This window comes from Mycobacterium sp. smrl_JER01 (assembly GCF_048513595.2).
Lineage (GTDB): Bacteria > Actinomycetota > Actinomycetes > Mycobacteriales > Mycobacteriaceae > Mycobacterium.
In genome coordinates this window covers 1-55,108 of sequence record NZ_JBLXXK020000002.1, presented here as the reverse complement: position 1 = coordinate 55,108, position 55,108 = coordinate 1, and the positions used below count along the sequence as shown (strand labels likewise).

Genomic DNA, 55,108 nt, shown 5'->3' with positions numbered 1-55,108 from the left:
GACGTCCATCGGGCGGACCCATTCGCCTTCGGCGAAGCCGGCACGGGCAAACGCGATCAGGACCTTGCGCTGGCCTTCGGTCAACGGGCGCGGGGCACGTCCTCGACGCGTGTCCGTGGGAGTCATGCCTTCGACGGTAAGAAGCCGCGCGGCCAGATTCCAGAGGAGCCGGCGGCCACCGAAGTCCTCTTGAATGCAGGCGGCGGCTTGCCGATGCTGAGTTTGATCCCGCTAGCTGCTGCGATGTCTGGAGGTGTTGGACGCTGATGTGTCGAGCCGAGCATGAACCCGATGGTCCGCGGCGTTGCCCGGGCGATATGCGGCTGGGGTACGCGCGCGCGGCGCGCGGCGTTAAGAGGTTGGAGCGCGCTGAGGCTGCGTTGCTGTCTGAGCTTGCCGATCTTGACGAGTCGAATGGGGCTGCAAGCTCGGCTGTGCGTGCGCCGGTGTCGTTCGCGGATAAGTCGACGCGTACTGAGGACATCCGGCGTGAGATTGATACGGCGATCGCCGAGTTGGGCACTGGCCCGAAGTGGCGGGAGTGGTTGGATTTCCAGCAACGGTTCCACCGGTACTCGATGAACAACCAGCTGCTGATCTTGGCGCAGCGGCCTGATGCCCAGCAGGTTGCGGGTTTCAACAAGTGGAAAGAGCTCGGGCGTAGCGTCGATAAGGGCGAGAAGGCGATCTGGATCTACGCCCCGATGGTCAAGAAGGTTGAGGTCGAGGACGCCAACGGCTCGCGCAAGGAGAGCAAGGTCATCGGGTTCAAGCCCGTGCCGGTCTATGACGTCGCGTCGACGAGTGGGAAGCCGCTGCCGCAGCCGCCGCAGGTGCCGTACAACCGGGCGTCGGGTAGAGCGCCGGAGGGCATGCATGAGGATCTGGCTGCGCAGGTGGGAGAGCATGGGTATGCCCTGGTGTACAAGGATCTCGGCGATGATCCGCGCATCCCTGACGGCTCCACCGATCCGGTAAGCAAGACGGTCACGATCAATAGCAGTTACAGCCACGCTCATCAGGCCAAAACGCTGGCCCACGAGCTCGCTCACATCGAGCTCGGGCACACCGAACGTACTGGTGAGTATCACACTCGCGCGGGTGGGCAGCGCTCGACGATGGAGGTCGAGGCCGAGAGCGTCTCCTATGTGGTGGCTCGGCGGTACGGGTTGCGCGAGGAGGGTGAATCGTTCGCCTACATCGAGAGTTGGGCGCGAGGAGATGTGGAGAAGACCCGCAAGACTGCGGAGGCCGTGTGCAAGGCCACTGATCGGATCATGGGTCGTATCAAGCGTTTCCAGGAGATGTAGGCGGCGTATGTCGGAGCGCGATGAATCAGATGGAGAGGTTCTGATGAGTGGAGTTGTGTCGGTGCGTGTCGAGGTGACCGATCCCAGCGATGGACAGGTTCATGTTTTTGAGGGACCCGATGAGGTCCGGGTGCAGCGGCAGGTTGACGAGTTCTTCGGCGTCGAGGAGGCAGACCGGCGTGAGCTCGATACCGACTGACCTGGCAGCGCTGCGGGAGCAGAAGCTCCGCGAACTTGCGGAGGTTCGCTTGCAGCTGGCTGCAGCGCGGCAGCGACTGGCCGACGCGGCAGTCGAGTATGCGGCGACCTCCGACGGATTATGCGAGACCTACCGGCGCTTCGAGCTTGCCAGCGGGGCCGAGCGTGACGAGCTGCGCGCGGCGTATCTGGGCGGATTATCCTTGGCGGATCAGGAGTTTCAACGCAGATGCGCGTTGGGCCACGCACGGGATGAGGATGGCCCACTCCAGGCGTTGCCCGTGGGCAGTTTTGATGACCCGTTGGGGCGGGCGTTGATTGAACGCCAGATCATGGGTTGGGCGCGCGTGGGGCGCGGCGCGCATCCGGCCGTTGTGGTCGGCCTGATGCGGTTGCTGCCAGACCAACGCACCCGTGAGCGGTTACGGCTTCGGGATAGCGCAGATCCCCTGTTGGGGACCTTCACCAGCACGCTGCCGGAGGTGCTGAGACGTGCCTGGGCTGATGCCGAAACCCGGGCCAAGGTGCAGCGGTTTCTGGGGACGCACGCCAGCGTCGTGGGTGGGCTGATCACATGACTTCAGTGGTGTCGGTGTCGTCGCACGAGCTGGTTGAGGTGGAGACGCCCCAGGAGCGGGCTCAGCGGCGTCTCGGAGAGCTCGGCCGGGCGGTTAGTGGGGTGTTGGAGGTGCTCGCGGCGATCTACCGCGATCAGGATTGGCGCTTCCTTCTCGACCGGGAAGGGCACAGCTACAACGACTTCGGTCATTTCATCCACGATCAGCTCGGTGGGTCAGCGTCGAATGCGCGCCGGTATCGCCAAGGGGTGGAGACCTTGGTTGCGCCGCTGCAGGAAATCGTGGGCCCGGGCACGCACGTGCCGGTAACACCCAACGACGTCGCGCTGCTGGGGCTTGAAGGCGCCCGACAGGTCGTGTCCGCGGCGACCAGTCGCCTGGGGGAACTCGTCGACGCGGGAGAACAAAGCCAGGCCCTGCGAACGTTGATCGACGAGAACATCGCCGCCAGGCCGCGTCGTGGCTCGCCAGTGATTGTCGATGGCGATCTTGATGAGTTGCCGCCGGCGCCGCCGGCGATAGTCCCTCCCAGTGAGGCCGAGCCGCTCGACGAGGCATACAGCCCGGCGCCCGGCGAGAGCGGGCCTGATGACGGCTCGCGCGCTGTGGGCGTGGGTGACTGCGCCGACATCGACGCGGGCGCGCTTCGCCGAGCCTTGACGCTGTTTCGGGACATGGACCCCGCCGTGGCCGCCACCGTGTTGGGCGCAAGTCGTGGGCCGGTGGCTGCGGGCGAGTGCGTGGAGGCAGCGCGCCGGCTCGCACGTTTGGGGCAGATCCTCGACACGACACGCTGACCGCCCTCCCCCATCATCGAGCTGCCCGCGGGTGCGGGTTCGCTTTATTTGTAACGGGAAACGTGGTGTGCGGGACTGTTACCGACGTGGATTCGAAGCTCGATTTCCTCGTGGGCAATAGTGTCATCCGTAACGGAGTCACCGAGGTCGGTCGCAGCGCTGCTGTCCAATCCAGAACCTAGTTCCGGATCGGACAGCGGCCACCTGGATGTCTGCTGGTTGCAGACGTTCCCGCTGCTCAGAGGGATGGTGTTGTAGGTGCGGCGTGAAATATTTCAGAGCTAGACCTACATCAAACGCCGTGGCTCATCGAGCCCGCTCGCCGCGCAGACATGTCCCCCCACAAGGCCGACAGGCGCGCGAACGTCGTGGACTACATGCGCATGCGGCCCACGCCATCCTCGGGACGCGATACACATGCCGCGATCGTGTTGAGCAGCATAAGAGGGGCCGACCAGGTGCTCTCTGGCTACAGATGAGCGATCGTGCTGCCTGGGCTTAAGGACGCACACCTTTCGATGCTGTTGCCGCCGAGGTGACGGTCAACTCGATGTGGAGGCCGGCTTTGGCGGCCATGTTCAGGAGTGCGTCAACGCTGAATCGTTCCATCTGCCCGCTGGCGAGGTGAGAGATCCGGGGTTGGCTGACGCCCAGCTTGGCCGCAGCCTCGGCCTGGGTCCAATCATTGGTGATGATCCAGTCGGCGATGGCGGCGGCCAGCTGGCGGCGGACGTGCAGGTTGACCGCGTCGCTTGATGGGGTGCGCTGGCCGGGCATCGGGCGGTGGGACCTTCCGGGTTGTTTGGCTGTGTGCCCCAGTGTATTCCGGCGCGTTGCGCGCGGACGTCGGCGCGAGGGTCAGGCGGTGGCTTCAGCGGCAGCGTAGATGGCGCGCATCATGGTGTCAGGCCAGCTGACCGCGGCGACCTGGCCGCCGTTGAGGCCGCGCAAGATACCGACAATGACCGGCTTTGGCCCGGAAGCCGTGGTGTAGGTGTATACCGGAGCTCCGGAATCGCCGTGCTGGCTGGTCATACTTCCGGGTGCCATCGTGAACCATCCGTCGTTGACGGCTTCGATGGTGCCGCAGGACGATCCGGTAGCCGGTCCGAGCTGGCACACCTTCATTCCTGGCTTGGGCTTGACGCCTGGTTCGGTGATCAGTGGGCGGGTCCCGTTGGGTCCGAGCTGATTGGTCGCTTGGATGTTGGAGTTCAGGGCGATGACCTGGTAGTCGATCACGCTGTCGCGGGGTCCGGTTCTTTTGTGACCGGCGCGGTTGTGCTCAGAAAGGGCGACGACACCGATCGTTCGGCCGGCCTGGTCGGTGACAGTCTGCGTGGTGGCGCAGTGGCCGGCGGAGTAGGCGATGCGGCGGCGTGTGTCGATGAACCCGATGGCGCACGCGCTATCCCCCTGCGCGATGGCCATGCCGGGGTAAGCCATCATTGCCGGGCCGGCGGAGGCGGGAATCGGGACGAGCAGCGCTGCGACGGCCGCGGCAACAGCTGCGACGATGAAGCGCATCGGGTGGCGGTTCACGGGCGCAGCTTCTCCTCTTCGGCGATGAACTCCTCGATCTTTTCGACGAGGACGTGGTTTGCATAGATTCTGCGGCCTTCGCGAGCCGATCGAAAGAGGAGTGCCTGCTCGAACCTCATCTTCAGGTCGAAGCTGGCTCGGAAGCTGATCTGCACGTCGCCGGCGCTTTTGGGCATTGCCGCGTCCCTTTCCGTTGCCGCCGGCGACTCATCGGGCCAGCTTGCCAGCATGTTATCTAGCCCGTGATCCAGATAGCTAGAGGGCTTGGTTGCAGTCCTGCTGGTTCCCATGATCTGTATGTTACTACTTATCTTAGTTCCTGGATAGCTGGTTAACTAACGTCCTATTTTGCTAGCAAGTAGTGTTGCTGGCGCCACCGGGAGCTGCCGGGAACCAGGGGGGCAGCATTCGAACGTATGATCGGATTGTGGCAGGCGCGCTGAGATGGACTCCCAAGGGCTGGGCGGAGCCTCCCCCTCCCCTCTCGTGTCCGAATGGACATCCCTGGGGCGCCCCGTTCACTGTGCTGGTCGGTTCGGCACATTGCGGTATCTGCGGAGTGCATCGCAGTTTTGCGTGCCGCAGGTGCGAGGCGATGCTTTACCGCCCGCCGAAGACGCCGCGGTGCACATTTGTTGCCCTTGACGGCCGGTCGGCCGCTCCTGGGCCGCCTTCCTAGTTCGACGGGTTCGCATCCGTTCTATCGGGGCATATTTCGTCACGTGACGGCACGGATGAAGGGTGCCACTCGGGTGATGCAGCGTGCATCACCGCATTGATCGACGAAACGCCGGGAGCTCCTCTTGCGTACGTTTCAAACGATCCATACCGTAATACCGGTATTTAAGGAAGGAGCTAGCTTCTAGTGACAGAAACGCCCACCGCCCGCATGCCACGCCGGCCCGCTAAGCCCGCCGGGAAGCGTAAGACCGCGAACCGCTTCGCCCAGTTCGCCGGCGGAGACGCCGCCGACATTGCCTCCCCCGCCGTAGGCGAGGCATCGACCGAAGGTTCCGGACTCATCGGTGGAATGTCGGCCATCGCCGCCGGCAGCGCCCACCGAGTCCTGCAACTGCCCGTCAACGAGATCGCGCCCCACCCGTTCAACGCCGCCGAACGCTCCCAGCCACAGCCCGACGACCCGAAATGGGAAGAGCTGTTGGCCTCCGTTCGTGCAAATGGGGTGCGACTGCCGCTGCTGGCCGTCGGCCGGGAAGCATTCGTCGCCGCACGGCCCGAGGCCGGTTCGTCCATCGACCCCGGCTATCGATACGTGCTCATCTACGGGCACCGGCGACGCGTCGCCGCACTGGAGGCCGACCGGCAGTCGGTCCCCGTGGTCGTCGACGACGCGATCCTCGCCGACGACGGCGACCTCGATGCTATGGCGACGGAGAACCTTGGTCGCCAGGATCTCCCCGACCTTGCCGAGGCTGAGCTCTTCGCAAGGTACTCCGATATTGGTCTGTCACAGCGCGCGATCGCCGAGCGCCTGGGCGTCAACCAGGCCACGGTTTCGCGGCGTCTGGCGCTGCTTCTGTTGGCCCCCGAGGTACGCAAGGCGGTGGAGACCGGGCGTCTCCCCAGCGCCGAAGCGGCCATCCTGTCCGGCATGCTGCCCTACGGTCCCCCGCGTCGCTGGCAGAAGAGCAAGGACCCCGACCAAGGCAGCGATCGTCGCCGAGCCGAGCAGGTCGAGGCCCAACGGCTCGTCGTGCAGCACAACTGGACGGCATCGCGAGCCGCGGAACGCGTCATCGCCGAACGGGAATCACGCACCGAAGCGCATGGCCTCGGAGTCGTTTTGGTCGATGATCCCCGTGCTGAGCTGGGTGAGCACTACATCGACCATCGCATCAGCCGTGGCGAGTACCGGCCGGGCGCCGACGTGGTGGGAGCGATCAATTCCGGCACGGGATACCTCGATCTCTATGTGCGCTCGCTGGCAGTCCCCGATCAGTCTCCGGCGCCGTCCGACGACGACGGTGACAGTGACGATGGCGGCCTCGGACCCGTCAACGGCCATACACCCCCGGAGTCGACGCCGGCGCGTCAGGATTCGGCTGGAGCCGCCAGTGATCCAGCTCCCCCGGCGGTCAGCAACGACCTCCAGGAAGAGCCGGCTGCTGTCGACCCAGAGGCGGCGCGGCGCAGCGAAGACGTCGCGGCCGCCGCGGCGGCTCAGGCACATCGCCGCCAAGCCTGCTCCACGCTCATCGGACTTGCACCTACCAACGCAGAGCTACTCAAAACCCTCGTACGGCAGTACTTGTCCGGGGTGGCGGTGCGGTGCCAGACCTCAGCGGTGCGGGCACTGCTACGCGACTGGGACTCCCACGTCGAGGGCAACTCGGACAAGGCTCGATCCACGATGGCATGGCATCGTGCGGTGGCCGCTGACGAACTGCACACCGCCGAGTTGAAGGACAAGATGTGGGATGACGACGCGGTTGCCCACGTTGAACGACTGATTGACCGCGTCGGCTACCAACCCACGGAGTGGGAACGTCGCCAGCTCGACGCTGCTCGCCCGTGATGCAAGCTGCATCACCGCCCACCCCGCCGACCGTGATGCAGGCTGCATCACGGCAGCGCCCCACCGCCTGAGACAGGAGAACCTTCGATGCCCACCTACACCGTTGCCAACATGTCCGGCAGTGTCGGTAAGACCACCACTGTGGTCACTACCGCCGTCCTTCTCGCCGCCTCGGGGCTGCGTGTCCGCGTTGTTGATCTCGATCCGCAGGCGAACGCGAGCACCTGGCTGGGCTATCCCGATATCGGCGGATCCACCGTGGCTGATGTCCTGCGTCTGAACTGCACCATCGACGACATCGAGCGTCCTGCTCGTGTCCTGGCCGACTACGACGATCAAGGTCCGGTGTACACCGACGCCACGGAAGGGCAGATTCCCAATCTCACGGTGGTCCCGGCGGCACGATCGACCCTCGACAAGCTCATGGTGGAACTGCCGGCGGTCACCGGTGGTGTGACACGGCTGCGTGAGGCCATGGAGTCCGCGGCGCCGGTCGACGTCACGCTCATCGACTCCCCCGGATCGAACAGTGCGCTGGTGACGACGGCACTGATTGCCTCCTCGACCGAGGAAGAGGGCCCGGCGGGCTCTTGGGGCCTGATTACGTGCACGAAGCCCTCAGGCAAGGAAGCAGAGGGCATTCAGGACTTGCTGCGTGAGCTTGCGGTGCTTAAGAAGACCTATCGGATCGACATTCCGCTGCTGGCCATCGTGCCCTGCGCTGTGCCCTCCAGCGGGACCGTGTATCGCCAGCAGATGGAGTATCTGCATGAGGGCTTTGATGCGAAGGTGACCCCCGCGGTTCGACGTAGCTCCATCGTGGACGAGGCGTACACGAACTACACGCCGGTGCCGCTGTACGGCTACCGAGCCAAAGACGTCACCCAGGACTATCAGGCCGTTGTCGATCACATGAAGAGTCAGGGGATGTTCCGGCCCGCATCCATCCATGCCTGATCAAGATTCCCAGCGTCGCGCCGGGGATTCCACCGAGGTCAGCAAGGTCAACATTCCACGGGACCTGCATCGGCGTGCGCGCGCGGCGGTGCGAATTGTGCAGCGGGTCACGGGGCGGCCGTACACCTTCGCGCAGTTCGTTCGTGAGGCGTTCATTGCCCAGCTGGCCGTCATCGCGCGCGACTACAACCGCGGGGCTGAGATCTACCCGGACGATGAGCCTTTGGGGCCGGGCCGGCGACGCTAGATCCCCGGCGGCGTGAGGGGGCGGTGATGCAGGCTGCATCACCATCGCCTCAGGTGTGTGGCTGCTACTGCGGTTCCGGGAGTAGTCCGAACTCGTAGCGCAGCGCTTGCTCTACCAGAGCGCTGCGGGTGCCTGCACCCCACCGCTGCACGAGGTCGTCGAGACGTTCGGCGTTGCCGGCGGTGACACCGGACAGGACGACCGTGCGTGGCGCGGTCAGGTGCCGCCGTCGCGGGGGTACCGCTGTTGCCGATGGACGTTCGAAGAGCTGTCCCTCGGCGATCGTTGTCTGAGGGACCGTCCAGGTGGTTTGGAGCCGGTGGGCGTGGGCTTCGATCGCGTCCAGGACGATGGCGCCCATGGTCCTGGCCAAACCCCGCCGCACTTTCTTCTCAGCGTTCTGCACCCGGTAGAGCTCGTCATAGACCTCGGCGGATAGCAGGGCCTCAGGTGGGCGGTGCCGTTTCGATGGGGGACGCCCTGCCGGTTCCGCGTCTCGAACACTTTGGCGTGTGCCCGGCGACGGCACCGAGGGGCGTCGCGGCGCCGTTCGAGTACGTGGTTCCGACACCGCTTCTGCCGGTGGTTGCGGCGGCGATTTCGGTGGTGCTTCGGTCTCGGCGGCGGGCTCCGGGGCGGGTTCATCCCGGGGCTTCGCGGGGCGGGCTGGCCAAAGATCGTCGAGGTCGTCGTCGAGAGCGTTAGGGTCGAAGACGGCTTTGCGGCGTGTAGGCGTGCTCATCCGACCCTCTCCCCCACGGCCGCCGCTTCATAGCTCACCAGGCGGGACACGATCTGGCGCACGAGCTCTTGATAGTCGGCGGCCAGTCCAGTCGGGTCGCTTGACCACAAGGCCCGTTCGGGGCGCTGTTTGTCGCGCAGTCTGGTCAGTCGACTGCGCCGTTCGTCATGAGCGAGCGCCACGAGCTCGCCAGCAGTCCGGTGCAGCGTGCGCATGTCCACCGCCGCGGCCGGAGCCGATCGAATGGTGATGTCGAAGGGGCTTGTGCCGCTACCAGCCAGCATGTCGTTGACCTGTGCAAACACTTCCTCGTTGCGTTTGGTAGCCCGAGGGTTCACATCGAAGAGCAGCACGCCGAGCAGTTGGATGGACGCGCCATGTTTGCGGGCTCGCCAGAAGCGGCGAGCCAGGCGTTCGACGCCGCCAAGGCTGGCCTGGTCTGCCCGGGTCGGAATGAGCAAATAGTTCGCAACCGACAGATAGGTGTCCAGGAGGGGCACGTCTCCGGGCCCAGAGTCGATCAGCACGACGTCGTAGCCTTCGGCGTCGCACAGTGCTTGAAGTTGGGTCTGCATATTGGTGGCCATGTCGATGCCGTTCTCGGCGATGGTGTTGGCTGCTGCGCCTACGACGGCCAGCTGCGGTCCCCCAGCGATGACGTCGAGGTGGGTGCGCACGTCGCGTACCGGCGTCAGCGGGGTCCCGAACTGCAGCGTGGCGGCCAGTGATTGGCCACGGTCGCCGTCGACACCAAGGTCCTCGACGGTCACGTTGGCCTGTGGGTCACCGTCAACGACCAGGACGCGCCGGCCCCGCTTTCCGGCGGTGGCGATCATTTCCGCAACCGCGGCAACGGTGGTCGATTTACCGACGCCGCCTTTCTGATTGGCCACGAGGATTGTTCGGGCCGGTCCGGTCATCGTCATGCATGCACCGTAGGTCTGTTCGTCCGTGGCCTCTCGGCGACGCACCCGGGTGAGTCCGAACTGTTATTCGTGTGGTTGTTGTGGCGTGTGGTGCCACGGCGCACGGTGCTGGTCAACGCCAGGCGTGACGCTGTGGGATGCGTGAGTGGGTGCGAGCGGATCAACGTCAGTACCGTGCCGCGTGAGTCACGGTGTACGCCAACATGGTTGTCGGGGCGTTGACACGCCTCAGTAATGGGTCGGGCCTGATGGCGAATGATCGCTCGTTGACACGGACGTGCGGATCGGCGTGCTCTAGGGCGTGTGTTGCCCGGCGTCTGCCCGGCGCCTGCCCGTGTGATTGTCCGTGATAGGCCCGTATTTTGCAGGTCAGCGCCCTTTTCACGGACTATAGTCCAAGGCTCGCACCCAACGTCCGGTCATCTCTTGGCCGACGCACGGGACGTCGCGTAACCGACGCGGCGACCTCGGCCGTGGCCGCGAATCGGACAGATGGACGGGCCGTGACCTGCGTGGGGCGGCGATGCGGCGCGGTGCGATCAGCGCTGGGGAGTGTGGGGTTGCTCCGCGGTGCTGTCGAAATGCGGCGGGTAGGCAGGCTGCAGGTGTGTGGTGAGGGCCAGGTCGTAGCCGCGGAACACATTCTGCAGATGCTTGAGGGTTTCGACGCGTTTGGCGTCGGCCTGAGCGCGGATGGTGTCAGCCTCGGCCTGGGCGCGAGAGACAGCGGCCTGAGCGGCGGCCATCTGGGCGTGATGTTCGGCTTCAGCGATCAGCGCCTGCATTGCCGAGTCGGCGGCGGCTTTAAGTGAGGCCAGCGTGTCGAGCAGATCAGCGCTGCTCGCCGACGGCGGGGTGGGGGAGGGGTTGGCGTGCGGTTCGTCGGATTCCGTGGGCGTAGCCATGGAGGTTTCCGTAAGGGGTGCCGCGGGGAGGTCTCCGAGCTTGCGCCGCAGGAAACGCTCGGCATCTCTGCGGCGGGTGCGCTTGTTCGACTTGGCGCCCAGTTCAGGGAAGACCTCGTACGGCAGGGACCCGTTGCGCCACCAGGAGCGCACCGTGTTGGGCTTGACCATGCCGCCGGCCAGCTCGGCAATGCCGTCAGCGGTCAGCAGCGAGTCTGGGTCGATGGCGCCGGGTGGGCCATCGGGGGTCGCCATAGCCCCACAATGTACGACATTGTGCGGTGCCATGGCGCATCCTGGCGGATCTGCGCGCAATATCCCACCTCATAGCGCATAATCACGCAACACGCGACACGCCTTCGCGAAGCTATCCCGCACTATGGCGCATCCTGCGCTACCGTGGTGCTTGCGCGGCTACCCGCGCGAGCTCAGCGGAGGAGGACGCGATGACGACCACTTTGGATACGGCTCCGGGCGAGGTCGCTGCAGACGTGCCCTCGACGCGGCAACAAAAGACGCGCCGGGGGACCGAGACGCGCAAGCGCTCCGCCCAGATGGCCCTGCGGCTGCTGCCGCGGGAAGCGGATGTCGCGGCCGCGGTGGCCGCTGGGTTCAATAAGAAAAGTGTCCAGGAACTGATCGTTGAGGCCTGCCAGCCGCTGATGTCGCCAGAGGCGTTGGTCACCCTGGCCGAAGACCGTGAATCGGTGCGCGCTCTAGCGCGTGAGCACGGGATCTCTGAGGTGCAGGCTCTACTGCTGAGGGCGTTGACCTCGACCCCGACCGCGGTGGCCTGACCGCCGGCGCCGCGTGGTGAGCCCTGTCGAGGGCCGTCGCGCGTGAATCTGTAGTTTCTCCGTCATGGTACTCGCGCGCGGGTATCCGCGTGTCGATGCGCGGATACCCGCGCGGGCCGTGCAACGATCCCTCCAGACACACCAATGACAACCGGAGGCTGCATGGGACGACCCGCTCGGTAGCGCATCACCAACATTCACGCGCGAATCCCCTTTCTTTACAACACCTCTCACGCCAGCACTTGTGATGGCGTGATTCGACGATCGTCGTGACGGGTTACCGGATCTCCGGTACACCTCACGATGACGCGCGCCTTGGGCCTGACGATCGGTACCGGCCAGCATCCCGGCTGGCCGTGTCTGGCATGCGGTCACATCGAAAGGAGAAGAGACCCCACATCACCTGTCGACCCCAGACAACACTCCACCTGAGACTCATTGGCGGAGCACGTATCTGACCAGTCGGCACCACACCTGAATAGTCCGGCGCGAACCCGCCGCCTTCAAACATTCGAAGCCCCCGGCGGCAACCGAGGGCTTCGAATCTGAAGTTTTCGAGTCGAGTTGGCCCTCGACTCGGTGGGCTCGCGCCCCTCCCCGAAGGGACTTGTCTCCATGGACAGGTACCACGATAGCGCACGCCTACTGCACGGACACGATGGCGCGCTGTTTCGTGATCTCGCCGATGCTTGCAGACCGCCGGTGTCGGCTCGTATAGCTCGCATCAAGCAACGGGAACAGCGGCGGCAATGGATCGTCGTCGCCGGAGCGACTTCACCCACGACATCGATGTGGACCAGCCGCGCCGGCTGGATCGAGGAAGTGGATTGTTGGGCCGAAACGGCCTCTGGCTCTGCGGTTCTCACGCGCGTGAACCTGAGCCAGTCGATGCTGCTCAAGGTCTGCGTGGCGCTGGCCGCGCGCGCCGATCACGCGACTGGCCGGCACTGCGCAGTGACCAACGCGGCCGCGGCCAAGGCTGCGGGATGCTCCCAGCGCAGTGTGACGACCGTGCGCGCGGTCCTCGCTAAAGCCGGTCTTGCTGTGGAAGTTCGTCGCGGCACCGGGTCGATGGCGTCCCCTCAGCGGTATCGGCGGCCGTCGGTGTGGCATTTGGTGAGCCGGCGCAGGCCTGTGGATAACGTGGCGGTTTGCGACCTACCGCCATCCCGTAGGGATAGGCGGGTAACTCACGTTGGAAAGAACTCACCAAAGGGCCGTTGCCGGCCCACGTCGACGAATTCTCCCCAACCAGACACCGCGGGGCGGGGCGAACCCCGCCCGCTGCAACTCCAATTGCTTGCCGCGCGTGTCATCTCCCGCTGCCGAGGCCTCGATACCGTCCATCCCGGCCAGATCTGCGAGGTTCTCGCCCGGTCGGGGCTGGACCTGGACACCTGGACTGGTGCGCAGATCGTCGATGCGCTCAATGCTGATATGCGGCGAACGGGTAGGACGTGGCCGGATTCTCTGCTGCGGCCTGCTGGATTCCTGGCTGTTCGGCTGCGTGAGTTGCCGCGAAGGCCTGTGACGGCCCGTCAAGTCCAGGCCCGTTGTACCTCGGCCGCCGTCGTTGGGGAAGTTGCGCCGCCGGCGAGTGCCAAGAGCCGCGCTGAGGCGATGGAGTACTTCCGTGCGCATCGGCGCGGTCGGATCCAAAGCTGAGAGACTGTGGGCAAGCGTTGGCTTATAGGACGCGTCTGACGACGATATCGTCCGTGGGCGCCGTGGAGTACTTGACGGGGACGCCGGTCTGCTGGGCTTCGATGATCTTGCCGTCGCCGACGTAGAGCGAGACGTGCTCGGGCACGCCAGGGGCGGAGAAGTTGCTGAACACGAGGTCGCCGGGGCGGATGTTGGCGGGGGCGATGTTCTGTCCCATGTTGATCTGGTCGTAGGTGGTGCGAGGCAGGATGATGCGGCCGTCAGTGGCCTGGGCGAACGCCCATTGGGTCAGGCCGCTGCAATCGAAGCCGCCGCCGGATGGGCCGGCGGCGCCGCCACCTCCCCACACGTAGGGCAGTCCCAGCGCTTGTTCGGCGGTCTTGATCGCCTTTTGGGCCTCGGTGCCGTTCCACGCGACGCCGGCGTGGTTGTCGTCTTCGGCGCTGTCGTCGCTCTCTGATGTGCTGTCGGTGGATCCGGCGGCGTCGATGAGTGGCTGCAGCAGCGAGGACAGTCCGGCGGCGCCGCCGCCGGGCACTCCACCACTGAGGGGGAGCTGGCCCATCGAAGGCATGCCGCCGGAACCCATGCTGCTGAGCAGCGATTCCATGGGCGATCCGGATCCGAGTCCGGCGGACGTGGTGATCGGGGCGGCATCGGTCGCTGATGACGGGAATGTAGTGGGTTCGTCTTCAAGTGGGCCGCCCAGCGCGTTGAATTCTTCGGTCTGCGCGGTCTGGCTGCTGTCTTCGTCGGCTCCCGAGTCTTCGTCGGTGTCGGCTGGGGTGTCTTTGGAGGGTGTGGAGGTTTCTGCGTCGAGCGGGGTCGGTAGTTCGGTGATGGCGTCGCCGACATTGGTGGCGAGGTCTCCGAAGCGGGTGGTGACGCCGAAGACCAAGGACTGCGTTTCGGACACACGCTGCATCCCGGCTTGGAGGAGAGCGGCCTGGCCCTGGGGAGTGTTGGAGATCGGTCCGAGGGCAAGTTTGTCGCTGTGCCAGGCGTTCTCAATGGTCGTCATTCCGCTGTGTGCGTCGCGAGCGATGCCGGCTGCCGCGTCGAGGGCTTGGGTAGCTCGGTCGTGGGCGCTACCGAGCTTTCCCCGGTCGTTGTCGAGGCGGTCGGCGGTGGCGCCAGCAGAGTCGGCGGCTGACCCGATCCAGGATTGGGGTTGGGCCGGGCGCATGTCAGTGCGCGGGCGCCGGGAGTTGCCCGGCGTGGCTCCGGTGCCTAGTAGTTCGCGGGCGTCCCGCAGGTAGGCGTCGATTGCGGTTTGGATACTCATGCACGGACTCGCTCTTGGACGACGGACAGATCCCGGTACATCTGCGTGGCGCGGGGAAGTTGGCTCTGGATCTCGGTGAGGTAGTCCTGGCGGCCGCCGGAGAAGGCTTCCTCGGCAGTGGAGATGCCGGGTCGCTGTTGGAGCCAGAAGATGTTCTTCCAGATGTCGCTGCTGGCGCCGGCGGAGGCGCGCTTCTCGTCGAGGCGGTTGAAGAACTCGGCGATCGCGGTATTGGGGTCGCTACGTCCCGGGTAGCTGGTGTCCTGCTGGAAGGGGCCCACCCATAGGCCGTTGCTACTGACCGCGCGGGGATTGCCGGAGCTTTCCTGCAGCATCGTCGCGGCGCAGGCCAATCCCTCTTCAAGGGTGTAGCCGCGGGCCTTGGCTTCGGCGAGGACCGCGGCGAAGACTTCGCCCGGGGTGGAGTCTGGTGTCAGTTTTCCCAAGGCGCCGAAATCACCGCGTAGCGGGTTTCCGCCGCCGGGCTGTGGAGTGACAGCTGCGGTGCGGCGGTTGGTTTGTGAAGGGGCCAGCGATCCCAGGGAGCTCAGCGGGCTCACGGCCGCGGTCGGGGCAGTGGCCATAGGTGCCGTGGCCGCCGGCGCGGCCCTGGCTGGCGAGGCCATCGCCGGCAGTGCCCCCGGCATCGGCGTCGCTGCGGCGTCCATTGCTGGTGGCGGCATCTCGGTGGGTGGGGGCGGCGGGGCAGTGGGCGACGGGGGGGTGTTCGGGGCCGGTGGAGGCAGGGTTTCGCCGGCGTGGGTGGTGTCAGGCTGGGGTAGGCCGGCCATCTCGGAGCGCAGGTTGGCGGCTTCCTCGTTGTAGCGTGCGGTGGTTGCCGAGATCAGGGTCACCACTTCGGCGATGCGCTGCTGGGCAGCGGTCAGTAGGGCTACGTCGCGGGTGGGGCCGGGTGGCATCGCGGCGATGGTGTTCTTGGTAGTGGCCCACTCTGAGGTGATGGCGTCTAGGTCCAGCGCTGCCTGCTGGGCAATCTGATTGGCCGACTCGGTGTAGCCGGCGGCGTTGGCGGCGGCGGCCTGTAGCCGGTCGCGGGCCAGCTGCAGTGTGCGGGTCGCTGCGATTGCAGCCTCGTGGGCGTTTCCAGTCCAATCCGGGTTGGGCAGGGTCTCGATCCTGGTGGGGGCGCCGGGGACCGTGGGTGGCTGCGTGGTTCCAAGGATGTCTCGCGCGGCGTCGAGATAGTCGTCGACGGCCTGTTCAACGCTCATGGGTGGGCGGGACTGTCGACAGCCCGAATCCGGGATCAGCAGCGGGAGCAGGGGCTTCGTCGGGTTCACCGTCATTGGGGACGGCGGCCGACAATGTGGTTGTCGGCGGCGGGGCGGCGGTGGTGGGGGCTGCGGGAACCGTGGCCGATGAGGGTGCTGCGAGGTCGTCTGCGTCCTCGGTGGGGCGGAAGAAGCCCTTGAACCCGGGGCTGTCATTGATGATGCCCAGGGGTTCGAGCTTGCCGTCAGGCCCGATGAGCTGTCCGTTGCCGGCGACGATGGCGGTGTGGTCGTCGAAGACGACGATATCGCCGGGCTTGACGTCAGACGGGTCAATCTTGCGGCCCGGATCAGCACCGTCAGTGGGCAATTCGACGTCGGTGCCTGTGTAGGCGGTAGTGGCGACGTCGCCGGCGCCGGCGGGCCGGTTGAGTGCATTCCGTACCGCGGCGGCGGCCTGCGGGTTCGGTGCGGTCACAACCTGGCCGGACGGCAGCGTGATTTCGCTGGATGTCTCGGAGGTGCTTGCGGCGGGCTCGCCGGGTGCCTCTGCCGGCGGCGGCGCTGGTGCCGGCGCCGCTGGCGCCGCGGTTACTGGCATGGGTTCCGGCCCGGGGGAGACCTCTGGAGCGGCCATACCCGCGGCGCCCACTTCAGGTGGAGCAAGTGCGTCATCTGAGGTCGATGCCACTTCTGGAGGCTGCAATGCGTCGTTGTCGCCGAGCGAATTGACCTCAGGGACATCCATCCCGCCCCCGCCCAACGAGGACAAGCCGGGGATACCTCCACCGAGCCCGGGCATGCCCATGCCAGGTCCGCCGCCCAGGCCTCCGAGGCCGGGCATGCCCATGCCCATGTCGCGCAGGCTGTCGGCGATGCCATTGGCGGCCGTAGCTTTGTCCTCGACATTTCGAGTGAGCTCGTCGATCTGCTGCTGCATCGCCGCCAGCATCCCGGAGTCGGCTTCTGGCACGCTGCCCTGCGGGGCCAGGCCGGACCCGAGTAGCGCACCGTCACTGACGATCTGGTCATGTGCAGTTCGGCCCTGGGTGGAGTTCTCGCCGGTGGCTGAGGTGGCCTCGTCGCCGGCCTTGTGCAGCTCGTCGAGGCGCTTCTGCAGCTCAGCCACCATCTGATTGAGCTCGTCGATGCGGTCTTGAGCTGGTCCTTGGCCGTCGGGAGACTGTGGCAATGTCGCCTGAGGAGGCCCGGGGATTTGCGGCTGTTCCCCGGTGCCGAACAGGTCCTGCGCCTCCTCGATGAGTTTGTCGAATGCAGACTTAGCGATCGCACCCGCGGGGCCGACGAAGAACGGGAAACTGCCGAAGGGGCCCAGATCGATCGACATGATGGCGCTGGAGCTCCTCTCGTAGCCGTCGTGTGGTGTCGTACACCAGGTCCGGCTATGACGCTATGGGCCCAGACTGGGCATTCTCAAGAGGAGTTGATCTGCGCGCGGGTGATATCGAAGTGGGACCCCGCCGACGTGCTGGACATGCAGAGAAGTCCGTCGTCGTCCTTCTGCCACATGATCGTGACGGTGCCGTCGTCGTCGACGTCGATGCCGTCGATCTCTCCACTGAAGCCGTCGATAACCACCGAATCCTTGGGCTGGAGGTCACGCGCGCACACGGTGAGGTTCTCCTGGGCCTCGGTGTCGGTGTCGAAGCCGAGCGTGGCGTCGCCATCCCATCGGGTAATCGTGCGACTCACAAGGGCGGGATCGAGGTCTGGACGTGCGGCCAGATCGAACCAAGGGGCGTCGGCGATCACGCTCCAGGAGTCCAGGTCGGTGGGCAGCTCAGGAACGTAGCGCGGGATCAGCGTCCGGGATGGGCGCATGGAGGCGATCACGGCTTGCTCGTCGGGGTTGGTGGTGTCGGCGGCGGGGCAGAAGTAGTACTGGGTCTCTCGGGGCGTCTCGTGGGTGCCCAGCGACATTCCACGGCCCTTGATCCGGGGTACGTTGCGGCCGGTATAGCTGTCCTCGAACAGCATTTCGGCGGCGATCCGCGATATCGGACCGACTGAGACCTTGTTGCCGAAGTTGTCGCGCGCCTCGGTGTCGATCAGGTCGTGGTCGGGGCGCTGCATGCCCAGTTCGAGGTGGATACGGGCGGTACGCGACAGTCGTGCGAGTTCGGCGATCTCGGTGACGGTGGGTGGCTCCTTGGGGCCGCCTTTGGGTTTGAGGCCAGACTCCCAGAGCCGGGTCAGGATCACCTTGAACTGCGCGGCTTCGTCGATGACCAGCAGGTAGGGCAGGTTCTTCTCCCAGCTCTTGGGGTTCCAGCGGGCCTTGGCGTTGCGTTCGTCCATCAGCTTGTACATGCGGTGGATGGTGGCGATGGACTCGAAGGGATCGCTGCTGATGATGTGGACGTTGGGCCAGCCGGCCAGGTCCGAGAAGGATCCGCCCTTGAAATCGACGATGACCACTGCCCAGCCACGGCGGGCGGCCTGCATGATCTTGGCGCGTAGGTACACCGTCTTGCCCGCGCCGGTCTTGCCGCCGACAAGGGTGTGCGGAGCGTCGAGAGGGTCCCACTCCTGGGGGTTGAGGTCGAGATCGATGCCGTAGGGCAGGCGCGTCTGCTTGTACTCGGCGATTGCCTGGTCGATTGAGGTCACTTCGGGCACAGGGGCGGGGTAGACGATTCTGGGTAGGTCGGGCTTGGGGGCGAAGACCACCGTGCCCTGCTGCATGTCCCATGTGGTGACCCAGTTTCCCCCGATCAGCTCTGTGAGGTTCTGCTCGGCTACCCGTTTGCGGAACTCGCCTGTCATCTTGGTGGCGACGCTGTGGGTAATGGTGAAGCCTGAGGCCAGGTTGCCGGTCACCGTGGCTGTGGGCCCGAAGAACTCGCGGACCTTGCGGGTGAGCTCGGCGAGGTCCTCATCGAGCTGCTCGGGGACGTGATGCGTGGCCTGGAAGCGCAGTCCCGATGGGTCGGCGCTGACTTTGTAGTGAGCCCCGCAGTGAGTCTTGAGGGCGCGGCGGATGACTGTTGCAGCGTCGGTACGCCCTGTGGTCTTGGGGTCGTCGTCGAGCGTTTGATCCTCACTGTAGGTGAGGCGGGTGTTGGTCGGCCTGCTGGCGCGGATCGTGATCGTCTCAGGCACAGCCGATCTCGGCTGCCAGCGGATATCGCGGACGACAGCCTCCGAGGGAACCTTGTGTCCCAGAGGGCCGTAGAGGGCCTGAATCAAATTGCTGCGCACCCGCACTCGCCGACTATGCAGCTGGTGGTTCTCAATGGTGAATGCTGCTGCGACGATGGCCGCAGCGGCCGCGATCCCAACGTTGGGCAAGAATGCAATGCTGAGTTTCCAGCGGATCAGGATTGCCGCGGCGGCAAAGGCCGCGGCAGCAGTACCCACTGTGGCCGCGCGGACCGGGAATCGCAGCTGCCAGCGGTCGAGTTCATCGTCGGCGGGGACACCCGGGTGGAGGGCCCGCCAGACCAGGCCCCAGCTGACCAGCGAGACGAGGAGCGTCGGCCCGATCACTGCGAGCATGGTCAAGTCCAGCGACGTCAGGGCGGTGGGGTGATCGGAGAGGTATCGGTAGCCCAACCAACCGCCGGCCGCGCCGAGCACCAAAAGGCTGATGGCCAATTCGAATCCGGTACCGCTGTCGGTGTTGCTGGTGCTCTTCATCGGCGTTCGACCGGCCTCCACAGAGCGACGCGATCGACTCGGTCCCAGCTGACCATGTAGGTCGGCGCACCGGGATGGCGGAGTCGGTCGATGACGACCGGCGGGAGCGCGTCTGCGGCGACCCGGAACGAGTTCGTCGGCGCCGCGGCCCGCCGCAGTCCTACCGCGACTGCGACGGCGGAAGCGAGCACAATCATGACAGCAGTGGCTGGCCAGCTTTTCACCCTTACCACTTTCGATGCAGTGGCAGAGCTTCTCAAGAGGACTTGTTGCTGACGCGTATCCGTTGCGGTGCAGCGATTTTGGCGTTCGGGCTACTCGGAGTCGAACTGTTCGAGTAGGCCGGCAATCGCTGTCCGGAGGCGGTGGGGTTCACCGGCGGCGTAAGAGATCCATGTGCTGCGATCGGGACCAATGTGGGGCCAGGCCATCACCCGGCCGTGTGTCGTATCCAGGATCGTCACGGCGGTTGCTGAGCGTCGCACAATGCCGTCGACGCGGCGGGCCGCGGTGATCTCGGTGGCTACCGTAGGGGTTGAGGCGGCGTTGAGGACTGCCGCGTCACGGGGGTGGATTCCCATCTCGGTAAGTAGGTCGGACACCGCCCCTGCCGACGCTGCGCCGATCTTGTTGACGTCGGCGACGCTGAGTTGCAGCGTTTGACTCAAGGGTGCCGGCTCGGCTGTTCCGAGGTTGGTATCCAAGGTCATCCGCACGGCGTCTTGCCAGGCGTTTACCGGAACCGACTGAACGAGGAAAATGTCGCGTGTGCGGCTCGCGACGACGAACCGGCCGTAGCGCGTGGCGATCGCCAGCCTCAGCATGGTGTCTGCCTGCTGCAGTGGTGTGATCCGGATCGCCAACGTTTCTTGCGAGTGGGCCAGGGTACGCATCTGTTCGGCAACCTCGGGCAGGGCGCCGGTGGAGGTAAGGATGCCGCGCTCGGTCAGGCGTTGGTGCTGATGAGCCTTCCAGCCGTCGACCATCTCCGCGCTGGTCATCGGGTTGTAGACCGCAAGGACCTCCGGCAGCAACCCGATGAGGTCCAGATACTCGACGAGATATGCCGCTTCGTCGACGCTGATCTCGAATCCATCGTGGCTGGTGGGTTCCTCGGCGGCGGTCATAGCGTTATTGTCCCAGCGCAACGGTGGCATGGTCGACCTTTCTTCTGGCTTACGCTCACATCACCCGCCGTGCTTGCCCGCCGGACGGGACGGAGCTGATCTGCACGTCCTGGCCACGCTGGGGTGCGTGAATGACCTGGCCGCCACCGATGTAGATGCCCACGTGCTCGGGAACCCCCGGCGCGGAGAAGTTGCTGAACACGAGATCTCCCGGAGCCAGCGCGCCCATCGGGACTTGTCGGCCCACCTTGATCTGTTCGTAGGTGGTGCGTGGCAGCATGATGCGCCCGCCGGACCCCTGGGCGTAGGCGTACTGGGTGAGGCCGCTGCAGTCGAATCCGCCGCCGGTTGGGCCCAGGGCGCCGCCGCCGCCCCAGACGTAGGGCAGGCCGAGCGCCTCATGGGCGGCGCGGGCGGCGCTGACGCCGGTGCCGCTGCCGGCGACACCGGCGTGGAGGGTGTCGAGCTCGCTGGAAATGTTGAGGTAGTTGCTGATCAGCTCTCGGACGAACGCGGCGTCGCTGAGTTTGTCCCGGGCGGCGCCGCTGACCACATCGCCGGCTTCGTCGAGGGCGCTGCGTAGTGCAGATAGGACCGCAGCTTGGGCTTCGGGTGTGTTGCCTTGCACGCCGGCGGACGTGAGGGCGGTTTCAACGTCGTCGATGATGCCTTGGATCTTGGCTCTGTCAGCTTCGGTGCGTGCCGAGGACAGCCCTAGGATGTCGCCGAGCTGTTGTTCCACGTCGCGCAATGCTCCGACTTGGCGGGCAAGCGTTTGGTTGGTGGCGCGCGCGGCGTCGGCCGCCCTGCCATCTCCGGCCAGTGATCCTAGGGCGCCGGCCAGTCCGTCGGCGCCGGCTGTGCCGATGCGTGCTGCTGGCGATCCGGGGGGTGCGGTGGTGCCGAGTTGGTCGAGCATGGCAGCCAGCTGGGGCAGAACGGCGGAGGTGAGGGCGGGGACGAGGCCGCCGGCACCTTGCAGGGCGGCGGCGGGGATGCCGGTGGCTGCGTTGAGCAGGGGCGAGGCGATCTGGGGGCCGAGAGTGGCCAGGCCGTTGAGGGCGTCCAGTGCTTCCTGGGGGATCTCCGGTTCGGCGTCGGCATCGGGTTCGGTCTCAGGTTCGGTGTCGGAGGGGGCTTGGTCCTCGTCGGCGTCGGCGTCGGTTGTCGCTTCTGCGTCTGGTGTTGCAGCGGGGGTGTCTGTGGTGGTGGGCGTCGGTGCGGCAGGGCCACCTGGAGCTGGCGGAGGTGCGGTGTTCGTCGTGGCGACGGGCACTGCGGAACCGGTGGCGGGCGGTTGCGCGGCGCTTCCCAGTGGGGGAACGCGGATCGGTACGGGGCCGGCCTGGGTGTCCTCGCTACCGAGGGGAGGCGGTGTCGTGGTGGTCTGGTCGGCCTGCTTGTCGCCGTCGGGGACACCGAGGAGGTCGCCGCCGTTGGGATCCAGCGGGCCCTGGGTAGGAAGGACTGTGTTCACGGTGTGGGCACCTCGATTCGCCGGATGAGTCGGGCCGGTCCGATCTCGATGGGTTCGGGGGTGAGTCGGCCAGGTAGCAGCGTGATCATGGTTGTGGGGTCGACGGCGATTCCGACGAGGTGGGGCCCTTCGTTGGCGCTGATGTCGGTGAAGATCATGTCTCCGGCGGTGGGGGCGTCGGCGCGGTGGCCGTGCTCAAGCAGTCCGGTGATCGTGGCAGGGAAGTGTTGTCGCAGAGCTTCGGTGAGCACCGAGGCCACGAACTGGGCGCTGTCGTTGGGTGGCGTGGCGGTGTCGGTCTGACTATCGGTTTGTGCGGCGGTGCCAGTGTGGCGTTGTGCTGCGCCGGCGATCGCCGGGCCGACGGGGTTGGGGTGGTCGGTGAGACCGGGGATCGGGGTGCTCAGCGCTGTGGCACAGGAGGCGGCTTCGGGGGCGGTGGAGGCGACTGACTGCGCGTCGGCCGAGGACACGAGCGCTGACGCGCTGGCTGTGGCCACGGCGGTGGAAGTGGGCGTAGCCGAAGGCGAGGGCAATGAACGTGTTGTCGGGGTGCCGATATCGATGGTGGGGCGGTGCTGGTCGAGGAGTGCTTGTGCTGTCTGGACTGGGCCATGGAAGGCCTCGGTGGGCATACCGGTGATTAGCGAGGCCAGCTCGGCTGGGTCGGTGTCGCGCCATTTCTGCGCTCGGTCAACCATGCGGTCGAGCGCCAGGGCGGTGGACACTTCAGGGGTCATCAGTTCGGCGGCGGTGCCCCAGGCAGAGGGCAGGCCAAGTGCCCCCACACCGTCGCCGTCGATGACGGCGCTATGCGCATAGCGCTCAGTGTCGGGCACTGTGGGGTTTGCGGCGTTCGCTAACCCGGTCGCGCGAAGTGAGATCGCCACAGTCACGGTTGCTCCCTGTCTGCCGAACCCCAGTGTTGTGGCGGTATCGACGATTCTCAACAGGACTTCATCGCGACTCAAGTTTGTCGATGGAGGGTTTGCCAGCACGGTGGCGCGGGGTCCCAGCGCGGTGATGCAGGCCTGGTAGAAGTCCTGCGCGGTCTGCCCGGGTATCAGGAGCACGATCAGAAGCACAGGAGCGGCCAGGACGGCGATCACGCCGGCCGCGGCCGCGGCCAGGGTCAGTTTCGTCAGGGCGGTCATCGTTGCCGGTCGGCGGAAGCGTTGCCCATCATCAACTCGGTGCGCACGTCGCGCGAGTCGGCCGGTCTCGCCAAACCGTCCGGGGTCGAGGCTGAGCCGCCGTGGCCGCGCGCCAGGTCGGCCAGGGCCGGGTGCATCGCGGGTGCCGCGTGGGTGCGCCGCGGGTGATGAGGGCAGGTGTCCGCAGGGTTGATGCAGTAGTCCCCGCGTGTGGTCAGATGCCCGCACAGGGCTGGGAATCGTTTCTGAGCTTCTTCGACGGTAGCCGGTCTGGCCATGAGGAATGCGGCGTCGGTCCCGGTTGAGTGGTGCTCTCGCGCGGGCAACCCTGTCGGTGTGTATGCACCGTTGTCCGCCGGGGGTGGGGTGAGCTGCGACAACGTGGACGCCGCGGTGGGGGCGCGCGGGCCTGGGCTGGGCTCGGCGCTCGAAGCGGGGTTCGACGGCGTGTCAGGTGGCGCGGCCGGGGGTGCGAATCGGGACGTGCTCTCAGCGTTCGATTCACCGGGCAGGTCTGTTGAGCCGATGCTCGGGGGCGAGGTGGCGGACTGCGGGCGCCCGTGGGATTGCCGCGGGGGCCGAGGTGAGCGGGACTCGGCCGCAGTCGATTCCGCGCGCTGGTTGCGTTGTTGGCTGGCGGCTTGCTTGGACATCAGTGCGTCGGCGGCCCCGATGAACGGGGCGACCTCTGGTGCCGCGGTAGCCACTCCGAGCTTCGCGGCTGTCGTGGCGGCGCTCTTGGTCCGCGCCGAAAGGGTGTGCGTGGCGTGGGGGACCGCGGTGAGGGGATCGAGGCGGTCGAGGAGGCCAGGGCTGTTGTTCTGACTGGTGAGCCCGTTGCCCACCGCGTCGGTTCCCGCGCCGAATGAGGCTGCCCGTTGGGCGGCGCGATTTCGGACGGCGACGAGGCCTTTTCCGACTTTGCGCAGTGCCAGCACAAGGGCTACCAGCAGCAGCGAGACCAGCGGCATCGCCATGATCACATCGTCTCCGGCGAGGGTGAACATGGCGGAAGTGAGCGCGCCGGTCAGGCCGAGAATGGCGATGTAGCAGGTCATTCCGATGATCGCGAACACTGCGTCGAGGGCGGATTTGATGGCTAATCCCTGTGGTGATCCTGGGATCATTCCGGCGATGAGGGCGACGATCGCTACGATCGCCCAGAACAACGCCGACAGGGCCAGCAATACGACCTGGTAGCAGAGGTAGCCGAAGACGGCCAGCACGCACAGCGCGAAGAGGATCGACATCAGCGCTGTGGCGCCTTTACTGCTGGAGTCGTTCATCGCGAACTGATGCAGCTGTTCGCCGCCGGGACAGCTGCCCTGTACGGCGTCCTTGACCGTGTCGATGTCACCGGCCTGCACGGCGGCTGACCAAGCGCTGCCGCAGTTGTAGGGGGCTGCGTCGAGATTAGCGCCGAAGTTCCATACCAGGGTGGGGGTGCGGACGAAGTTGTCGGCCAGTGAGGTGGTGAAGTCGGAGAGCGCTTGCTCCCCTGTGGTGGACTTTCCGGACAGCTCGGTGGTGAGTTCGATGCCGATGTCGCGGCCCATGGCCAGTCCGCCGTCGGGGCCTACAAGGTCGCTGAGGGGCTTGCTGCCCAGCGTTACCGCGAGCAGCGCGAGGATCACCGCGGTGCCGATCTGTACGGCCGCGCGGCTCAGTTTGCCGGTCAGGACGTTGACGGCGATGAAGCCTGCGGCCAGCGTCCCGACGAAGAGTAGAACGGCGGGGCTGACCACCAGGGCGGCGACCTTCTGGCCGACGAAGTCGATGGGGGTGGCGATGATGCTGAGCCATTGGAAGCTCAGCACGTTGTCGATGAGCCACATGGCCAGACCGATGATGGTGAGAAACACACTGTAGAGCCAGTGGTGGACCATGGCTGAGGGTGCAGCCTGCGGGTTGGTCAGGCTTCCGTTGTCCAACGACAGTCCATAGGTGCCGATCGCCACGCCGTCGCCGTCGGTCACCCCGATCCATAACGCCCCGACGCCTACTCCCACTGCGGCCCACGCTGGGGCCGCCGTGAGCAGGCTGTAGGCAGCTGGGGTCAGCAGCAAGGTCAGCCGGCGGGCGGATTTGCGAATCCTGGAGTTCACGCGATCGCTTCTCGGGTTGGGGTGGTCAGCACCGCGCGAGCGCGGTCGGGATGCGCCGGTAGGGCGATCTTGACCGAGCCGAGTCGTTGCTTGAGGTCCTTCATGAAGCACTCACCAGGGTTAAACCGGGTCATCTGCTGCACGAGATGGTCGGCTGCTGCGTCCTCGCTGGCCATTTTGAGGCTGTCGGCTGCCAACACCTCGTCGCTCTGCCGGAACATGAACAGCGTTGGGATGAGTCGGCGGAATCGACCGAAGTGGGCGGGATCCTGGGAGGCGATGCCGATGGCGGCGTTGTGTTTGCGACCGTCGACGACGAACTCGCTGATGATCGATTGGCCGACGACAGAACGCGTCAGGTGCAGGGCCTCGTCGAGCACGAGGAGACCGAATCGGGCCTGGCTGGCGAACAACGCCTCTCGGGCGATGGTGGCGTAGAGGGCGTAGATCACCTCGCCGAACAGTTTGGTCGGGTCGTCGGCGGGTTGTTCTTCTTCGGAGGGCAACTGCAGCCTGTGGGTGCGCAGCACGACCATCGGTGCGTCGAGGGGCAGTGGGCGGAGGTCGTCGGCGAATAGTGCACGCGCGTAGGTGCGTTGCGACCAGAACCGCAGCTGACCGGCCAGCGTTTCGATCGCTGGGGTGTTAGTGGTGTGGTCGCGGGCCAGTGCGATGGTGTGGTTCACCAGGTCCGGCAGGCCGCGGATGCGGTGGCGGGCCCGGTAGTTGGGTTCGATCAGATCCGAGATCAGGGCCGCCTCCGGGGATCCGCTTTTGATCTGGAACAACCGCATCAGCACCGGCAGGATGCGTTCGGCGGCGTCGGCCGTAGGCAGCACACGCAGCAGATCCATGGTGTAGGTGGGGTTGGCCGGATCGATGACTACCGCGTTGGCCACCGCCTGGGCGAACAGCAGGTACTCGCCGAGTTTGGAACGGTCCACCGCGAACACCTGTCCGCTGAGGTCGACGACCATCCCTGAGATCACCTTGAGGGCCACCGACTTTCCCGAGCCGAGGTCGCCGGTCATGGCGAAGCTGGCGGACCTGTCGCGCTCGGTGGCCCCTAGCAGGTCGAAGTGCACGGGCTCGTGAAAGCCGGAGAGCCGATTGGTGGCGATCAAGGGGCCGGAGTCGTCGCCGATCTGCGCTGCGGTGACCGGCATGAAACAGGCGAAGGTGTCGGTCGGCATGAAATGGGTGTAGTCGCTGCGCGCGCGGGTCTCGGGATATCCGGGTTGGCTGGCGGCCCAGAGTTCAGCTTGGGCGCCGTAGGGAGCGACCAGTTTCACACCGGTGCTATTGAAGGTCCGGATCACCTCGCGCGAGCGGTCCTCGAGCTCTTCGAAGCTGGGCGCGGAGATCGCAATGATGGGGCAGAACTGGATCTCGGTTTCCGAGGGCCTGCTTTCGAGGTGATTGTCGTATTGGGCCAGTTGTTGTCCGCGGTGGACCAGGAAGTTCTGCGCGAAGCTGACTTCGTCGCTGCGTTCGTCCATCTGCTCGGAGAGTTGGCGCAGAGCTCGCGCGTTGGCGGCCAGCGCTTCGGATCGGTCCCGCTTGCGGGTGTGGATGGTGAAGTCGATGCCAGCGCCCTCGAAATGATTGAGGACGGCGAAGATCTGGTCAGCGACACCTGGCCAGGGCATCCGGGTAGCGAAGTCGTCGACGACCAGAAACTGCTGGTAGGACGGGGCGAGCTCACTGTCGGTGTAGTAGGTCTTGATCGCGCGGGTCAGGGTGCGACGCTTGCGGTCGTCGGTGGCCAGAGTCTCGTCGAGTTCTCCAGAAAGCCGGAACCCGCGGATGCGTCCCCGCCGCGTGGTGGTGGTGCGGTTGTGGGGAAAGGGACGCGGGGCCGATGGGTCGGCGGAGGTGTGGTCCAGGTCGAGGCCGCGGGTATGGGCGCGGTCCCAAAGCCAGTGCATCTGGGTGGCATTGACCGCGGTGGGTGCGAACGAGATCGGGATCTTGCGTCGGATCTCGTCGGCGAGGGCGTCGAATTGCTCGCGGTGTTTGTCCGAGGGGATGAAATCAGAAGGTAGGTCTCCGGTGCGCGACGGTCCGCACAGCGGAACCGACAGCCACATAATCCGTTCGTGAGGGGGCCGAGCCTGCAGTTCTATCGCGTTGAGCTGCGCGGACGCCTCGACTGTGTAGTCGGGGTGGCGTTGGAGGAACGACCCGACGGAGTGCTGGCCGTCTGTGCGGGCTGTGGCGGTAAGCCGGGCGGCGATGCTGGCGACGTCGATGGGCGCGACCACGGTGGTCAAGATGGTCTCGGGGAGATCGGTGAACAGGTCGCGGTGGTCTTTGACGACCTCGCGCCTGTCACTGGGGCGTTCGTGGCCGTTAGGCCGCGGGGACAGTAGCCACTCGGCGTAGACGACGCCAGTGAGTGTCCAGCGCAGGTTCCCGGTGACCGCGAGGGTGGGTTGGGTCAGTTTCAGCATCAGTGGGTCGTGTCCATTTCGAAGACGTCACGGCGTCCGCCAGTCGGGGTCAAAGGGGCCCGTCCGGAATGGGGACCGGTGATCTCGCGGCCGCCGGTGCTCAGTGGCTTGCGCTGTGTCCACGCTCGGCTGGTCCAGATCATCCGCGAGCTGGTACGCGCCATGCTGAACCCGATGCGGCGTACAGCGACCACAGTGGGGCCGATGATGGCGGCTCCGACGAACAAGGCGGGCAGCTTGGGCGGATCGAACACGCCGGCGATCGTCAGCAGTGTGACGACGCCGACGATGAGGGTTGCGACCTGCAGATAGGTATAGGGGCCTAGGGGTACCGGTTTGCCGTTCGCGAACTTCCCGATCAGCTTGGGGAATTTGCGGGCGAGCGTGTAGACGGTGACGTCGATGGTCGAGCTCATAGGGGGCGGGCTCAGTAGCGGCTGTTGATGCCGGTGAGGTTGGGCGCGTCGCTGACGCCCAGGCGGATGAGGTCGGGCAGCTGCCACACAACGATTCCCGCGACGACCGATGAGGCGAGAACGACGAGCACTTTAGTGACCGATCCGCGTGATTGTGCGAAGACGACCGCGCTCATTATGAGGGCGATGATGGTGATAACTGCGATGATGATTCCGCGGACCTCGGTGGAGAGGTTTAGGAGTACTTGGGTGATTCCGCTCATGGTGATTGTTCCTTTCGGATGGTTGCCGGTGGTCGTAATTACCGCGGGAGTGTCGGTCGTGAATAGGGCGGCGTAGTAGTTGGGGTGTTGGCCGCGGTGGTTGCGGCGGTTTCGCTCAGTCGCCCTCCGAGTTTCGGTGCGAGGTCGATATCGGTGACAAACCATTTGTTGGTGCGGTAGGAGATTGTCAGTGGGTAGCTGAGTGTCTGAGTTATTCGGTCTCGGTCCTGTGCGGTAATAGTGGCAAGTACTTGTGTGCTGAATCCCTCGGCAGGTTGGGTGGGTATTTCGGTGGTGGATTTAAGTGAGGTACTGGTGATTCGGGTGAATGGGGTTTCCGGAAACGTGCTGATGCCGGGGGCGGTGCTATAGCGGGTGATGTCACCGGTTCCTGACAGCCAGGATTCGAGGAATCCCGCCACGGTGTCGGCGGGGTCGCTGTGGGCGAGGACGTCGACGGGGTAGGCCAGTTCGGGGTCGTATCCGGGGGGTGGTCCGTTGAGGAATGCGGGGGCCGAGGTGACCCGTGGTGCTCCATCGACGACGGCGACTGGGACTTGGTAGAACCACAGCTGCGGCGATTTGCCGAGCGGTTTGACGAAGGCGCCGATCACCACCGACCAGTAGTCGATGTTGGCGTAGCCGCTGTCTTGTGGCCGGGCTGACCAGGGGGCTGTTTTGATCACGCTTACTGGCACCGGGGGCGCGGTGATGGAGACGGAAGTGAATGCTGTCAGCGGCAGCGCAGTGGGGCCTTTAGCGCCGCTGAGATAGGCGTTGATGAAGGCATCGGCGAAGCCTTCGACTGCTACCGATCGATTGAGGGTGACCGCCATCTGCTCGGCCGTGACGGAAGTGTCAGGGGAGCAAGCGCCCGCCAACGTTCCAAGTCCTCCGATGGCACCCAACGCTAGGCAGGTGACGGTAGCCGCCCGCTGCACGGTACGGCGGTGGGTATGGCGGCGTGCCCAGGCTCGGTGGAGTCGGTCTGCGGCGGTGGGTCGGAAGCTCACGCTTAAGACGATGCCGCTGGTGCCGGTGGTTTTCCAGAGGAGCTCACCTAGGCGACCCCGGGGATTGACCGGGGTGCAAGCGGCCCGCCGAGTGTTCGCTACACTTGACACCATGTGCTACGCTCGGCGCTGAGCGACCGGAGGCAAGCGAGGAGCCGAGACGTTGACGCGGGTCGTTAGCTGGTAGATTGCTAGCATTCTGGATAGCACGCACGGCTGGCATGTGAGGAGTCCAACGCGGCCAGCTTCATGGCTTTCAGGCATGGGTGATCTGCTGCAGATCTAGCTGAGCTGCATAGATAACGTGCTACCGAGCCCGGTTGCAGGTTTGCGGCCATGACGGCAATAGGGATGGGTAACACGGCCAGCGGCGGAGGCCCGCCGGTACTTAGCCGGCCGGGTGCCCCACGATTTCCAGGTGGCTGACTGCGAATGCCGTGTAGTCCGCGCCTAGACCTGACCCCGGAGACTGCAGACTGCCCGGGTTGGACGGCTCGCTGGTCTTTTCGATGGTGATGGTGACCGCCGAGGCGATTACGGGACAGTCTGGAGCGGAGCTGCAACCTGTCGCGGCGACCGGGGTGACCATGAGTTCGCGGCGATCCCCGGTGGCCTGGGAGACCTTCGTTCGGGCAGGATCGTTGAAGCTCCACGTGAGCCGGCTGACCGTGCGGTACTTGACCCACTGGTCTTGACCGTCGACCTCAGTGCTTGCGCCGGGCATGATCCCTACCGAGCTGATGACATAGGGTCGGTCGAAGACAATTTCTAGTAGCTGGCCGTCGACTTGCCAGGCGCGGACGCACACCCAGGGCTGCGTGCTCTCAGGGCGCAGGGCATGCATTGGATCCGAGCTGGGTGTCGGGCACCGGGCGGTCGCCGACAATACCGATTCGGGGCCCAAGGGGAAGTCGGACCCTACTGGCGCAGCTGCGGGCCCCGGCGAGCTCTGGACGATCGGAGGCGGCTCGGCGGCAATCTGTGCCGACGGTGCCGCCGGGTCCGCCCCGGAGCCTGACAACGCGATGGTCACCAGCACCACGGAGACCGCGGCTACCGAACCCAGCGTTTTAGGACTCTTCCAACCGCCGGCGGCCAGCCATTCCCGGAATTGCGCAACCCTGTCGGCAACAGCATTGGTTTTGGCGGCGATATCGTCGAACCCGCGCGGCGAGGTGGCCCCTTCCTCTGAAGGACAAGACTGCGAATCCTCGCCAGATTGTGCGTTCGGGTCGTGATTGTAATCTGCAGGCGCCGGGGTATTAAGTTCGACAGCCTCAGCGGCGGGCTGCACATTGGGCGCGACATTGGTCGCCCTTTCGAATTCTGACGCAGGCTCCAGTAACGCGTTTATACGCGAAATGGCCGCTTCAGCGTCCACATCTTTGCCTACCTGCGAGACGGTCAGCTCACTGTTTTCTGCGGCATTGTTCTGCGGGTCCAGCTCGTGCGTTCCGCCCGGTTCTGCGGTGTGACTTCGGGTGGGCCACACGCGTAATTCCGGGTCGGCCAGGATTGTCTGGAGCGGGTTGGTCATGACTTCAATGCTGGCAGTGTGGACACGCGTTCTCCAGAGCGGCTGCTGCGGTCACATCGGTCATACTGGCAGGCATGGCCGGACTCTCTCCTGGACCCGCCCACGGGGACAACCCGTGGCAGCGATTCTACGACTCGCCGACGCGTTCGCGGCGGGGGGGACGTTTGCTGTGGGCGGGCGTCGCCGCCGGTGTCGTGGTTGCTGCGGTGGGCACCGGCGGCTGGCTAATGGTCCGCTCTCCCGGATCTTCGCAGGACGCGGCCGACAGCCCGCGGGTGGCGGTCGAGGAGTCCACGGTGAATACCAGCGCTGATGAGTCGAAGGCCGATCAGGTGATGGCACTGCTGCCGGCTGGGTATCCCTCGCAGGCGTGCACTGCCGTCGAACCTGCACCGTCGGCGGCGGCCACGGTCGAGTGTGCGCGCAACTTGGACCCAGGCGGGCCCGCGACCTCGACCTACACCGCGATCACTGAGCGCGCCGACCTCGATGCCGCCTTTGGCAGCATCGTCGAGGGTCTTGATGTGGTGGTCTGCCCGGGCAACATCCCGATCCAGTCACCGGGGCCGTGGCGTCGCAGCGGTGCCGGCCAACCGGCCGGCACCTTGGTCTGCGGTCTCGACGACCAGGCCTCAACGGTGGCATGGACTGACACGGCGCGCTCGCTGCTGGTAGTGGCGCGTGGTGCGCCGACTGATCGCGCGCTCGCTGAGTTGTACACCTGGTGGTCGAGTCACTCGTGATCAGCGTCCGGCGCTGTGCGGCGCCTGTTCATACTGGTGGAGCCTGCTTTGGGTGGTCTTGCTTGCAGCTGAGTTACAGCTATAGCCTTTTTGCCATGAAGCTGCGCGTCGATGATCAGGACATGCTGCAGTTCGCGGCGGCCAACGATCTGGTGGCCTCCGAGGTTGCAGCCAACGTCCAGCCCGACGCCGAGCTGCTTGCAGCGATGCAGACGGGATACGGACCGGTGGGCGCGGAGTTCACGGCTGCGGTCGGCGAGTTCCAGCAGGCCATGCTGGCCTCGGGGACCGCGGTGGCCGAGCACTTCACCAAACATGCCGAGGACCTCCGAGCCGCGGCTGGGCGGTATGTCGCTGGCGATCAGGGCAGCGCTGCCGCGATCCATGGCTACTGAAGGCTTCACGGCTCGTGAAGTCACGGTCTGGCGCCACGGTTCCCTGTGCGACCAGGTTGGTCGGCTTCGGCAGTGACTGCCCGGGTCGGATGACCCGCTGATGGCAGACAACACCTCTGACTTTTTCTCCGCCAAAGCATTTCGCGAGGCCTGCGACAAGGCGGGGATGACCAAGAAGGCGATCGCCGCCGGGCTGGGCGTGACTCCAACGACGCTGAGCAGTCTCTATAGCGGTCGTTCCACGCCTTCGCTCAAGCTGCTGACCAAGATCGTGGACTTTTTCGGTGGCGATCTCGTCGACTTTCTGGAGATGCCGGCGCGGCAGCGTTGGGAGCTCAAGCACTTCAGGATCGCGGCCGGCCTCACCCAGGCTGCGCTGGCCAAGCGCATCAATGTGGCACCCTCGGCGGTCTCGGGATGGGAGCTCGGCAAGTACTCCCCGCCGGCGGCGCTACGTCCGGTGCTCGCCGACCTATACGGCGTTCCCGAATCAGACCTTCGGGAGGCAATCACCGGTGGTGAGACATCCGGGGCTGGAGTGCCGCCAGCGGCTGATGCAACCTTGCAGATGGCGGAGGCGGTCCTGGGATTTGCCGAGAGTGCGGTGCAGATGGCGCGAGCCGACGGTGTGGCCGAGTCAGCTCGTCTCGCGATGTACACGGAGATTCAAGGTCGCGTCGAGCAGACGCTAACTTTGTTGGCACCTTTGATTCCGCAGCTCCCGGTATCCGAGCGCTCATATGCAATGTCCCTGGTCAGGCGACTATCTGAAGTGCACGACACAACGACTTCTCCGTAAATGTTGCCAACATGTTTGGTGCTTTGATACGTTCGGGACGTTAGGTCACACAGACCGGAGGGAGCGCCCGCTGAGGAGTCACTGGTAACCACCCCTGGGTAACACGTTCACACTCAAGCGGCCAGCAGGCCGTCAGCAGCCGTACCCGGGAAACGAATCTCGACCACGAATTCGCTTGCACAGGAACCCTTTTCCGCGCACCAGGAAGTGCTGTCTTCGTCGCGCCTGGACGCCCCGACGCTTCGGCGATCACCAATCTCTGACACATGAGGAGCTTTGTCGTGCCCAACTCTGCGCTCATCAGCGCCTTCACCACGATGGAGGCGCCCCCATGCACAAGGTGACCAAACACCAGATGCGTGACACCGAACCCGAGCAGATGACCCCGTGCTTCCAGGGTGATCCCGAACGCTGGTTTCCCGAGGGACAGCTGCCCGACGCTGAAGCCGCCGCGGACTGCTGGTCGTGCTTCTATCAGTCTCGCTGCGCCCTGCGCGCCCTGACCCTGGATCCGCAGCCTGAGCATGGCGTCTGGGGCGGATACCGGCTGGCGCCGGGCCCCGGCTTGAAACGCAACCGCAAGGAACTACGCATCATCGCCGGTCTCGACGTCGGTCCGGCGCGCTCACCCGGAGCGGAAGTGGCGCAGGTCCTGTCTCGCCGTGCCGCAGGCGGTGCGTGCTCGGAGAGTGCCGGTGACGCGCAGGGTATGCAGGACGTTGACGCCCCAGAGCCGGCCGGCGACGGCAGCAGCAGTGATGAAGTCGGCGCCGAGGTGATCGAGCTGGCGGACTACACGCCGACGCGCGCTGCAGCGGAGACACAGCTGGTGTTGCCGCTGACCCTGGCGATGTCCGCGCACGCACCCACGGGATAGCCGGACCACAGAAATGCAGACTGCGACGGCCCAGTGGGAGCCTCATCACACCCCTGACCTCGGCGATGAACCCAGGGCCGAGTTGGGCGCATTCCTGCAGGCTGTCATCGACAGCTCTGCCGGGCGAGCGATTTCGACGGCGGAGTTCCGGCACCGGGCACTCGAGGCTGGCTTCGGTGCGTGGGCGGTCGAGTCAGGTGTCTACCGGACGCTGCTGCGTCTGCATCGACATGGAGTCGTCGAACGCGTGGAAAGCCGTGGCCGCACAGTGTATTGGGCACGGCCGTCAGCGGCCTCCGAGCACGCGCGCCGCCACGTCGAGGGCTGTACCGATGAACAAGGTCGGCTGTGATGTGCGCGCAGCAAGATCCACGGTTGGCGAATGAGGTGATGCCGCTGCCTCTGTGAGCAATGGCGGATCCGGGCGCTGACTCCAGGATCCGTCAATCGGACATCTTCATAGCGATGACCCGGGCCCAGAAATAGACCAACCCCCCGGCGAAAACGGGGGGCTGATCTGGGTTAGGACGACAGACCGCAACTTCTGCGTCCCGGGTCTCCCACTGAGAGGAGTTGACTTTGCACGGTCATACTCAGGGTAGCGGCTGCTCTACAGCCGAATCAACCCGAGAAGCTGATTCATCTGCCGTAGTCGAAGCCCCGGCGTGCGCGTTGGGCCTGCATAACGGAGTGGCCGCTGGTCATCGCCGCCATGCGGTGCCATCGGTGTTCGATACCTGCCCGATGTGTGGGCGATTGCCTGTCGACCCGGTACTCATCGAGGGTCAGATGGCGTGCTGGACGTGCACCGCAGCGTGCACGGTATGTGGATCGCCCAGCGTTCCCGGTGATGGCGCCTGCGCGGGATGTATGGCGCTGCTCAACCCGGTGCGAGAGCTGGTCGGATCATGAGAACACCGCGCCTGATGTTCAGCGCCTGCGCCACCATCGACGCCGAAGACCGTTGCCGCAATGCCGAGCTGGCGATCGGCGATGAGCTACGCGCGGCGCTGGAGGCGTTCCCGGGCGTCTTCTGCTCGGTCGAGGAAGCGGCGATGGTGCTGGCTGAAGAGGTCGACGAGCTTTGGGACGAGGTCCGGGCCAACCGGATCGGCAGAGCGCGTGCCGAGGCAGTGCAGGTCGGTGCTATGGCGCTGCGGTTCGTCGCCGACCTCTACGAGAGTGGGCCTGCATCGGAGCGCTACGCGGCGGCCGCGCGGGAATGCCATTGCGTCATCGGTGATGTCGGGCCGGTTGGCCGGACATTGGCGTCGAGTCATGAAGGGTTCGGTTACCTCAAGCGCGAGTACGAGTCCCTGTGGTCGGCGGTGCGCTTCGACGACCCGGCACGCCCGGCCGCGGTTCGCGTGGTGGCGATGGCGGTTCGGTTCATCGCCGAGATTTCCGGGCGGTCGCCTGTGCAGGGCCTGGTGCGATGACATCACTGCCCGCGGGCACGGAGGAACATTGGGGATCCGAGGCGGTGTGCTTTCGCGAGACCCCCGATGCTCCTGAGCTCTGGACATCCGAGCGGAGGCCCGCGCAGCCGGTGTGGACCTATCTGCAACAGATGTGCCAGCGCTGCCCGGTTCAGACACGCTGCGCAGCTGAGGCCGTCGCCGCCGAACAGCAGTCCGGGATCTATGCGGGTGTGTTCGTCCCCGAGCGCCGCAAGAGCAAAGGGTGGTCCGCGGCGATGAATCAGTTGCGCGAGATCGCCGCGGAGTCAGCGGGCGCGGCTTCACCCCGCCCTGGCAAGGGATCCCGGCGTGGGTGAGGCGATGGATGAGCTCGCAACCGCGTTGCGTGTCGAGCTGTGCCGGATATCGACGAGCGCCCGAGTGCGTGTCGTGCACCTGGGCGCACTGCTGGCCTTCACCCCCAGCCGGCGGGTCGGCGGTGGGCTGCACTTTGAGTTCGCTCACCAGGCCACTGCGCGATGGGTGCTCGACACCCTGGTCGAGCCAACCGTATGTTCCCCGCGGCCGGGCGTGGTTCACGTTCCGAGGCCACGAGAGACGCTGCAGCAGTACGGGTTACATGAAGACGGCCGGTGGACGTTCGGCCGAGGCTTGGTTGAGGCCGAAGGTATTGGCAGGGGCGCGGTGCATGCGGCGTCACGGTTCACCCGGCACGGCATGAAGGTGTGCTGCCCGTCGGTGCCAATGATGCTGACCCTAGCGACGGTGCTGGGCCGCCTTGGCATCGAGACGTCGCTGCTGGACAACCCCACGCGCGTAGGCGTCAGGGCCGCCGAGACCGCCGAGGCGCTGACGCGACTGGGCGCGGCTGGCGCCGGTGAGCGGTATCGGGTGATGCGGGATCTGAGCTGCGGCGGTGCACTGACCGGCTCGTCGGTCGTTGACCGTCGCTACCAGCAGCGATCCCTGCGCGCGGCCGGAATGGGCTCGTGACCACCCCTGCGCGTACGCCGCCGTTCGCCTACCGCGGCGGAAAAACTCGGTTGGCCACCCGGATCGCGGCGGCTCTTCCGCGCCATCAGCACTATGTCGAACCCTTCGGCGGAAGCCTGGCGGTATTGCTCGCTAAGCCGGTGAGCTTGATGGAGACGGTCAACGACGTCGACGAGCGGTTGATCACCTTCTGGCGGGTGTTGCGTGAGCGCCCAGCTGAACTCGCGCGTCTGTGCTCGCTGACTCCGCATTCGCGGGCCGAGCACCAGCAGGCATGGGACGCCGACCTCACTGTGCTGAATGAACTGGAAGTCGCGCGTCTGGTGTGGATACAGATCTCCCAGAGTCGTGGTGGCACGCTGCGCCGCACCGGGTGGCGCATGTATGTCGACCCAGCGGGATCGTCGACCAGCATGCCGGGTTATCTCGACGGTTACACCGAACGCATGGCCGCGGCCGCCGAGCGCATGCACCGGGTGAGCTTGGAGTGCCGTCCCGCATTGGATGTGATCGCCCAGTACGGTGCGCACCGCTCCTGTTGCCTCTACGTCGACCCCCCGTATTTGGGTTCCAGCCGTACTGCCGGCGGGGCCGGGTATCGCCATGAGTTCAAGTCCGACGCTGAGCACATCGAGCTGCTGGAGGCGCTGCTGGCGTGTCGGGCAGCTGTGGTCCTCTCCGGCTACCCGTCGGCGATTTATGACGAGGCGTTGGTCGGGTGGTCGCGCTTGGAGGTACCGGCAAAAACTGGGCAGGGCCGCTCCCGGACGGCGCGCTGCGAGGTGCTGTGGTCCAACCGGCCAATTGCCGAACAACTCAGTTTCGACGATGCGGTGGGGTTCCGGCCGCTGCGTCCAGCTATGACGGCGACATTCACCCGATTCGAAGGAGGTTCCAAACTGCATGACTAGCAACATCTTTGAGATTCGAGCAGAAGCGAGTTCCGACAATGAGATCCGGGTCGAGGAGATCGACCAGACCACCGCGCAGGGCGTCTCGCGCGCGGCTCGGGTCGCCTACCGCGGCTGGGAGGTCCACATTGGCCACCACGGCGCAGTGACGGTGCCGATGCAGCCGACAGAGGGCAAGTCCGTGGCTGATCTGGCGACCTGCCTGCGTGCGGCCTATCGGCGAGTAGATGTCGGTGGCCCTACCAGCGGTCCGACCACCGGTGCCGGTCGTACGCCGCGAGGCGGGGAGCTGGGGTCGGTGGTCGGTGAGGTGCTCATGACCGCGGCGGGCGCCTTGGCCGGTAATGCCTCCGCGGTGGCGCACTGCTACATCTACGAAGCCCTGCGAGCTGCCTGGGAGCAGACCGGCCGGGCCGCGCCGTACGCCGCTGTGCTCGCCGCGGTACGCGCGCAGTTGCCGCCGCACACCACGCTCACCGACTTCGCCGCAAAGGTCGACGGCGAATCGATGCTGGCGGTCTTGCGGTCGGCAGCCGAGGTCGCCTTGGCTGCGCCGCTGAGCATCCCTGTCAGCAACACGGTGACCAGAAGTGCCTGAAAGTCGCTTCGCCGGGCGAGAGCGCCGGCTCGGCACGCCCGCCCCCGGCGGCCGATCCCGCCTTGTGGCCGTGGGGGAGGACCACAGCGCCGTCCAACGTCCACCGTCACCCGCTGATCGGATGCCGCGCCGTGACTTCCCACGGATTGAAAGGGGGTGATCTGACTCCGTTACCGGGTTCCCGGCAGTAGGGGGCCACTTCTGACAAATCCATAGTGGGACCGCAAGCCAGAGCCCCCCCGAATGGGGGTCTGGAACGAGATGAACATCCGATCCCCGGAGTAACGCGCTCCGAGTCTCGTGTCGAAACCACCGCTGCCAGACGGTGAGATCGCGGTCCCTGTGCCACCAGGGAGAACACCATGCTAGGTAGTTCTCAGGGTAGCTCCTACCCTGAACACAGTTCAACCGGAGTTCGCCGGGCCGCCCGTCGTGGGGGGGCCGGCGGTGTCGGCATGTCGGCCGCCAGCAGGCGCGGTGCATGCCGGCCGGGGTCGTCGAGGCCGCCGCGCCAGCGGATCGCCTTCGACGACGCTGCCACGGTGCGCGAACGCGTTGAAGGCGCTGCCGCTGGCTTGAAGCTACGTGGGGCGCGCCGTCACGTGCTGGCGGCCGTGCTGCGCTTGTTGTGCGGGTGGAGCAGGCTGTCCGACGACGCGGTGGCGCTGACGCAGATCGTTGAGCTTGTCGCAGCGGCCGGTGAGCGGCGCTACGACGTCAAGACCATCGGGCGGGCGCTGGCCGGGCTAGCTGCAGCCGACCTGATCGTGTATCGGCCTGCTAGGGGCCGCGGTGCCCGCTCGCTGATTGCCGTTCACGGCCAGTTCGTGGGCGATGTCGAGGTGCTCGAACGAGACAGCTCCGGCCGGGTAATCACCAATTGCGGCGGCCATTCGCGGCCCGATTCCGTCACCTTTTCTGGGCCGCGTCCTTATATAGACCAAACGAAGTACCTCCCTACCCTCCGCTGCGACAGGCGGCGGCCGGGTTCGCGACCGACTGAGGTGAAGGTTCCCAAAGGGGAGCTAAAAGCGGTCCTCGATGGGCTGCCCGAGCCTATGGCCAACCTCCCGAAGCACCTGCGGTGGAAGCTCGGAGGCGAGATCCTGCAGCGGTTGAAGCGGGGATGGCGCCCGGATCAGATCCTCGACGTGCTGAGCGCCGATATGCCCGCCGACGTGCAGCGCCCGTACAAGCTGGCGGTCTGGCGCCTCCAGCGCAACGTCGTGGGTTCCGGGCCGCAGTTGCGCCCGCTGCAGCAGGCCTGGGATGCCGAAGCCGCTGCAACGGCCCGTGCCGAAGCTGACGACGCCAAAGCCCGCCGGTACGCCGACGTGGCGGCCGTGACCAGCCCGGAGCTGCGCGCGGAGGTGCTTCGGGCCGACGAGGTGAAGTTCGGGCGGCGGTCGAAGGATCCGGTGGCCGCGTTGGCAGCGGCGGCGCGTCGAGTGGCCGGCATGTTCACGGAGATGCCCCTGGCGGAAGCGTTGGCGCGCTGGGCCAGAGACATCCTGGCCCAGCGCGCGGAACCCGCCGTGGTGGAACCGGTTCCGGCGGTGACGTCGCTGAGCACCGACCTGCTGATCGATCTGGCGATCAGCGGTGGCTGCGACTGCGTGGTCTGCGGCTCCGAGGGCGGCGTTTACCGCCCTGAACTGCCACTCAAGTCGATGGCGAACGTGTGCGACCAGTGCTGGCCGCACATCGCTGCCGACTTGGCCGCAGGTGAAGACGACGCCGAATTCGAGGAGGTGATCCCGGCATGACCGATCTCGACGACGCTCCAGCGCGTACCCAGCACCGACGGCCGGCGGAGCCCTACACCGATCTCGACGATGCTCGCCAACCACCGCAGGACCTAGCGGCCGAGCAGTCCGTACTGGGCGGGATGATGCTGAGCAAGGATGCGATCGCCGATGTGCTCGAACGGCTGCGGCCCAAGGACTTCTACCGGCCCAACCATCAACAGATCTACGACGCGATCCTGGACCTGTTCGGCCAGGGCGAACCGGCGGACGCGGTGACCGTCGCCGCCGAACTCGATCGACGCGGAGTGCTGCGGCGTGTCGGAGGAGCCCCCTACCTGCACACGCTGATCGCCACGGTTCCCACGGCCGCCAATGCCGGCTACTACGCCGGCATCGTCGCCGAGAAGGCCGTCCTGCGCCGCTTGGTGGAGGCCGGCACCCGGGTGGTGCAGTACGGCTACGCCGGCGCCGACGGCGCCGACATCGCCGAGGTCGTCGACCGCGCCCAGGCCGAGATCTACGACGTCACCGAGGACCGCGGCAGTGAGGACATGGTGGCGCTGGAGGACCTGCTGCAGCCCACCATGGACGAGATCGACGCGATCCAGGCCGGCGGCGGTCAAGGCCAAGGAGTTCCGACCGGATTCGCCGATCTCGACGAAGTGACCACCGGCCTGCACGGCGGGCAGATGGTCATCGTCGCGGGCCGTCCCGGCCAAGGGAAATCGACTCTGGCACTTGACTTTATGCGGTCCTGCTCAATCAAGCACGGACACGCGAGCGTCATCTTCAGCTTGGAGATGAGTAAGTCCGAGATTGTGATGCGACTACTGTCGGCTGAGGCCCGCATCAAACTGGCCGACATGCGCGCCGGCCGGATGAGCGACGACGACTGGACGCGCATGGCCCGGCGGATGGGCGAGATCTCCGACGCCCCGTTGTTCATCGACGACTCCCCGAACCTGACCATGATGGAGATCCGCGCCAAGGCGCGCCGGCTCAAGCAGAAGACAGATCTGCAGCTGATCGTGGTGGACTACCTGCAGCTGATGACCTCAGGCAAAAAGGTGGAGTCCCGGCAAACAGAAGTGGCGGAGTTTTCGCGCAGCCTCAAGTTGATGGCCAAGGAACTTGACGTGCCGGTGGTCGCGGTCTGCCAGCTCAACCGCGGACCCGAACAGCGTGTCGACAAGGTTCCACAGCTCTCTGACCTGCGCGAGACCGGTCAGCTGGAACAGGATGCCGACTTGGTAATCCTTATCAACCGCCCGGACGGCTACGACCGGGACAGCCCACGGGCCGGTGAAGCAGACCTCATCCTGGCAAAGCACAGGAACGGGCCAACGAGAACCTGCACCGTGGCGTCAACTCTTCACATGTCCTCGTTCCGCGACCTCGCCCGCGGATAACTAACCCTCATGCTAGCTACGGGTGTAGCATGAGGGCACACCCTCGGTGATGCAGCCTGCATCACCATCGGCACTGAAAGGCGGCACCGCATGACACGGATCAAGCGGAAGATGAAGTCCCTACAGCGGCGCTTGCTGATCACCGCGGCCGCCGCGATAACACTGACCGTGCTAGCCGGAGGCATACCTGAGGAATTGACCTCACTGCTGCCGTCGTCGGCCACGGTCGCAGCCCCGTCCGCGCCAGTGGTGCCCGTGGTGCCTGATGAGCAGATCGGTTCGCTGCTCGATCAGGTGCGCACCGTCGAGGTCTTGCCTGAAGTCGACGGCTATGACCGGAGTTGCAAACGGGGACAAGCGTGTTCATTCGGTCCCGCCTGGAACGACCCCAACGATCACAGCGGATGTGACACTCGCTCGCGGATCCTGCGCAGCCAGCTCGAACATGTTTCCGTCAAGCCTGGAACGCAGGGCTGCAAGGTCCTGTCAGGGGTCCTCGTCGATCCATACACGGCTGAAACCATCCACTTCGACGTCAGTGACCCGGCCGCGGTCCAGGTCGACCACGTGTTTGCTCTCGGGCGCTCATGGGATGCCGGGGCGGCGCATTGGGACCTGCCCCAGCGCGTCGCGTTTGCCAACGATCCGCTGAACCTCATTGCTGTCGGTGGCGCGATCAACCGCGAGAAGTCGGACTCCGGACTGACATGGCTGCCGCCGAACCCGGCCTACCGCTGCCCCTACATCGCCCGCTACCTCACCGTCGCGGTGACTTATGGCCTCGCGATCACCACCGAGGAACGCAACATCGCAGCGGCGACCTGCCCGGCGGTCGCGCCGTGAGACTGACGCCCGTACGCGATGCGCCACCCAAGATCCCTCAGTCGTGGCCCACGCCTAGCATGAGGGCTCACTGCCTACGCAGGAAGGCGACGCCCATGTCGGACGATCCAACACCACCGCCACAGCGACGCTCACGCGCCGAGCGCCGCCGCTACAGCGAGCGCCGCGCGGAGCGCACCGGGGCCGCAGCAGCCAAACGCGGACGCCCCTGGACCATCGGCGACGCGCGTATCGCCCTGGACCTGTCACTGCCGGTGACCGAAGCCGCCATCCAGGTAGGCCGCACCGCCTCAGCCGTCGAGTCTCTGCGGGTCAAATGGCGCCGCGGCACATTGGCTGAAAGCCTCGCCCTGCAAGTACCGCCACCGCCACCGCCGCCCCCACATACCTCCGACGATGCAGGAAAGGGCCGGCCGTGACGACCTATGTAATCAAAGACGGTCGGGTCTTCGAGCTCGGCGAGGACGGCGAAGCCAGCGACATCCTCGACTGGATCACCGCCGAACGCTGTCGCGAACTCGACGGTCCCCTGGTCACACTGTCCCGTCAGCAAGTAGTCACCCGTCTTGGCCGCGGGATCCCCGAGGACTTTCCCGGCCCGGACGTCGTTGTCGGGGATCCCGAGCAAGGGCCCACCCGAGGATGGTGGGAACCCACCGTCCAGCGATACCTGCTCACCGACAGCCAGACAGCCGGTGAGGACAACGCGACCATCGCGGACACCGCAGTCGGCGCCGACGATGACCCACAGCACTGGCCCAGGCGCTCCCGGCAATGGGACGACGTGGCGCTCTCGGCGGCCGATCACCGGGTTCTCATCGCCACCAGCTACGGCATCGTCACCCCGGCCGGCGAAGTCAAATCGCGGCCACTAGGTCAACCCGGCGACCTCGGCAAACTGGCCACCAAGTATCGGTGGAGCAGCCGCGCCGACCAGGGCGACCCCCAAGTCTGGATCACCGGGGAAGCACTCGAAGCGCTGAACTTCCCTGCCGATCAAGCCAACGAGGCGTCCTTGCCCGATCTGGTCGCCGAATTCTTCGGCGCCACAGTGAAATACGCCCAGTCCGGCTACTTCACCTGCCAGTTCAGCGCCGACGAGGGAAGCGGCGGCACCGACCGCACCATCGAACTCATCCTGATGCCGGCAACGTCGCTACAGCCGTCGGCAGCGCGCCCCGCCGACCGGGGCATCATCGGGATCGAAGGCACCGACACCGTGTTGCCCGACGATGAGGTCGACGCGGCGCACCTGCTCGGCGATCGCATCGCCTGGTTGCACGAGATCGACGAGGCCCTGCCCGCACCACGCTGGACGCGCGTGGGTGTGCACATCGCCGAATCCGGCATGCGGCGGGCCCGTCCCAAACCCAAGACCGATCCGCAGGCCAAGGTACTTCCCTGCCCGCTGCCGGCCGCTGTCGACGAGCGCGGCAAGTTCCCCGGCCAGTGGTGGGGCCCGGCCAGCTGGCGGCGCAAGCCCCACCGCAGTCGCGGTAAAGGCACCGACGTCGAACTCGACCAGCAGGCGGCGTATCTACCCTCGGCTGAAGGTCTCTACCTGGGCTACGGCAAACCACAGTGGGAGAGCATCGAGGCAGCAGTGTTCGACGAGCAACGACCACCGTTCGGGCTGTACCAGATCACCGTGCCCGCCGCCGACAGCCTCGACGGGCTGTCGCCAAAGCTGCCCGTGCCGCACCCGGGCATGTCGTGGACCAAGGAATCAACGTTCTGGGCGACCACGATTGATGTCCAGCAGCTCATCGCGCCGCCGGACAACGGTGGCGCTGGTCTGGCCGTGGCCGAACTACAGATCGAAGCGGCCTGGGTGTGGCCCGAACAGCACCAGTGGCTCAAACAGTTCGGTGAAACATTGCGCGCCAGGCTGGTTGCCGCCCGGGCAGCCGGTCGCGCCGACTACGAGAACATGATCAAGGCCATCTACACCAGCTACCTGGGCCGGCTCGCCGGCACCGGTGAGGGCGCGTTCAAGCATCCTTACCTGCACCACCAGCAGCCTGCGTGGTACGCCGCCATTGAAGGGTTCACTCGCTGGCGAGCGCTGCGTTACGCCCGGCGCATCGGCCGCGACTTCGACCTGTACCCGACCGAATGCCTTGCCGATGCGTGGTTTTACCGGGTCCCTGACGGGATCAATCCGGCGGACCTGCAGGACCCGCTGCGTCCTGACGGGACGCGCACCAACGGCAGTTATCGGCTCAAGAGCATCCCCGATGAGTTGCTGTGAAGTTCTGGAAGCTCTCCGGCGGGTCGACGCCTCAGTCCCCACAGGGCGAGGGATTTCAGGAGGCGCTCAAAGTGCTTACCGAGCGGCGCCTCAGCGAGATGCGCGGGGTATGGCAACGCATGCCCGAGCGGATGCGCCGTGCCGAGGCAGGCAGGCGAGCGCGCAAGGAGATGGCCCGCCGTATCGCCCAGCACACCGATAGCGAAGCCCTGTCGGAGGCGACGATTGCGCGCCGCGGCCGCCGCGATCAGCCGCCGGCAGGTGTGGACAAGCTATGGCTGGATCGGTGGGCGGCGATCGATCGCGCTGGTGGTATGACCAAGATGGCCCGCCAGCTCGGCACCACGCCGGCGCGTGTGCGGAGTTGGCGCGACTCCGCTGATCCTGCGGCGAAGCTGCCGTCACGGCGTCGCGACGAGAAGGTGCCCCCGGGCGCTCCGACGCAGCGGATCGGTGTGGAGACCGACGGGTTTGTGATCATCAATGGCAAGGAGTACCCCAAACGCATCCCGGAATCCGGTGGAGAGGACTACGCACCCCTGGATGTCGACCCTCAGGGTGAGGTGATCGAGGCGTGGGTCAACGACGACACCGAACGCCTCTACGAGCTTCTCGCCGACGAGATCGTCATGCAGTGGATTACTCCTCGCTGGGATCTGCCCGCCACCTATGAACTCGGCTACCGGATCGAAACGCTGTTGAAGTTCCTCATCGATCCGTGACCGTGGCCCGTGCGCCGCGGGTTCGGAACTCGTGGGCCGGGCGGCGTAGCTGGGTGGCCAGCCGCCGCCACCCCGGTGGGGTGAGGCGCAGCCCGGAGGTTGCTGCATTCAGCGATGCGGGCAACTGTGCGCTTTGGGCGGCTTGGCGTGAGCGTAGGTCGCGCTCGCGCAGCGCGGCGACGAACTCGCCGTAGGCGGTGTCGATGGGCAGCTGCATGAACAGTGCGTTGAGTCGGCGATAGATTTGGGCGTTGGGCACATCGATGCTGTAGCCAACATGGCGGCCGAGGATGGTCAGCAGTTCGCCACGGCGCAGGACGCGAAACAGCGAGGACATGTCGAGGCGAGACAGGCCACCGCCGGCCGAGCGCACCACATCGAGAGCGTCGTCATCGGTTAGCGTCACCACGCCGATGTGCGCGGCCGTCTGTGCGGCCGCCCGGCTTGCCTTCTGGCGAGTGGTCACGACGTTGACATGTTCGAAACACCTGCTGTAGCAGAGCATCTGCATGTCCAGTCGAGTGAAGCTGTCGAGTCCGTTTTTGATCTCGTACGCAGCGGCAGACTTGTCGGCGACGATTAGGTCAGCGATCGACATGGAGACCCGCAACCCGCTGATAGCGTTGCTGGTGTGCCCCGGTGCGCTCAGTGTGTGGACCAAGCTGTTGGCGAAGACGTACTCACAGCGATATTGGCTGGCAAGTTCGGCGTAAGCCAAGTCGAATGCATCCCCCAGGGTGTCGTCAGGGCCGGCGAGCTCTGCGATCAGGGCGAGCCGATCAGTCGGCAGTGGGTGATGAAGGGCGGCGAGCTGGCGGATGGTTCGGGTGGTGAAGGCTAGTGCCAGCGCTCGACCGAAGTCAGCCATGGCCGGCCCCGCAGCGGCGAAGGGCATCGAGCATGCCGCGCGCCTCGTCGGCGTAGAGAGCGGCGCGGTCACGCTCAGCGGCCGAGGCGGTCGGATCCAGTGCAACGGTCGCCGCCAGATCGCCAGCGTCCACGCAGAACATCCGTCGCCGCTCCGGGGACTCGGCGTTGACCGCGCTGTGCAGGCTCAGCCGCGATGCCGCCAACACGTCGGCCAGGGAGTGTGCAGGCATGGTAGCAACCACCTCCGTTAGTGCGTAAGCCTTAGCAGCGCAAATAGATTCACTCTATTGACTCACGAGGGCCGGTGGTTATCCAGACCACCGCAAACCCGAGCCCACTGCGCGGCCTAGCGGGGTTGAGAAGCGCGGCTGCCGGTCCTAGCGGCCCGCAGCGGCGTGACGGCGCCGCGCCTTATTCAGAATGTTCAGCGCCGCGTCGAGGACCTGTGGGTCCTGCATCGCTGCCTGCAGCGCATCCATCTTGGCCACTCCAACCTCGTTGCATACCAGGCCGGACACGGTGTACAGGAGCAAGGCGTCCTCGCCGATGTCGGCATCAAGAATGCGGTCTCCCTCGATCATCCGCAGCACTGTACGTCTGCGTGCCCGAGTGAGGTCTGGTGCCGCATACGCCCGAGGAGCGCGGGGCAGATTCGGGCCGGGTGCGGCCCCGCGCCGGCCTGGCGTTGTGGGAGCAAGGAATCCGCGTTTACGTGCTGTGGCAATCCAGTCGCGGATGGTCGGTTCAGGTCGGTCGAACATTGTTGAGACGCGCCCGATCGCTCCGCGGCCGCGGGCTGCTTCACCGATGTAGGCCTCGGCGACCTCGATCAGCAGCTCGTCGCTGAGTTCCGGGCGCCCCTTGCGCCTGGCGGTCACCGTGGTTGTGTTCTCCAGAGCTCGACGCTGATCGCCGGAGAGGTCCTCGACCCGCAGGCGTGTGTTCCCGGGCATCTGCTGTATGCCCTCGTTGCGCCACGAATCATCGGGCAGGTCGCGTTCGACGCGAGCGAGGATGTCCCCGAGCGGGATGCGGCGCAGCGTATCGCTTGTGATCAGGGTCGTGGGCTCGTCGGGGTCGATAGGGTCTTGGTCATCGGGATGCAGGTAGTTGTCGTGGTCGTCGAAGCAGCCCCAGTTGCGTCGGAACAGCTCCAGCTCGGCGACCTCAAGTCCGCGGCCGCGGTTGATCAGAACCGCATACACAGTGACGGGCAGATCTTCGCAGTAGTAGACGATGTCGCAGACATAGCCGGGGCCACGAGGCTTTTCTTTGATGTAGATCTCTAGGCGGTCTCTTGGCCACTCCTCGTCGACGGTGGCGGCGTAGCTGTCGGAGGCCCCATTGCGTGGCCCGAAGCCCATGTCGAAGAACGATCCCTTGGTGAGATCAACCAGCTGGCGCATACGACTGCCGGTGTATGACAGATCCCGTATACGCAGGTCGGGGTCGTTGATGAAGTCGACTCCGGCGCTGCCGGTGGTCTCGCTGCTACCCATGAAACCAGGCTAAGCCAGTAGGTCCGCGAAAGAGAGGAGAAAACTGTACGAGTTAGCTCGCGGAGTAAGTCAGCGTCTCGGCTAGTGCGTGGGCCCCTTTGGCTTTGGTTCGTACCCCGCAGGTCGTTACGACCGGAGGTGAAACTCGGGGACGACGAACTGCACGGTGAAGGGGTCTAGTCGTACCGGGCCCGGGAATGAGAACCACCGCTTTGGGGGATCAACGGTCCGGTATCGGCCCTGTGTGAACAATGCGGCCGGCGAAGTCCATTTGATCCCAGGCAGAAGCGCCACCTCGGCGGTGTAGAGCATATCTCTGCCCTTGCTGTCCTTGTTCCCCGTGGAATGCATGTGCGCGACAATGTGGACGCCGTAGTGAGAATCGTTGTCGACGTTGCTATCTCGCACACTCATTCTGGCCATGGGGGTATTGATATCCCAATCTCGCTCAGCCCCGTTTTCAAACCCATAGACCTTGTCTTTGCGGTACATCTGGATATCGAATCCCTGATAAAGATGCTTCGCCGTTGGCCGGCCAACGGACTTCGGCCATCGAATCGATGCCCAGACCAGAGTCTCGTCCACGACCATTGCCGCCGGGAACTTCGCTAGCAGATCAGGGGGCGTGTGACGCGGTGGACGAGAGATGTCCCATGGGACGGCATCCAGAGCCGCTAACACCTCATCAGGAATATCTGCGTCGAACTCGGTCATCTGCATCCCCCGGGCCGCTCACGAGTTGCCTTGATCAGACTACGTTCACACGGCCGCCGGCGGTTCGAATTGCCAGAGTTGCTATTCGCCAACTTGCGGGCAGCAACGGACCGTCAACGGCGAAGGACGTTGACCCGCGGCTTTTCGATCAGGGGCGCATCGTCAGGCCCTTTTATATGGGGGCCAATCCATTTCGGCTCGCGCAGGCTCCGGTTCGGGCCCTTGGCCTGCTGGCGCCAGTGGGGGCGCACCCACCAGCGGTGGCTGTACTGACGATGGGACTCGTCAGTGCTTTCGGCAGGATTGCCAGGCTCGGTACGGTGCCGAATGTCGACCAGGGTCACCTGCGCCGGCAGCTTGGTTCCGGATCCCTTCTGCCGCGCCGGCTCACCTTGTCGGGTACCGGAATGATCTGAAAGGGTGCGAGTCTGAGTGGTGCTGGCCTGATGCATCAATAGCCAGGCAGCGCCGACGACACTGATGAACGGATGGGCATCCTCGGCGCCGTTGGCCTCTGCGGTGCGATTAGCGCGGGGATCGACCACAATGCTGGTTGCCGCCCAGAGTGGGGTGGTCACCTGATACGGCTCCAGCAGGGCGGCCTGCTTGGTGAACCGGCTCGCCGGCGCGAGCTGAAGGAAACCATCAGAGCGGGTCCACCACCAGACCCCGTCCCAGCTGACATCGGCGGTCGCGGAGCCGGGCGCGCCGAACGGCACCGAACCGGCGGGCTTAGCCCAGCAGAGCAGACCGTTGGGACAAGGGATCGCGAGCGCCGGTGTCCACTCCGGCAATGACGACGCTGCTTCCACGATGAAGTCGACCATCGGACGCGCAACCCAGAACAACTCGGCGTCGCGCAGGGCGGCCGTCTCGGTCTGCATGACCCGCAGCTGTGCGGCCAGCTGGTCCTGCATCTGCCGACGGCGGGCTGCCGACGCGCGGTCGTGGAACGGGGCTGGTGGGGCCAACCCAACATCGGAGAAGCGGTGAGCCACTGCATCGAGAGCGTTACACCACCGCTGGCGGATCTCGGGGACGCTGGTTGCTGCCCAGGTCGGCGATGCACGCCGGCCGCTCATCGGGCCGCCACCGAGGTCGTCCGGGCCCGCGCGTTGGCGGGCTCGATGGTGCCGACCGTCTTCATCTGGGCAGTCTGACAGATGCGCCGTCTTCGACGCTGCAGCAAATGCCTCTGGTCGATGGCGGTAAACTTGGCCCCCACAGGCCACACAAGGGGAGGTAGCCGCCCATGGCGCTTGAAGTCGATACACACGCCGTTGACACCTACGCCGAGTCCTGCCGGACCGTCGGCGCCGAGGTCCAGGCAGATTGTCAGGCAGACCCTTCGGTTGTTGCGGCGATGGAATCGGGATACGGGCCGGTCGGGGCCGCATTCACCGCCGCGTTTGGCGAGTTCCAAACGGCTCTGCAAGCGGCAGGCGCGCATGTGGCCAGCCGGTACGAGCGCCACGCAGACGACCTCCGGGATGCCTCGCAGCGCTACACATCCTCCGATCAAGACGGTGCACAGCGAGTCGGGGCGGTGGAGGCTACGCCGGTCGGCGCCTTCGACGGTCCTGGCGGATACGCCGACCCTAACTGGGGCGATTTCACCGAGGGCAGCATTCAGCCGCTGCCCACCGGGCCCGCGGGCGCCGGCCCGGGGCCCAGCGTGAGCGGTGGCCTGGCTCCGGTGCGGCTCACTTAAACTGCGGCCACGTGCCCAAGGGAAAGAGGAGGCGTGCGGAACAACAGCAATGCGTGGACCGGGGCGTGGATCAGTCCCAACGGTGTTGATCATTGGGTTCAGCGCGGCTACTGCGTGACCTGTGGCGGTCTTCACCAGCAGCCGGACGACGCCAGGGCAACCGTTGTAACCACCAGGCATATTCGAAAAGGGTGATCGAAACTCCCGGCAGGCTGCCGGTCTGTCGCGAACGGCCTGCCGCGTCGCGTACACACCATCCGCTGCTCCGCGGCAGCAGATCGGCAGCCTGCGGTTTCTCGATGGCGGCTCACGTAGCTTGTTTGAATCGGGGAATGGAGTACTCGTTGCGCGGAGTCGGTCTAGCCGTTGTCGTCGGGTGCGGGTTAGTTGCTGGGTGCGCCGGCAATGAAGCACCGGCTGATCGTTCTTCGCCAGTGGTGACGACCACAACTGTCACTGCACCGAGGACGGCGCCGAGCAGTTCGCCGGCAGCACCGCTCGCCCCAGGTGGATCAGCCGCGCCGGATACAGATACATCAGACGGGCCCGCAGAATCGGCGCCCCCGCACGGGAAGACACTGGCCGGCCAGGACTCGATGTGTACCTCGCCCACGGTCGGGGCACCGGTTGATCTGATCTCGACGCAGGTCCGTGTGGGGGACACCCCCGGATGGGAGGGCACAACCGCCGAGGTGACCATCACCTACACCGGCGATGTTCCTCCCACTGCCCCAGTGCTGTGGTCGCTACTGGCGAGTAACCCGGACGGAGATTTCGTCCAACTGGGCTACGACGAGCTCGGCGGGCAGACACTGGAGTACTTCTGGTTCGAGTCGCCACGCGATGGGCAGGCGATGAACCACAACATGGTCGGGGGCGCCGACACCAGCGAGGCCGGCACCATCAGAATGGTCTTGCCCGCCGCAGCTGTGAGCCTGCTTGGCGACGTGTGGTGGTGGTCAACAGCGGTCAACGTCGACAGTGAAGACGTCGACACCTGCTGATAGCGAGATCGCGCCAACCCCGCTTATGCCAAACAACACACCAGCCGCACCCTCCCCACCCGGCACAGGGGTGGGGAGGGTGCGGCGTGTTGTACAGCTGTCGGGTAGGAGGAGGAGGCGGGCGGTGGTGGCGCTCAGCGGCAGCCGTGAGCATCGAGTGGCCACTGTGTGGCGCATTTTGTCGGTGTAGCACAGTAGAATTGGCGGTAATGGCACGCTATTGGGCTGGCCTGGCATCCCACGGAAAGGGGATTCTGTCGTGACTGCTTCGGTGTTGGGTTCTCGGGTTGTTGATCGAATGGTAATTCCCTCAGGGCTGGTAACCCAGACGCTGGTCGTTGTGCGACCGAGTCCGGGGCATATCTCGGTGTCGGATTCGCGAACGGATCTGGCGGTGGTGTCGGTGCAGTGGGGTGAAGTCCTGATGCGGTTCACCTCGGCGGCGCAGGTGTCCGCGGTGCTGGAAGCGTTCGGTGCTGTGCGTGAGGCTCTGCGTGGCGCTGTGGGCACAGCGATGCTCGGGGAGCAGCGTGAGGAGTGGCCGGGCGTGTCGGTGGTGTCGGTGACGTGGACGCGACCGCCGGAATGGTCAGTGGTGCCCCAGTGCGGCGTTCGGCAGCGTGGGGGCAGTGAGGTGCAGTGGGTGGACGTGCACATGGGGCCTGTGCTGTGGCGCGTGGTGGACTGGGCTGGATATGAGGCTGCGCTGGCGGTGCTTCGCAACGCGCATAGAACAGCGGTAGCGGTGTTCGCAGACGGAGGCCGATTCCGGGCCGACCCGTCGAAGATCGACGCGATTGGTGGCCAGCGAGCCCGCGTGCGGACGGGGAGCGAGTAGCGCGATGTGGCCGACAGGAACACAGATCAGTGGCGACGGCAGATATGCCATTCTCCCGGACGGAACACTGGGGTGGAATCGTCTGGGCGAAGACGATGTTCGCCGTGAGCTCAGGCGGTGGGACCTGGGCGCGGAGCGGCCAGCCGAAGGCTGGAGAGTGGCGGTCTGCAACAGGGCCGGCGCCACGTTGTGGGCGAGCGACCCCATCGCCCGCGTGGAGTGCGTCGGCGTGGCGAGGCAGCGCATCGCCGAGATATGGCCGGGATCGACCCTGACGGAGCACAGGTGCGGGCTCAATGCCTATCGCCGGGGGTATCGACCCGACTGTGGAATGCCGCACGCAGAGTGGCACCTCGGCGGTGCGTTGTACGTCGGTACGCCTGGGTCGGCCGGATAGCAGGTGTCAGAGCGTCACGACGGAGGCACCTCTGACGTACTCAATCCGGCTGGATCGATAGCTGCGTATCGGGCTTTCGGGATAGGTGTGCCCGTGGATGACGAGCAGTGGGCGGTTGGTGTCGATCCAGTCGCATAGTGCGGTGATGCCAACATGGGCCGGGTCGGTGTGATCGTTGATGCCGGCCGGGGGGCAGTGCGTAACGAGGACGTCCGCGGCGGGCAGGTAGGCAACCATCTCGGCATACTCGGCTTGGGTGTAGAGAATGTCGCGGCCGCGCCGTTTGTAGCGGACGCAGCCTTCGAGCCCGACGAATGAGGTGCCGTCGACCTCAACGCGATTGAGGTGAAGGTTGGTGACGCCGAGGGTGTCCAAGTAGCTTCCGTTGCAGTGATTCCCATAGACACCGTAGGTAGGTACTGATACCTCGGTGAGTTGTGCTCGGCGTAGCCAGGTTTCGTTGAGGTCACCCGCTGTGACGACAATGTCGGCCTGGTGGGTAGTGACGGCTTCGGGAATGGCGCCCCACTCGGGCTCGGTGTCGGCGAGAACCAGCATGCGCATAGATCCCGATTATCGACCGGATCCCCCAGTGCCAGTGAAGGTGGTGGGTCGGCTCAGTGGAAGTGATGGTGCCTTGTGCCGGGATCGAACCGGCGACCTTTCGCTTTTCAGGCGAACGCTCATCCCAACTGAGCTAACAAGGCCCTTCTATTACAACGTATTTGGTGCACGGACGCATCCGATTTTCTGCTGTCGGCCTTGTCAGCGAGCAGTGGGTTCAGTCTTGTCCCAGATTCTTTCGGGATCGTTGAGTGAGAGCCAGATGCTCAGGTCCCACCCGCGGGTGTTCGCGTAGTCGCGGACATAGCGATTGTGGACGTTGTTGATGATGTCGGCGTGTGTCCCGGTCCACGGCTGGATGTAAGCGGGGTCACCGCCAACAACGTCCCCGATGAGGAGGCGCCCCTGCTTGAGAAGTGCCGCGATGAGGTCGGTAGCCAGCGAGCGGCGGTCGTCGGCGGTATCGGCGATGTCGCTGTGGGCGACGAGTGAATCGAGGTGTGCCATTGGCAGCACGTCGCCGTCGAGACTGTCGAGCAGCTTGGCGCATAGGTCAGCCAGGGCGCGTTCCTGTGCGGCGTGCGGAGGGGCGCCTTCGGGGCTGACCACAATGTTGACCTTCCGTAGTAGACGCGACGGCTGACCGTCATGGTGCCGATCCGCGTACTCCACAGTGTAGCACTTGTGCTATTGTTGGCGAGTGGAAACGGTGGGCTTGCGTGAACTGCGACAGAATGCCTCGGACCTCATTCGCCGTGTTGAAGAGGGCGAGGAAATCACGATTACTGTGGCTGGACGGCCGGGTGCGCGTTTGGTGCCGGCGACACCGCGGGCATGGCGGCGATGGTCCGATGTGGCGGAACTCTTCGGGGGGCCCGCAGATCCCGCCTGGGATGCGGATCGCGACGAAATAGACCATGGCGTGCGGGATCCGTGGATCGTCCGGTGAGAGCGATCCTGGACACCAGCGTGGTGATAGCGGCGGATGTAGCTCCCGTTGAGGGGGAACTGGCGGTCAGCGCGGTGACGTTGGCCGAACTGCACTTCGGTGTCCTTGTGGCCAAGGAAAGCAAGGTCCGCGCTGAACGGTTGCGACGACTTCTCCTACTGCAACGGAGCTTTGATGCCTTGCCGCTCGATGAAGCTGTGGCGGCCAGCTACGGCCAAATCGCCGCCGCAGTGGTGGATGCCGGGCGACAGCCGCGAGCTCGATCGATGGATCTGCTCATCGCGGCGACAGCGCACGCACATTCGGCCAGGCTCTACACACGAAATCTTGGCGACTTTCGCGGCCTTGAGAGCCTGGTAGAGATCATCGCAGTGTGATCCGCGCAACGGGGTGCTGCCCTGTGTGTGCTGATCAACCGTGTCCGCGCGGGTTGTTGGGGCCGAGTTGGTCGAGGATCATCTGGCCGAGAATGCGCAAGGCGGGGTTGTCACTGTTGATCAGTTCTTCTGGTGGGATGTACGTGCCCCAGGTGGGGTCGGGCGGCGTTGCAGGGGTGGGCATGTCGGGTACACCGCCGCGAGGGTTGATGTGGACTTTGGTGTAGTCCTGCCCGGGGATGGTGAAGTCTAGAGCGGGTAGGTTGTTGGACCCGGCCACGGGCCGTTGTCCGATGGTGGTGCCGTCGGGGAGCTGGTAGCGGGTGCCCTTGCTGGGCTGTCCGTAGCCGTCGGGTATCTGGGTGCCGCCTTGGATGGCCCACTCCCAGAGGTTCTGAAGGTCTTCAGGGGTGCGTACCTCGCGAATGTGGGGTCGGTTGCCGATGGGTAGTTGGTGGAGGACTTCGGCGATCTCTGTGCCTGTCGGAGGCTTGTCAGGATCAGGTGGAGGGGCTTGCGGGACGGTGTGGTCGATGAGCTGGATGCCGTCATCGGCCTCGGGTGTGGTCGGCAGCTCACTGGTAAGTGCCAACACTTCCTGCGCGAGGGTGGCGAGCTGACTGGCGAGGCCGACGACAAGGGCGCCGGCCTCATCGATGCGGAGTGCGCCGGCTGCAAGTAGTGCGGCGTGGCCGGCGGGTGTGTTAGCGATAGGGGACAAGACCGCTTTGTCGTGTTCCCATTCGGCCTGGATTGCAGCGAGTTGGTGTCGCGCATCGGCAACGACGGCGTTGGCGTGTTCGATGGCTGCGGCAGCCCTGAGGTGTGTGTTGCGGAGCTGTTGGATATCGGCTGCGAGTTGAGCTGAGGTTGCGGTTGCTCGGTCACTGGCGATACCTCGCCAGGAGGCGACACCGGCGGGGTTTGCCGTGGTGATCTGAAGTGGCCGTGGAGTGGGCGCTTGGCCGGTGCCGAGCAGTGCCTGGGCCTCGCGGAGCGCCGCGTCGACAGCGTCAGCGACCATTGCCACATGGTAGGTGCAGGTGGTTGGCGTTGGAGTTGTCGACGGGTGAAGTCCCGTTTCGGCGGGGGGAGCGGTGCTTGTCCGTCCGCGGGCTCGACGCGCGTCGAGTGTGCGGGGTTTAGCGGGGGGTGTGCTGGCGGAGCCAGCGCGGGTGTTGGTGGTGGGGGAGTGTCCGGGTTGGGTGCCAGCCATGGACGTGTTTGGCATGAGGGTGTGGTGCCCGGGAACGTGGGTTGGCGTCGGAGGCGGGGACACGTAATCGCTTGGGCAGCAACAGAAGTAGCACAGATGCGTCTGGTCTGCGCCTGCTGTGATCGCAAAACTGTTGCTACACTGTAGATATGGCGTAGGGATGCGGAGCATTCCCGGAAATGACTGCAGTACAACAGAAATAGGTGAGCATGCGAGCGCGGAGCGCGAAGGCGCGAAACACACAGTGGTAAAGCAACATTCAAAGTCGCGCGAAGCGTGACGGCGGGTATCTGGAAACTCGAAAACAATTGCAGCACAACGTAACACGACAAGCTAC

General features: G+C 65.5%; 58 protein-coding genes, 1 tRNA gene and 1 pseudogene (1 of these 60 cut by a window edge). 29 read left to right on the top strand and 31 right to left on the bottom strand.

Features of this window, described 5'->3' with window-relative positions; genetic code table 11:
- A protein-coding gene (locus ACNUDN_RS28450) for a helix-turn-helix transcriptional regulator (protein WP_081437728.1) crosses the window boundary here: on the bottom strand, positions 1-126 show its 5' portion. It extends 231 nt beyond the left edge of the window; 126 of the gene's 357 nt are visible here — the first part of the coding sequence; it begins with the start codon at positions 124-126; its stop codon lies beyond the left edge, outside the window.
- A gap of 320 nt (positions 127-446) precedes the next feature.
- On the opposite strand from ACNUDN_RS28450, the gene ACNUDN_RS28445 reads away from it, so the two are divergent.
- The 4 genes from ACNUDN_RS28445 to ACNUDN_RS28430 are packed head-to-tail and all read left to right on the top strand — an operon-like array spanning position 447 to position 2,883.
- The gene (locus ACNUDN_RS28445; RefSeq protein WP_419125374.1) at positions 447-1,310 is read left to right on the top strand and encodes an ArdC-like ssDNA-binding domain-containing protein; all 864 of its coding nucleotides are present in this window, start codon (positions 447-449) and stop codon (positions 1,308-1,310) included.
- Between the two features lie 43 nt (positions 1,311-1,353).
- Complete coding sequence (locus ACNUDN_RS28440) at positions 1,354-1,509, top strand: hypothetical protein (protein ID WP_193373632.1); 156 nt, start codon at positions 1,354-1,356, stop codon at positions 1,507-1,509.
- Positions 1,490-2,086 carry a hypothetical protein gene (locus ACNUDN_RS28435; protein WP_419125375.1) on the top strand — a complete coding sequence of 199 codons (597 nt, stop codon included), beginning with the start codon at positions 1,490-1,492 and terminating at the stop codon, positions 2,084-2,086. Before ACNUDN_RS28440 ends, ACNUDN_RS28435 begins: the two co-directional genes overlap by 20 nt.
- A 14-nt stretch (positions 2,087-2,100) precedes the next feature.
- The gene (locus ACNUDN_RS28430; RefSeq protein WP_419125376.1) at positions 2,101-2,883 is read left to right on the top strand and encodes a hypothetical protein; all 783 of its coding nucleotides are present in this window, start codon (positions 2,101-2,103) and stop codon (positions 2,881-2,883) included.
- A 498-nt stretch (positions 2,884-3,381) separates the two neighbouring features.
- Here ACNUDN_RS28430 and ACNUDN_RS28425 read toward each other — a convergent pair whose 3' ends face one another.
- The 3 genes from ACNUDN_RS28425 to ACNUDN_RS28415 form a co-directional block, all read right to left on the bottom strand.
- Positions 3,382-3,660, bottom strand: coding sequence for a helix-turn-helix domain-containing protein (locus tag ACNUDN_RS28425; RefSeq protein ID WP_011896254.1), 279 nt, complete (start codon positions 3,658-3,660; stop codon positions 3,382-3,384).
- Between the two features lie 81 nt (positions 3,661-3,741).
- Complete coding sequence (locus tag ACNUDN_RS28420; RefSeq protein ID WP_011896255.1) at positions 3,742-4,425, bottom strand: Rv1815 family serine proteinase; 684 nt, start codon at positions 4,423-4,425, stop codon at positions 3,742-3,744.
- Positions 4,422-4,715 carry a hypothetical protein gene (locus ACNUDN_RS28415; protein WP_011896256.1) on the bottom strand — a complete coding sequence of 98 codons (294 nt, stop codon included), beginning with the start codon at positions 4,713-4,715 and terminating at the stop codon, positions 4,422-4,424. Before ACNUDN_RS28415 ends, ACNUDN_RS28420 begins: the two co-directional genes overlap by 4 nt.
- A gap of 575 nt (positions 4,716-5,290) precedes the next feature.
- On the opposite strand from ACNUDN_RS28415, the gene ACNUDN_RS28410 reads away from it, so the two are divergent.
- From ACNUDN_RS28410 to ACNUDN_RS28400, 3 genes are all read left to right on the top strand, one after another.
- The gene (locus ACNUDN_RS28410; RefSeq protein ID WP_011896257.1) at positions 5,291-6,961 is read left to right on the top strand and encodes a ParB/RepB/Spo0J family partition protein; all 1,671 of its coding nucleotides are present in this window, start codon (positions 5,291-5,293) and stop codon (positions 6,959-6,961) included.
- 87 nt (positions 6,962-7,048) lie between these two features.
- Positions 7,049-7,918 (top strand): ParA family protein, encoded by an 870-nt coding sequence (locus tag ACNUDN_RS28405; RefSeq protein WP_011896258.1) that lies wholly within the window; start codon positions 7,049-7,051, stop codon positions 7,916-7,918.
- Positions 7,911-8,165 carry an HAD family hydrolase gene (locus tag ACNUDN_RS28400; RefSeq protein ID WP_011896259.1) on the top strand — a complete coding sequence of 85 codons (255 nt, stop codon included), beginning with the start codon at positions 7,911-7,913 and terminating at the stop codon, positions 8,163-8,165. The genes ACNUDN_RS28405 and ACNUDN_RS28400 overlap by 8 nt, the downstream gene beginning before the upstream one ends.
- Positions 8,166-8,229: 64 nt before the next feature.
- On the opposite strand, the gene ACNUDN_RS28395 is transcribed toward ACNUDN_RS28400, so the two are convergent.
- From ACNUDN_RS28395 to ACNUDN_RS28385, 3 genes are all read right to left on the bottom strand, one after another.
- The gene (locus ACNUDN_RS28395) at positions 8,230-8,571 is read right to left on the bottom strand and encodes a hypothetical protein (protein ID WP_233211275.1); all 342 of its coding nucleotides are present in this window, start codon (positions 8,569-8,571) and stop codon (positions 8,230-8,232) included.
- 332 nt (positions 8,572-8,903) lie between these two features.
- The gene (locus ACNUDN_RS28390; protein WP_011896261.1) at positions 8,904-9,833 is read right to left on the bottom strand and encodes a ParA family protein; all 930 of its coding nucleotides are present in this window, start codon (positions 9,831-9,833) and stop codon (positions 8,904-8,906) included.
- Between the two features lie 539 nt (positions 9,834-10,372).
- Positions 10,373-10,993, bottom strand: a complete 621-nt coding sequence (locus tag ACNUDN_RS28385; RefSeq protein WP_041801126.1) for a hypothetical protein — start codon at positions 10,991-10,993, stop codon at positions 10,373-10,375.
- Positions 10,994-11,184: 191 nt separating this feature from the next.
- On the opposite strand from ACNUDN_RS28385, the gene ACNUDN_RS28380 reads away from it, so the two are divergent.
- Positions 11,185-11,535, top strand: coding sequence for a hypothetical protein (locus ACNUDN_RS28380; RefSeq protein WP_041801127.1), 351 nt, complete (start codon positions 11,185-11,187; stop codon positions 11,533-11,535).
- 1,687 nt (positions 11,536-13,222) lie between these two features.
- Here the strand turns inward: ACNUDN_RS28380 and ACNUDN_RS28375 are convergent.
- The 14 genes from ACNUDN_RS28375 to ACNUDN_RS28310 all read right to left on the bottom strand — a co-directional run bounded on the left by ACNUDN_RS28375 (position 13,223) and on the right by ACNUDN_RS28310 (position 30,922).
- Positions 13,223-14,485: a C40 family peptidase gene (locus tag ACNUDN_RS28375; protein WP_011896264.1), complete on the bottom strand. Its 1,263-nt coding sequence runs from the start codon at positions 14,483-14,485 to the stop codon at positions 13,223-13,225.
- A complete protein-coding gene (locus tag ACNUDN_RS28370) occupies positions 14,482-15,717 on the bottom strand; it encodes a lysozyme family protein (protein ID WP_011896265.1) in 1,236 nt (411 codons plus the stop codon). Before ACNUDN_RS28370 ends, ACNUDN_RS28375 begins: the two co-directional genes overlap by 4 nt.
- Entirely contained in the window at positions 15,707-17,065 is a 1,359-nt protein-coding gene (locus ACNUDN_RS28365) for a hypothetical protein (protein WP_011896266.1), read from the bottom strand. Before ACNUDN_RS28365 ends, ACNUDN_RS28370 begins: the two co-directional genes overlap by 11 nt.
- 86 nt (positions 17,066-17,151) lie before the next feature.
- A complete protein-coding gene (locus tag ACNUDN_RS28360) occupies positions 17,152-19,377 on the bottom strand; it encodes a type IV secretory system conjugative DNA transfer family protein (RefSeq protein ID WP_011896267.1) in 2,226 nt (741 codons plus the stop codon).
- Entirely contained in the window at positions 19,374-19,574 is a 201-nt protein-coding gene (locus ACNUDN_RS28355; protein WP_041801129.1) for a hypothetical protein, read from the bottom strand. The genes ACNUDN_RS28360 and ACNUDN_RS28355 overlap by 4 nt, the downstream gene beginning before the upstream one ends.
- 117 nt (positions 19,575-19,691) lie before the next feature.
- Complete coding sequence (locus ACNUDN_RS28350) at positions 19,692-20,504, bottom strand: ESX secretion-associated protein EspG (RefSeq protein WP_158022126.1); 813 nt, start codon at positions 20,502-20,504, stop codon at positions 19,692-19,694.
- Between the two features lie 55 nt (positions 20,505-20,559).
- Positions 20,560-21,981 carry an NlpC/P60 family protein gene (locus ACNUDN_RS28345; RefSeq protein ID WP_011896270.1) on the bottom strand — a complete coding sequence of 474 codons (1,422 nt, stop codon included), beginning with the start codon at positions 21,979-21,981 and terminating at the stop codon, positions 20,560-20,562.
- Entirely contained in the window at positions 21,978-23,135 is a 1,158-nt protein-coding gene (locus ACNUDN_RS28340; protein WP_011896271.1) for a hypothetical protein, read from the bottom strand. Before ACNUDN_RS28340 ends, ACNUDN_RS28345 begins: the two co-directional genes overlap by 4 nt.
- Positions 23,132-25,240, bottom strand: a complete 2,109-nt coding sequence (locus ACNUDN_RS28335) for a hypothetical protein (RefSeq protein ID WP_011896272.1) — start codon at positions 25,238-25,240, stop codon at positions 23,132-23,134. Before ACNUDN_RS28335 ends, ACNUDN_RS28340 begins: the two co-directional genes overlap by 4 nt.
- The gene (locus ACNUDN_RS28330) at positions 25,237-27,693 is read right to left on the bottom strand and encodes an ATP-binding protein (RefSeq protein WP_011896273.1); all 2,457 of its coding nucleotides are present in this window, start codon (positions 27,691-27,693) and stop codon (positions 25,237-25,239) included. The genes ACNUDN_RS28335 and ACNUDN_RS28330 overlap by 4 nt, the downstream gene beginning before the upstream one ends.
- Positions 27,693-28,109, bottom strand: coding sequence for a hypothetical protein (locus ACNUDN_RS28325; protein WP_158022127.1), 417 nt, complete (start codon positions 28,107-28,109; stop codon positions 27,693-27,695). The genes ACNUDN_RS28330 and ACNUDN_RS28325 overlap by 1 nt, the downstream gene beginning before the upstream one ends.
- Before the next feature lie 11 nt (positions 28,110-28,120).
- Positions 28,121-28,372 (bottom strand): hypothetical protein, encoded by a 252-nt coding sequence (locus ACNUDN_RS28320; RefSeq protein ID WP_041801131.1) that lies wholly within the window; start codon positions 28,370-28,372, stop codon positions 28,121-28,123.
- A 38-nt stretch (positions 28,373-28,410) separates the two neighbouring features.
- A complete protein-coding gene (locus ACNUDN_RS28315; RefSeq protein WP_419125378.1) occupies positions 28,411-29,208 on the bottom strand; it encodes a conjugal transfer protein in 798 nt (265 codons plus the stop codon).
- 565 nt (positions 29,209-29,773) lie between these two features.
- On the bottom strand, positions 29,774-30,922 hold the full coding sequence (locus tag ACNUDN_RS28310; RefSeq protein ID WP_011896276.1) for a hypothetical protein: 1,149 nt from the start codon (positions 30,920-30,922) through the stop codon (positions 29,774-29,776).
- Positions 30,923-30,996: 74 nt separating this feature from the next.
- On the opposite strand from ACNUDN_RS28310, the gene ACNUDN_RS28305 reads away from it, so the two are divergent.
- The 16 genes and pseudogenes from ACNUDN_RS28305 to ACNUDN_RS28230 all read left to right on the top strand — a co-directional run bounded on the left by ACNUDN_RS28305 (position 30,997) and on the right by ACNUDN_RS28230 (position 44,632).
- Positions 30,997-31,665 (top strand): hypothetical protein, encoded by a 669-nt coding sequence (locus ACNUDN_RS28305; RefSeq protein WP_011896277.1) that lies wholly within the window; start codon positions 30,997-30,999, stop codon positions 31,663-31,665.
- A 95-nt stretch (positions 31,666-31,760) separates the two neighbouring features.
- Positions 31,761-32,060 carry a type VII secretion target gene (locus ACNUDN_RS28300; protein ID WP_041801133.1) on the top strand — a complete coding sequence of 100 codons (300 nt, stop codon included), beginning with the start codon at positions 31,761-31,763 and terminating at the stop codon, positions 32,058-32,060.
- 100 nt (positions 32,061-32,160) lie between these two features.
- The gene (locus ACNUDN_RS28295; RefSeq protein ID WP_011896279.1) at positions 32,161-32,859 is read left to right on the top strand and encodes a helix-turn-helix domain-containing protein; all 699 of its coding nucleotides are present in this window, start codon (positions 32,161-32,163) and stop codon (positions 32,857-32,859) included.
- Between the two features lie 331 nt (positions 32,860-33,190).
- The gene (locus ACNUDN_RS28290; RefSeq protein WP_011896280.1) at positions 33,191-33,736 is read left to right on the top strand and encodes a WhiB family transcriptional regulator; all 546 of its coding nucleotides are present in this window, start codon (positions 33,191-33,193) and stop codon (positions 33,734-33,736) included.
- 13 nt (positions 33,737-33,749) lie between these two features.
- Positions 33,750-34,088, top strand: a complete 339-nt coding sequence (locus ACNUDN_RS28285; RefSeq protein WP_011896281.1) for a hypothetical protein — start codon at positions 33,750-33,752, stop codon at positions 34,086-34,088.
- 556 nt (positions 34,089-34,644) lie between these two features.
- Positions 34,645-35,175, top strand: coding sequence for a hypothetical protein (locus ACNUDN_RS28280; RefSeq protein ID WP_419125379.1), 531 nt, complete (start codon positions 34,645-34,647; stop codon positions 35,173-35,175).
- Entirely contained in the window at positions 35,172-35,513 is a 342-nt protein-coding gene (locus tag ACNUDN_RS28275) for a WhiB family transcriptional regulator (protein WP_011896283.1), read from the top strand. The genes ACNUDN_RS28280 and ACNUDN_RS28275 overlap by 4 nt, the downstream gene beginning before the upstream one ends.
- Before the next feature lie 4 nt (positions 35,514-35,517).
- Entirely contained in the window at positions 35,518-36,150 is a 633-nt protein-coding gene (locus ACNUDN_RS28270; protein ID WP_419125380.1) for a hypothetical protein, read from the top strand.
- The gene (locus tag ACNUDN_RS28265) at positions 36,147-37,061 is read left to right on the top strand and encodes a DNA adenine methylase (protein WP_011896285.1); all 915 of its coding nucleotides are present in this window, start codon (positions 36,147-36,149) and stop codon (positions 37,059-37,061) included. Before ACNUDN_RS28270 ends, ACNUDN_RS28265 begins: the two co-directional genes overlap by 4 nt.
- Complete coding sequence (locus tag ACNUDN_RS28260) at positions 37,054-37,659, top strand: hypothetical protein (RefSeq protein WP_011896286.1); 606 nt, start codon at positions 37,054-37,056, stop codon at positions 37,657-37,659. Before ACNUDN_RS28265 ends, ACNUDN_RS28260 begins: the two co-directional genes overlap by 8 nt.
- Positions 37,660-38,114: 455 nt before the next feature.
- Positions 38,115-39,425 (top strand): hypothetical protein, encoded by a 1,311-nt coding sequence (locus ACNUDN_RS28255; protein WP_419125381.1) that lies wholly within the window; start codon positions 38,115-38,117, stop codon positions 39,423-39,425.
- Positions 39,426-39,496: 71 nt separating this feature from the next.
- A pseudogene (gene dnaB / locus ACNUDN_RS28250) lies at positions 39,497-40,816 on the top strand (replicative DNA helicase); the annotation flags it as partial.
- Positions 40,817-40,906: 90 nt separating this feature from the next.
- On the top strand, positions 40,907-41,659 hold the full coding sequence (locus ACNUDN_RS28245; RefSeq protein WP_011896289.1) for an HNH endonuclease family protein: 753 nt from the start codon (positions 40,907-40,909) through the stop codon (positions 41,657-41,659).
- A gap of 95 nt (positions 41,660-41,754) precedes the next feature.
- Positions 41,755-42,078: a hypothetical protein gene (locus ACNUDN_RS28240; RefSeq protein ID WP_081437730.1), complete on the top strand. Its 324-nt coding sequence runs from the start codon at positions 41,755-41,757 to the stop codon at positions 42,076-42,078.
- Positions 42,075-43,910, top strand: a complete 1,836-nt coding sequence (locus tag ACNUDN_RS28235) for a hypothetical protein (RefSeq protein WP_011896290.1) — start codon at positions 42,075-42,077, stop codon at positions 43,908-43,910. Before ACNUDN_RS28240 ends, ACNUDN_RS28235 begins: the two co-directional genes overlap by 4 nt.
- On the top strand, positions 43,907-44,632 hold the full coding sequence (locus tag ACNUDN_RS28230; protein WP_011896291.1) for a hypothetical protein: 726 nt from the start codon (positions 43,907-43,909) through the stop codon (positions 44,630-44,632). Before ACNUDN_RS28235 ends, ACNUDN_RS28230 begins: the two co-directional genes overlap by 4 nt.
- Here the strand turns inward: ACNUDN_RS28230 and ACNUDN_RS28225 are convergent.
- From ACNUDN_RS28225 to ACNUDN_RS28205, 5 genes are all read right to left on the bottom strand, one after another.
- Entirely contained in the window at positions 44,619-45,500 is an 882-nt protein-coding gene (locus ACNUDN_RS28225; protein WP_011896292.1) for a sce7726 family protein, read from the bottom strand. The two genes, ACNUDN_RS28230 and ACNUDN_RS28225, sit on opposite strands and share 14 nt — an antisense overlap.
- Entirely contained in the window at positions 45,493-45,732 is a 240-nt protein-coding gene (locus tag ACNUDN_RS28220; RefSeq protein ID WP_041801135.1) for a hypothetical protein, read from the bottom strand. The genes ACNUDN_RS28225 and ACNUDN_RS28220 overlap by 8 nt, the downstream gene beginning before the upstream one ends.
- Positions 45,733-45,879: 147 nt before the next feature.
- A complete protein-coding gene (locus ACNUDN_RS28215; RefSeq protein ID WP_011896293.1) occupies positions 45,880-47,001 on the bottom strand; it encodes a hypothetical protein in 1,122 nt (373 codons plus the stop codon).
- A gap of 126 nt (positions 47,002-47,127) precedes the next feature.
- Complete coding sequence (locus ACNUDN_RS28210) at positions 47,128-47,715, bottom strand: hypothetical protein (RefSeq protein WP_011896294.1); 588 nt, start codon at positions 47,713-47,715, stop codon at positions 47,128-47,130.
- A 113-nt stretch (positions 47,716-47,828) separates the two neighbouring features.
- Positions 47,829-48,797 carry a hypothetical protein gene (locus ACNUDN_RS28205; RefSeq protein ID WP_011896295.1) on the bottom strand — a complete coding sequence of 323 codons (969 nt, stop codon included), beginning with the start codon at positions 48,795-48,797 and terminating at the stop codon, positions 47,829-47,831.
- Positions 48,798-48,967: 170 nt separating this feature from the next.
- On the opposite strand from ACNUDN_RS28205, the gene ACNUDN_RS28200 reads away from it, so the two are divergent.
- A complete protein-coding gene (locus ACNUDN_RS28200; protein WP_011896296.1) occupies positions 48,968-49,426 on the top strand; it encodes a type VII secretion target in 459 nt (152 codons plus the stop codon).
- A gap of 453 nt (positions 49,427-49,879) precedes the next feature.
- Here ACNUDN_RS28200 and ACNUDN_RS28195 read toward each other — a convergent pair whose 3' ends face one another.
- A complete protein-coding gene (locus ACNUDN_RS28195; protein WP_419125382.1) occupies positions 49,880-50,005 on the bottom strand; it encodes a hypothetical protein in 126 nt (41 codons plus the stop codon).
- 74 nt (positions 50,006-50,079) lie between these two features.
- Between ACNUDN_RS28195 and ACNUDN_RS28190 the strand changes: the two genes are divergently transcribed.
- Positions 50,080-50,430: a hypothetical protein gene (locus ACNUDN_RS28190; protein WP_049777527.1), complete on the top strand. Its 351-nt coding sequence runs from the start codon at positions 50,080-50,082 to the stop codon at positions 50,428-50,430.
- Positions 50,431-50,770: 340 nt separating this feature from the next.
- Positions 50,771-51,268, top strand: coding sequence for a hypothetical protein (locus ACNUDN_RS28185; protein ID WP_419125383.1), 498 nt, complete (start codon positions 50,771-50,773; stop codon positions 51,266-51,268).
- Between the two features lie 403 nt (positions 51,269-51,671).
- Here ACNUDN_RS28185 and ACNUDN_RS28180 read toward each other — a convergent pair whose 3' ends face one another.
- The 3 genes from ACNUDN_RS28180 to ACNUDN_RS28170 form a co-directional block, all read right to left on the bottom strand.
- A complete protein-coding gene (locus tag ACNUDN_RS28180; RefSeq protein ID WP_041801137.1) occupies positions 51,672-52,229 on the bottom strand; it encodes a metallophosphoesterase family protein in 558 nt (185 codons plus the stop codon).
- A gap of 66 nt (positions 52,230-52,295) precedes the next feature.
- A tRNA-Phe gene (locus ACNUDN_RS28175) sits at positions 52,296-52,372 on the bottom strand.
- Positions 52,373-52,430: 58 nt separating this feature from the next.
- Positions 52,431-52,838 (bottom strand): nucleotidyltransferase family protein, encoded by a 408-nt coding sequence (locus ACNUDN_RS28170; RefSeq protein ID WP_158022129.1) that lies wholly within the window; start codon positions 52,836-52,838, stop codon positions 52,431-52,433.
- A 91-nt stretch (positions 52,839-52,929) separates the two neighbouring features.
- Between ACNUDN_RS28170 and ACNUDN_RS28165 the strand changes: the two genes are divergently transcribed.
- Positions 52,930-53,178, top strand: coding sequence for a type II toxin-antitoxin system Phd/YefM family antitoxin (locus ACNUDN_RS28165; RefSeq protein WP_011896301.1), 249 nt, complete (start codon positions 52,930-52,932; stop codon positions 53,176-53,178).
- Complete coding sequence (locus ACNUDN_RS28160) at positions 53,163-53,555, top strand: type II toxin-antitoxin system VapC family toxin (RefSeq protein ID WP_419125384.1); 393 nt, start codon at positions 53,163-53,165, stop codon at positions 53,553-53,555. The genes ACNUDN_RS28165 and ACNUDN_RS28160 overlap by 16 nt, the downstream gene beginning before the upstream one ends.
- A gap of 34 nt (positions 53,556-53,589) precedes the next feature.
- Here ACNUDN_RS28160 and ACNUDN_RS28155 read toward each other — a convergent pair whose 3' ends face one another.
- Positions 53,590-54,579 (bottom strand): hypothetical protein, encoded by a 990-nt coding sequence (locus ACNUDN_RS28155; protein WP_011896303.1) that lies wholly within the window; start codon positions 54,577-54,579, stop codon positions 53,590-53,592.
- Between the last annotated feature and the right edge of the window lie 529 nt (positions 54,580-55,108).

Bases quoted from the DNA above. Each gene is read 5' to 3' on its own strand.
- ACNUDN_RS28440 (WP_193373632.1), top strand. From the start codon at position 1,354: ATGAGTGGAGTTGTGTCGGTGCGTGTCGAGGTGACCGATCCCAGCGAT.
- ACNUDN_RS28425 (WP_011896254.1), bottom strand. From the start codon at position 3,660: ATGCCCGGCCAGCGCACCCCATCAAGCGACGCGGTCAACCTGCACGTC.
- ACNUDN_RS28415 (WP_011896256.1), bottom strand. From the start codon at position 4,715: ATGGGAACCAGCAGGACTGCAACCAAGCCCTCTAGCTATCTGGATCAC.
- ACNUDN_RS28405 (WP_011896258.1), top strand. From the start codon at position 7,049: ATGCCCACCTACACCGTTGCCAACATGTCCGGCAGTGTCGGTAAGACC.
- ACNUDN_RS28400 (WP_011896259.1), top strand. From the start codon at position 7,911: ATGCCTGATCAAGATTCCCAGCGTCGCGCCGGGGATTCCACCGAGGTC.
- ACNUDN_RS28390 (WP_011896261.1), bottom strand. From the start codon at position 9,833: ATGACGATGACCGGACCGGCCCGAACAATCCTCGTGGCCAATCAGAAA.
- ACNUDN_RS28385 (WP_041801126.1), bottom strand. From the start codon at position 10,993: ATGGCGACCCCCGATGGCCCACCCGGCGCCATCGACCCAGACTCGCTG.
- ACNUDN_RS28380 (WP_041801127.1), top strand. From the start codon at position 11,185: ATGACGACCACTTTGGATACGGCTCCGGGCGAGGTCGCTGCAGACGTG.
- ACNUDN_RS28375 (WP_011896264.1), bottom strand. From the start codon at position 14,485: ATGAGTATCCAAACCGCAATCGACGCCTACCTGCGGGACGCCCGCGAA.
- ACNUDN_RS28370 (WP_011896265.1), bottom strand. From the start codon at position 15,717: ATGAGCGTTGAACAGGCCGTCGACGACTATCTCGACGCCGCGCGAGAC.
- ACNUDN_RS28365 (WP_011896266.1), bottom strand. From the start codon at position 17,065: ATGTCGATCGATCTGGGCCCCTTCGGCAGTTTCCCGTTCTTCGTCGGC.
- ACNUDN_RS28360 (WP_011896267.1), bottom strand. From the start codon at position 19,377: ATGAAGAGCACCAGCAACACCGACAGCGGTACCGGATTCGAATTGGCC.
- ACNUDN_RS28355 (WP_041801129.1), bottom strand. From the start codon at position 19,574: ATGATTGTGCTCGCTTCCGCCGTCGCAGTCGCGGTAGGACTGCGGCGG.
- ACNUDN_RS28350 (WP_158022126.1), bottom strand. From the start codon at position 20,504: ATGACCGCCGCCGAGGAACCCACCAGCCACGATGGATTCGAGATCAGC.
- ACNUDN_RS28340 (WP_011896271.1), bottom strand. From the start codon at position 23,135: ATGACCGCCCTGACGAAACTGACCCTGGCCGCGGCCGCGGCCGGCGTG.
- ACNUDN_RS28330 (WP_011896273.1), bottom strand. From the start codon at position 27,693: ATGCTGAAACTGACCCAACCCACCCTCGCGGTCACCGGGAACCTGCGC.
- ACNUDN_RS28325 (WP_158022127.1), bottom strand. From the start codon at position 28,109: ATGAGCTCGACCATCGACGTCACCGTCTACACGCTCGCCCGCAAATTC.
- ACNUDN_RS28320 (WP_041801131.1), bottom strand. From the start codon at position 28,372: ATGAGCGGAATCACCCAAGTACTCCTAAACCTCTCCACCGAGGTCCGC.
- ACNUDN_RS28315 (WP_419125378.1), bottom strand. From the start codon at position 29,208: ATGGCGGTCACCCTCAATCGATCGGTAGCAGTCGAAGGCTTCGCCGAT.
- ACNUDN_RS28310 (WP_011896276.1), bottom strand. From the start codon at position 30,922: ATGACCAACCCGCTCCAGACAATCCTGGCCGACCCGGAATTACGCGTG.
- ACNUDN_RS28305 (WP_011896277.1), top strand. From the start codon at position 30,997: ATGGCCGGACTCTCTCCTGGACCCGCCCACGGGGACAACCCGTGGCAG.
- ACNUDN_RS28300 (WP_041801133.1), top strand. From the start codon at position 31,761: ATGAAGCTGCGCGTCGATGATCAGGACATGCTGCAGTTCGCGGCGGCC.
- ACNUDN_RS28295 (WP_011896279.1), top strand. From the start codon at position 32,161: ATGGCAGACAACACCTCTGACTTTTTCTCCGCCAAAGCATTTCGCGAG.
- ACNUDN_RS28290 (WP_011896280.1), top strand. From the start codon at position 33,191: ATGCACAAGGTGACCAAACACCAGATGCGTGACACCGAACCCGAGCAG.
- ACNUDN_RS28285 (WP_011896281.1), top strand. From the start codon at position 33,750: ATGCAGACTGCGACGGCCCAGTGGGAGCCTCATCACACCCCTGACCTC.
- ACNUDN_RS28280 (WP_419125379.1), top strand. From the start codon at position 34,645: ATGAGAACACCGCGCCTGATGTTCAGCGCCTGCGCCACCATCGACGCC.
- ACNUDN_RS28275 (WP_011896283.1), top strand. From the start codon at position 35,172: ATGACATCACTGCCCGCGGGCACGGAGGAACATTGGGGATCCGAGGCG.
- ACNUDN_RS28270 (WP_419125380.1), top strand. From the start codon at position 35,518: ATGGATGAGCTCGCAACCGCGTTGCGTGTCGAGCTGTGCCGGATATCG.
- ACNUDN_RS28260 (WP_011896286.1), top strand. From the start codon at position 37,054: ATGACTAGCAACATCTTTGAGATTCGAGCAGAAGCGAGTTCCGACAAT.
- ACNUDN_RS28255 (WP_419125381.1), top strand. From the start codon at position 38,115: ATGTCGGCCGCCAGCAGGCGCGGTGCATGCCGGCCGGGGTCGTCGAGG.
- ACNUDN_RS28245 (WP_011896289.1), top strand. From the start codon at position 40,907: ATGACACGGATCAAGCGGAAGATGAAGTCCCTACAGCGGCGCTTGCTG.
- ACNUDN_RS28240 (WP_081437730.1), top strand. From the start codon at position 41,755: ATGTCGGACGATCCAACACCACCGCCACAGCGACGCTCACGCGCCGAG.
- ACNUDN_RS28225 (WP_011896292.1), bottom strand. From the start codon at position 45,500: ATGGCTGACTTCGGTCGAGCGCTGGCACTAGCCTTCACCACCCGAACC.
- ACNUDN_RS28220 (WP_041801135.1), bottom strand. From the start codon at position 45,732: ATGCCTGCACACTCCCTGGCCGACGTGTTGGCGGCATCGCGGCTGAGC.
- ACNUDN_RS28215 (WP_011896293.1), bottom strand. From the start codon at position 47,001: ATGGGTAGCAGCGAGACCACCGGCAGCGCCGGAGTCGACTTCATCAAC.
- ACNUDN_RS28210 (WP_011896294.1), bottom strand. From the start codon at position 47,715: ATGACCGAGTTCGACGCAGATATTCCTGATGAGGTGTTAGCGGCTCTG.
- ACNUDN_RS28205 (WP_011896295.1), bottom strand. From the start codon at position 48,797: ATGAGCGGCCGGCGTGCATCGCCGACCTGGGCAGCAACCAGCGTCCCC.
- ACNUDN_RS28200 (WP_011896296.1), top strand. From the start codon at position 48,968: ATGGCGCTTGAAGTCGATACACACGCCGTTGACACCTACGCCGAGTCC.
- ACNUDN_RS28180 (WP_041801137.1), bottom strand. From the start codon at position 52,229: ATGCGCATGCTGGTTCTCGCCGACACCGAGCCCGAGTGGGGCGCCATT.
- ACNUDN_RS28155 (WP_011896303.1), bottom strand. From the start codon at position 54,579: ATGGTCGCTGACGCTGTCGACGCGGCGCTCCGCGAGGCCCAGGCACTG.